The 54932-nt window shown below is 66.2% G+C and carries 59 protein-coding genes and 1 pseudogene (1 of these 60 running past the window's edge); 33 read left to right on the top strand and 27 right to left on the bottom strand.

Annotated features, from left to right (window positions below):
* The 3 genes from FG94_RS23195 to FG94_RS23185 all read left to right on the top strand — a co-directional run.
* Positions 1–132, top strand: the 3' portion of a protein-coding gene (locus FG94_RS23195; protein WP_036216688.1) for a TRAP transporter small permease subunit. The gene continues 453 nt to the left of window position 1, outside the view; the window shows 132 of its 585 coding nt (coding positions 454–585); its start codon lies beyond the left edge, outside the window; its stop codon occupies positions 130–132.
* Positions 129–2054 carry a TRAP transporter large permease subunit gene (locus tag FG94_RS23190; protein ID WP_036216686.1) on the top strand — a complete coding sequence of 642 codons (1926 nt, stop codon included), beginning with the start codon at positions 129–131 and terminating at the stop codon, positions 2052–2054. The genes FG94_RS23195 and FG94_RS23190 overlap by 4 nt, the downstream gene beginning before the upstream one ends.
* 330 nt (positions 2055–2384) lie before the next feature.
* Entirely contained in the window at positions 2385–3017 is a 633-nt protein-coding gene (locus tag FG94_RS23185) for a YitT family protein (protein WP_229446048.1), read from the top strand.
* Between the two features lie 6 nt (positions 3018–3023).
* Here FG94_RS23185 and FG94_RS23180 read toward each other — a convergent pair whose 3' ends face one another.
* Complete coding sequence (locus tag FG94_RS23180; protein WP_229446047.1) at positions 3024–3917, bottom strand: serine hydrolase; 894 nt, start codon at positions 3915–3917, stop codon at positions 3024–3026.
* 144 nt (positions 3918–4061) lie between these two features.
* On the opposite strand from FG94_RS23180, the gene FG94_RS23175 reads away from it, so the two are divergent.
* Together FG94_RS23175 and FG94_RS23170 are read left to right on the top strand one after the other, a co-directional pair.
* Entirely contained in the window at positions 4062–5756 is a 1695-nt protein-coding gene (locus FG94_RS23175; RefSeq protein ID WP_036216683.1) for a sensor domain-containing diguanylate cyclase, read from the top strand.
* Positions 5757–5775: 19 nt separating this feature from the next.
* Positions 5776–6507: a helix-turn-helix transcriptional regulator gene (locus tag FG94_RS23170; protein WP_036216682.1), complete on the top strand. Its 732-nt coding sequence runs from the start codon at positions 5776–5778 to the stop codon at positions 6505–6507.
* A 22-nt stretch (positions 6508–6529) separates the two neighbouring features.
* Here the strand turns inward: FG94_RS23170 and FG94_RS23165 are convergent, their stop codons facing one another.
* Positions 6530–7861, bottom strand: a complete 1332-nt coding sequence (locus FG94_RS23165; protein ID WP_036216681.1) for an alpha-amylase family glycosyl hydrolase — start codon at positions 7859–7861, stop codon at positions 6530–6532.
* 180 nt (positions 7862–8041) lie between these two features.
* Here FG94_RS23165 and FG94_RS23160 point away from each other — a divergent pair, with 180 nt between their 5' ends.
* Both FG94_RS23160 and FG94_RS23155 read left to right on the top strand, forming a co-directional pair.
* Positions 8042–9061, top strand: a complete 1020-nt coding sequence (locus FG94_RS23160; RefSeq protein ID WP_036216679.1) for a porin — start codon at positions 8042–8044, stop codon at positions 9059–9061.
* A gap of 73 nt (positions 9062–9134) precedes the next feature.
* Positions 9135–9569, top strand: coding sequence for a hypothetical protein (locus tag FG94_RS23155; protein ID WP_036216678.1), 435 nt, complete (start codon positions 9135–9137; stop codon positions 9567–9569).
* On the opposite strand, the gene FG94_RS23150 is transcribed toward FG94_RS23155, so the two are convergent.
* Complete coding sequence (locus tag FG94_RS23150; protein WP_036216677.1) at positions 9531–10553, bottom strand: SDR family oxidoreductase; 1023 nt, start codon at positions 10551–10553, stop codon at positions 9531–9533. The two genes, FG94_RS23155 and FG94_RS23150, sit on opposite strands and share 39 nt — an antisense overlap.
* Before the next feature lie 171 nt (positions 10554–10724).
* On the opposite strand from FG94_RS23150, the gene FG94_RS23145 reads away from it, so the two are divergent.
* Positions 10725–11279 carry a hypothetical protein gene (locus FG94_RS23145; protein ID WP_036216675.1) on the top strand — a complete coding sequence of 185 codons (555 nt, stop codon included), beginning with the start codon at positions 10725–10727 and terminating at the stop codon, positions 11277–11279.
* 10 nt (positions 11280–11289) lie between these two features.
* On the opposite strand, the gene FG94_RS23140 is transcribed toward FG94_RS23145, so the two are convergent.
* Both FG94_RS23140 and FG94_RS23135 read right to left on the bottom strand, forming a co-directional pair.
* Positions 11290–12306 (bottom strand): sulfate ABC transporter substrate-binding protein, encoded by a 1017-nt coding sequence (locus FG94_RS23140; protein WP_036216674.1) that lies wholly within the window; start codon positions 12304–12306, stop codon positions 11290–11292.
* A 93-nt stretch (positions 12307–12399) separates the two neighbouring features.
* Positions 12400–12612 carry a hypothetical protein gene (locus FG94_RS23135; RefSeq protein WP_036216673.1) on the bottom strand — a complete coding sequence of 71 codons (213 nt, stop codon included), beginning with the start codon at positions 12610–12612 and terminating at the stop codon, positions 12400–12402.
* 162 nt (positions 12613–12774) lie between these two features.
* On the opposite strand from FG94_RS23135, the gene FG94_RS23130 reads away from it, so the two are divergent.
* Both FG94_RS23130 and FG94_RS23125 read left to right on the top strand, forming a co-directional pair.
* Complete coding sequence (locus tag FG94_RS23130) at positions 12775–13527, top strand: phosphatase PAP2 family protein (protein WP_036216671.1); 753 nt, start codon at positions 12775–12777, stop codon at positions 13525–13527.
* 25 nt (positions 13528–13552) lie between these two features.
* Positions 13553–14389: a metallophosphoesterase gene (locus tag FG94_RS23125; RefSeq protein ID WP_036216669.1), complete on the top strand. Its 837-nt coding sequence runs from the start codon at positions 13553–13555 to the stop codon at positions 14387–14389.
* A 6-nt stretch (positions 14390–14395) separates the two neighbouring features.
* Here the strand turns inward: FG94_RS23125 and cls are convergent, their stop codons facing one another.
* Both cls and FG94_RS23115 read right to left on the bottom strand, forming a co-directional pair.
* Positions 14396–15784, bottom strand: coding sequence for a cardiolipin synthase (gene cls, locus FG94_RS23120; RefSeq protein WP_036216667.1), 1389 nt, complete (start codon positions 15782–15784; stop codon positions 14396–14398).
* Positions 15781–17910: a site-specific recombinase gene (locus FG94_RS23115; protein ID WP_036216666.1), complete on the bottom strand. Its 2130-nt coding sequence runs from the start codon at positions 17908–17910 to the stop codon at positions 15781–15783. Before FG94_RS23115 ends, cls begins: the two co-directional genes overlap by 4 nt.
* 126 nt (positions 17911–18036) lie before the next feature.
* Between FG94_RS23115 and FG94_RS23110 the strand changes: the two genes are divergently transcribed.
* A complete protein-coding gene (locus tag FG94_RS23110) occupies positions 18037–18873 on the top strand; it encodes a branched-chain amino acid aminotransferase (RefSeq protein WP_036216665.1) in 837 nt (278 codons plus the stop codon).
* Between the two features lie 120 nt (positions 18874–18993).
* Here FG94_RS23110 and FG94_RS23105 read toward each other — a convergent pair whose 3' ends face one another.
* The 6 genes from FG94_RS23105 to FG94_RS23085 form a co-directional block, all read right to left on the bottom strand.
* On the bottom strand, positions 18994–19593 hold the full coding sequence (locus tag FG94_RS23105; protein ID WP_036216664.1) for an NUDIX domain-containing protein: 600 nt from the start codon (positions 19591–19593) through the stop codon (positions 18994–18996).
* A gap of 129 nt (positions 19594–19722) precedes the next feature.
* Positions 19723–22584 carry a TonB-dependent receptor domain-containing protein gene (locus FG94_RS23100; protein WP_161783990.1) on the bottom strand — a complete coding sequence of 954 codons (2862 nt, stop codon included), beginning with the start codon at positions 22582–22584 and terminating at the stop codon, positions 19723–19725.
* A gap of 306 nt (positions 22585–22890) precedes the next feature.
* A complete protein-coding gene (locus tag FG94_RS23095; RefSeq protein WP_051997032.1) occupies positions 22891–23559 on the bottom strand; it encodes an OmpA family protein in 669 nt (222 codons plus the stop codon).
* 112 nt (positions 23560–23671) lie between these two features.
* Positions 23672–23818, bottom strand: a complete 147-nt coding sequence (locus FG94_RS27465) for a lmo0937 family membrane protein (RefSeq protein ID WP_020652694.1) — start codon at positions 23816–23818, stop codon at positions 23672–23674.
* A gap of 116 nt (positions 23819–23934) precedes the next feature.
* The gene (locus tag FG94_RS23090) at positions 23935–24162 is read right to left on the bottom strand and encodes a hypothetical protein (RefSeq protein WP_036216660.1); all 228 of its coding nucleotides are present in this window, start codon (positions 24160–24162) and stop codon (positions 23935–23937) included.
* A 179-nt stretch (positions 24163–24341) separates the two neighbouring features.
* Positions 24342–25142: a glycine zipper 2TM domain-containing protein gene (locus FG94_RS23085; protein ID WP_036216658.1), complete on the bottom strand. Its 801-nt coding sequence runs from the start codon at positions 25140–25142 to the stop codon at positions 24342–24344.
* 214 nt (positions 25143–25356) lie between these two features.
* Here FG94_RS23085 and FG94_RS23080 point away from each other — a divergent pair, with 214 nt between their 5' ends.
* Positions 25357–26085: a Crp/Fnr family transcriptional regulator gene (locus tag FG94_RS23080; protein WP_036216739.1), complete on the top strand. Its 729-nt coding sequence runs from the start codon at positions 25357–25359 to the stop codon at positions 26083–26085.
* 69 nt (positions 26086–26154) lie between these two features.
* Here FG94_RS23080 and FG94_RS23075 read toward each other — a convergent pair whose 3' ends face one another.
* The 3 genes and pseudogenes from FG94_RS23075 to FG94_RS23065 all read right to left on the bottom strand — a co-directional run bounded on the left by FG94_RS23075 (position 26155) and on the right by FG94_RS23065 (position 28889).
* Positions 26155–26376, bottom strand: coding sequence for a glycine zipper 2TM domain-containing protein (locus FG94_RS23075; RefSeq protein ID WP_036216656.1), 222 nt, complete (start codon positions 26374–26376; stop codon positions 26155–26157).
* A gap of 21 nt (positions 26377–26397) precedes the next feature.
* Positions 26398–26709 (bottom strand): BON domain-containing protein, encoded by a 312-nt coding sequence (locus FG94_RS23070; RefSeq protein ID WP_036216654.1) that lies wholly within the window; start codon positions 26707–26709, stop codon positions 26398–26400.
* A gap of 92 nt (positions 26710–26801) precedes the next feature.
* Positions 26802–28889, bottom strand: a pseudogene (locus FG94_RS23065) (AsmA family protein).
* Between the two features lie 191 nt (positions 28890–29080).
* Here FG94_RS23065 and FG94_RS23060 point away from each other — a divergent pair.
* The 6 genes from FG94_RS23060 to FG94_RS23035 all read left to right on the top strand — a co-directional run bounded on the left by FG94_RS23060 (position 29081) and on the right by FG94_RS23035 (position 32270).
* Positions 29081–29491 (top strand): DUF4398 domain-containing protein, encoded by a 411-nt coding sequence (locus FG94_RS23060; protein WP_229446046.1) that lies wholly within the window; start codon positions 29081–29083, stop codon positions 29489–29491.
* A gap of 74 nt (positions 29492–29565) precedes the next feature.
* Entirely contained in the window at positions 29566–30486 is a 921-nt protein-coding gene (locus FG94_RS23055) for an OmpA family protein (RefSeq protein ID WP_036216652.1), read from the top strand.
* Positions 30487–30521: 35 nt separating this feature from the next.
* A complete protein-coding gene (locus FG94_RS23050; protein WP_036216650.1) occupies positions 30522–31055 on the top strand; it encodes a bacterioferritin in 534 nt (177 codons plus the stop codon).
* A gap of 45 nt (positions 31056–31100) precedes the next feature.
* Positions 31101–31454: a YqjD family protein gene (locus FG94_RS23045; protein WP_036216648.1), complete on the top strand. Its 354-nt coding sequence runs from the start codon at positions 31101–31103 to the stop codon at positions 31452–31454.
* A gap of 18 nt (positions 31455–31472) precedes the next feature.
* Positions 31473–31859, top strand: coding sequence for a phage holin family protein (locus tag FG94_RS23040; RefSeq protein WP_036214457.1), 387 nt, complete (start codon positions 31473–31475; stop codon positions 31857–31859).
* Positions 31860–31883: 24 nt separating this feature from the next.
* The gene (locus FG94_RS23035; RefSeq protein ID WP_027866111.1) at positions 31884–32270 is read left to right on the top strand and encodes a hypothetical protein; all 387 of its coding nucleotides are present in this window, start codon (positions 31884–31886) and stop codon (positions 32268–32270) included.
* Between the two features lie 275 nt (positions 32271–32545).
* Here the strand turns inward: FG94_RS23035 and FG94_RS23030 are convergent, their stop codons facing one another.
* Positions 32546–32926: a hypothetical protein gene (locus tag FG94_RS23030; protein WP_036216646.1), complete on the bottom strand. Its 381-nt coding sequence runs from the start codon at positions 32924–32926 to the stop codon at positions 32546–32548.
* 206 nt (positions 32927–33132) lie between these two features.
* Complete coding sequence (locus tag FG94_RS23025; RefSeq protein WP_027866110.1) at positions 33133–33597, bottom strand: glycine zipper 2TM domain-containing protein; 465 nt, start codon at positions 33595–33597, stop codon at positions 33133–33135.
* A 238-nt stretch (positions 33598–33835) separates the two neighbouring features.
* On the opposite strand from FG94_RS23025, the gene FG94_RS23020 reads away from it, so the two are divergent.
* The 3 genes from FG94_RS23020 (at position 33836) to FG94_RS23010 (ending at position 36074) form a co-directional block, all read left to right on the top strand.
* Complete coding sequence (locus FG94_RS23020; RefSeq protein ID WP_027866109.1) at positions 33836–34384, top strand: hypothetical protein; 549 nt, start codon at positions 33836–33838, stop codon at positions 34382–34384.
* 64 nt (positions 34385–34448) lie between these two features.
* Positions 34449–34763: a BON domain-containing protein gene (locus FG94_RS23015; RefSeq protein WP_027866108.1), complete on the top strand. Its 315-nt coding sequence runs from the start codon at positions 34449–34451 to the stop codon at positions 34761–34763.
* A 45-nt stretch (positions 34764–34808) separates the two neighbouring features.
* Positions 34809–36074 (top strand): AI-2E family transporter, encoded by a 1266-nt coding sequence (locus FG94_RS23010; protein WP_081926145.1) that lies wholly within the window; start codon positions 34809–34811, stop codon positions 36072–36074.
* A gap of 155 nt (positions 36075–36229) precedes the next feature.
* On the opposite strand, the gene FG94_RS23005 is transcribed toward FG94_RS23010, so the two are convergent.
* On the bottom strand, positions 36230–37186 hold the full coding sequence (locus FG94_RS23005) for a YihY/virulence factor BrkB family protein (RefSeq protein ID WP_051997031.1): 957 nt from the start codon (positions 37184–37186) through the stop codon (positions 36230–36232).
* A 108-nt stretch (positions 37187–37294) separates the two neighbouring features.
* Positions 37295–38323, bottom strand: a complete 1029-nt coding sequence (locus tag FG94_RS23000; protein WP_036216642.1) for an OmpA family protein — start codon at positions 38321–38323, stop codon at positions 37295–37297.
* Between the two features lie 408 nt (positions 38324–38731).
* Between FG94_RS23000 and FG94_RS22995 the strand changes: the two genes are divergently transcribed.
* The 6 genes from FG94_RS22995 to FG94_RS28595 all read left to right on the top strand — a co-directional run bounded on the left by FG94_RS22995 (position 38732) and on the right by FG94_RS28595 (position 42718).
* Complete coding sequence (locus FG94_RS22995; protein ID WP_027866105.1) at positions 38732–39346, top strand: winged helix-turn-helix domain-containing protein; 615 nt, start codon at positions 38732–38734, stop codon at positions 39344–39346.
* 201 nt (positions 39347–39547) lie between these two features.
* Positions 39548–40309: a glutathione peroxidase gene (locus FG94_RS22990; RefSeq protein ID WP_036216641.1), complete on the top strand. Its 762-nt coding sequence runs from the start codon at positions 39548–39550 to the stop codon at positions 40307–40309.
* A 1-nt stretch (position 40310) separates the two neighbouring features.
* Positions 40311–41198 carry a zinc-dependent peptidase gene (locus tag FG94_RS22985; RefSeq protein WP_036216640.1) on the top strand — a complete coding sequence of 296 codons (888 nt, stop codon included), beginning with the start codon at positions 40311–40313 and terminating at the stop codon, positions 41196–41198.
* A gap of 86 nt (positions 41199–41284) precedes the next feature.
* Positions 41285–41842, top strand: a complete 558-nt coding sequence (locus FG94_RS22980) for a glycine zipper domain-containing protein (protein WP_036216639.1) — start codon at positions 41285–41287, stop codon at positions 41840–41842.
* A gap of 133 nt (positions 41843–41975) precedes the next feature.
* Complete coding sequence (locus FG94_RS22975) at positions 41976–42464, top strand: SDR family NAD(P)-dependent oxidoreductase (protein WP_307188129.1); 489 nt, start codon at positions 41976–41978, stop codon at positions 42462–42464.
* Positions 42461–42718 carry an SDR family oxidoreductase gene (locus tag FG94_RS28595; protein ID WP_307188128.1) on the top strand — a complete coding sequence of 86 codons (258 nt, stop codon included), beginning with the start codon at positions 42461–42463 and terminating at the stop codon, positions 42716–42718. Before FG94_RS22975 ends, FG94_RS28595 begins: the two co-directional genes overlap by 4 nt.
* Before the next feature lie 29 nt (positions 42719–42747).
* Here FG94_RS28595 and FG94_RS22970 read toward each other — a convergent pair whose 3' ends face one another.
* From FG94_RS22970 to FG94_RS22940, 7 genes are all read right to left on the bottom strand, one after another.
* Positions 42748–43305 carry a hypothetical protein gene (locus FG94_RS22970; protein ID WP_229446045.1) on the bottom strand — a complete coding sequence of 186 codons (558 nt, stop codon included), beginning with the start codon at positions 43303–43305 and terminating at the stop codon, positions 42748–42750.
* A gap of 28 nt (positions 43306–43333) precedes the next feature.
* Positions 43334–44203 (bottom strand): hypothetical protein, encoded by an 870-nt coding sequence (locus tag FG94_RS22965; protein WP_036216637.1) that lies wholly within the window; start codon positions 44201–44203, stop codon positions 43334–43336.
* A 116-nt stretch (positions 44204–44319) separates the two neighbouring features.
* Complete coding sequence (locus FG94_RS22960) at positions 44320–44685, bottom strand: VOC family protein (RefSeq protein ID WP_036216635.1); 366 nt, start codon at positions 44683–44685, stop codon at positions 44320–44322.
* 44 nt (positions 44686–44729) lie between these two features.
* Positions 44730–45536 (bottom strand): hydroxypyruvate isomerase, encoded by an 807-nt coding sequence (gene hyi / locus FG94_RS22955; RefSeq protein ID WP_036216633.1) that lies wholly within the window; start codon positions 45534–45536, stop codon positions 44730–44732.
* 61 nt (positions 45537–45597) lie between these two features.
* Positions 45598–46065, bottom strand: a complete 468-nt coding sequence (locus tag FG94_RS26260) for a MarR family winged helix-turn-helix transcriptional regulator (RefSeq protein ID WP_051997036.1) — start codon at positions 46063–46065, stop codon at positions 45598–45600.
* Between the two features lie 176 nt (positions 46066–46241).
* Positions 46242–47648 (bottom strand): DEAD/DEAH box helicase, encoded by a 1407-nt coding sequence (locus FG94_RS22945; protein ID WP_051997030.1) that lies wholly within the window; start codon positions 47646–47648, stop codon positions 46242–46244.
* Positions 47649–48082: 434 nt separating this feature from the next.
* Positions 48083–48862, bottom strand: coding sequence for an inositol monophosphatase family protein (locus FG94_RS22940; RefSeq protein WP_027866095.1), 780 nt, complete (start codon positions 48860–48862; stop codon positions 48083–48085).
* 175 nt (positions 48863–49037) lie between these two features.
* Here FG94_RS22940 and FG94_RS22935 point away from each other — a divergent pair, with 175 nt between their 5' ends.
* From FG94_RS22935 to FG94_RS26255, 6 genes are all read left to right on the top strand, one after another.
* On the top strand, positions 49038–49799 hold the full coding sequence (locus FG94_RS22935; protein WP_036216631.1) for an RNA methyltransferase: 762 nt from the start codon (positions 49038–49040) through the stop codon (positions 49797–49799).
* Between the two features lie 177 nt (positions 49800–49976).
* Positions 49977–50687, top strand: coding sequence for a class I SAM-dependent methyltransferase (locus tag FG94_RS22930; RefSeq protein ID WP_036216629.1), 711 nt, complete (start codon positions 49977–49979; stop codon positions 50685–50687).
* 113 nt (positions 50688–50800) lie between these two features.
* Positions 50801–51319 (top strand): hypothetical protein, encoded by a 519-nt coding sequence (locus FG94_RS22925; protein ID WP_036216628.1) that lies wholly within the window; start codon positions 50801–50803, stop codon positions 51317–51319.
* Complete coding sequence (locus FG94_RS22920) at positions 51316–52938, top strand: GMC family oxidoreductase (RefSeq protein ID WP_036216626.1); 1623 nt, start codon at positions 51316–51318, stop codon at positions 52936–52938. Before FG94_RS22925 ends, FG94_RS22920 begins: the two co-directional genes overlap by 4 nt.
* A 10-nt stretch (positions 52939–52948) precedes the next feature.
* Complete coding sequence (locus FG94_RS22915; protein WP_036216625.1) at positions 52949–53902, top strand: alpha/beta fold hydrolase; 954 nt, start codon at positions 52949–52951, stop codon at positions 53900–53902.
* Positions 53903–53974: 72 nt separating this feature from the next.
* Positions 53975–54838, top strand: coding sequence for a response regulator (locus FG94_RS26255; RefSeq protein WP_051997029.1), 864 nt, complete (start codon positions 53975–53977; stop codon positions 54836–54838).
* The last annotated feature ends 94 nt before the right edge of the window (positions 54839–54932 follow it).

The raw sequence follows: 54932 nt of genomic DNA, 5'->3' as shown, positions 1-54932 counted from the left end.
TTCGTCGAGATCGTGCGCTGCATCGTCTGCCTGCGCAGGGGCGAATGGCCCGCCCGCGAGGCCGACGTCGAGGAAGTCGACGTCGACAAGCTCAAGGCCACGGTGAACGCACCAGGGGAGCGCACGCCATGAGGAAGGAAATCTGGTTCGGCCTGTCGATCCTGGTAGCGATCGTCATCGCCCTGTTCGTCCTGATGCCGGCACCCGCCGACATGACGAATGGCCACCTGGGCCTCTTGATGCTGGCGCTGGTGGTGGTGGCCATCATGCTCGGCTTCCCCACCGCGTTTACCCTGATGGGCATGGGCGTCATGTTCGCCTGGTTCGCCTACCACAGCCAGAACCCCGACCAGGCGGTGCAGCAGACCCTCGACCTGATGGTGCAGCGCGCCTATTCGGTGATGGCCAACGACGTGCTCATCTCGATCCCGCTGTTCATCTTCATGGGCTACCTGGTGGAGCGCGCCAACCTGATCGAGCGGCTGTTCAAGAGCCTGCACCTGGCGATGGCGCGCGTGCCCGGCTCCCTGGCCGTGGCCACCATCGTCACCTGCGCGGTGTTCGCCACCGCCACCGGCATCGTCGGCGCCGTGGTCACCCTCATGGGCCTGCTGGCGATGCCGGCCATGCTCAAGGCGGGCTACAGCACCCAGCTGACGGCAGGCTGCATCACGGCGGGGGGCTGCCTGGGCATCCTGATTCCGCCTTCGGTGCTCTTGATCGTCTACGGGGCGACGGCCGGGGTCTCGGTGGTCCAGCTGTATGCGGGCGCCTTCTTCCCGGGGATCATGCTGGCGGCGCTGTATGTCGGCTACGTGCTGATCATCGCCAAGCTCAAGCCCGGCATGGCGCCGCCGCTGCCGGCATCCGAGCGCGTCGTCGCGCTGCCGGCCTATACCCAGGCGATTCCCGGCGCCTACGGCAAGAGCGCGGTGCCGGCCCTGGTGCGTGCCTTCAAGGGCCGGCGCGGCGCCGATGTCCCGGGCCGCACCCTGGCGTCGAACCTGTTCGTCGCACTGCTGCCGGCACTGGCCTTTGCCGCCGTCATGGGCCTGAGCTACCGGATCGTCACCGCGCCGGATGCTCCCCGAACGGAGCTGGTCGAGATGGGCGCCCAGCAGGAATTCGACAGCGCGGCAAGCGTCGACGAGGGCGGCTTGCAGGAGCCGCCCGCCGAGGGAGAATTGGCCGAGCCGCCGGTGGAAGGGGAGGCGACGCCGCACCCGGCAGCCGGCGCGCCGCCTGTTGCAGCGGCCGCCGACGTGGCGGTCCCCGCGGCCGCGCCCGACCCGGTCGCCAAGCCGGCGTCCAGGGCCTACTGGATCACGTTTGCCGTGGTGGCTGCGGCGCTGGCCATCTTCTACGTGTTCTTCAGCTTCGCGCGCCTCGAGATCTTCAAGATGTTGCTCGGCTCCTTGTTCCCGCTGGTGATCCTGATCCTGGCCGTGCTGGGCAGCATCGTGTTCGGCCTCGCCACGCCGACCGAGGCGGCGGCGATGGGCGCCTTCGGCGGGCTGATCCTGGCGATCGCCTACCGCCGCTTCAACTTCAAGCTGCTGCGCGAGTCGGCCCACCTCACGACCAAGACCACGGCCATGGTCTGCTGGCTGTTCGTGGGATCGAGCATCTTCTCGGCCGCTTTTGCCCTGCTGGGCGGGCAGGAGATCATCAACAACTGGGTGCTGGGCATGGACCTGACGCCGGTGCAGTTCATGATCCTGGCCCAGGTGGTGATCTTCCTGCTCGGCTGGCCGCTGGAATGGACCGAGATCATCGTGATCTTCATGCCGATCTTCGTGCCGCTGCTGCAGCACTTCAACATTGATCCGCTGTTCTTCGGCCTGCTGGTGGCGATGAACCTGCAGACCGCCTTCCTGTCGCCGCCGGTGGCGATGTCGGCGTTCTATTTGAAGGGCGTGTCGCCGCCGCACGTGACGCTGAACCAGATTTTCCTGGGGATGCTGCCCTTCATGGGACTGCAGGTGCTGGGGATCATCCTGCTCTACACCTTCCCGGCGATCGGCATGTGGCTGCCGGAGGTGCTGTACAAATAAGCCTGGCAAGAAGGGGCGGTCCGGCAGGCCGCCCTCATGCGGAGTTATGCGTCGCATGAATGGCTGACATGCGGAACGCGAAGTTTCATTGCGGTGCAACATCGGTAATAATGGCGGCCTCTACCCAGCCGTACCTTCCACGTTCCCGGATCCTGCCACCACAAGTGCCATCCTCCGGCAGCGCTGACTCCCCCGACTTTGTACACGCATAGTGAGGAAAATGAAGCATCATCTCCTGCCCGGCTCGACTTCCTACCGATTTGACGGATGCGCCCTGCATGCGTCGGCGCATGTGTCGGGTACTGAGGTGGCGCGATGATGCAGGGCGCCTTGCAAACGCAGGCGGCCCAGGGCAAGAACGTGGCCTCGATCAAGCCGCATACCCTGTTCGACGACGTCTACGGCATCCTGGTTGGCGTGCTGTTCGTCGCGATGGGCGTCCTGCTGCTGCAGGCCGCCGGCCTGATCACGGGCGGCGTGGCCGGCATCTCGCTGTTGACGTCCTACGTGTCCGGCTATTCGGTCGGCCTGCTGTTCATGCTCATCAACCTGCCGTTCTTCCTGTTCGGCTACCTGTTCATGGGCGCGCGCTTCACCATCAAGTCGCTGGCCGGCAGCATCCTGATCATGGCCATGCTCAAGCTGATGCCGAATGGCCTGGTGATCGGCCACATCCACCCGATGGTCGCGGCCCTGGGCGGCGGCACTTTCTGCGGCATGGGCATCCTGGCATTGGCGCGCCATGGCGCCGGCGTGGGCGGCACCGGTATCGTCACGCTATGGCTGCAGAAGCGCTACGGCATCAATGCCGGCCGCACCCAGGTGGCGATCGACGCCGTGATCCTGCTGGCGGCGCTGGCCATCGTGTCGCCGGAACTGGTGGGCTGGTCCTCGCTGAGCGCGATCGCCATGAGCAGCATGGTCATGGCATGGCACCGCCCGGGCCGTTATTTCGGTAACTAAGACTCTCTACGGCTGGTACCAGCCGTATTCCCAGCGCCACGGCATGTCCGTCTCGCCCAGCACCCGCCGGGCGAGCTCGGGATAGATCCGCTCGGCGCGCACGTCGTTGGCCAGCATGACGACGCAGCGCTGGCCGCGCTCCAGGCACAGCACCATGTTGCCGGTGCTGTCGTTGTGCCCACCCTTGAACCACGCCGGCCCGCTGCGGTCGCGGAAGCTCACCACGCCCAGGCCCGCCGCCAGCGATTGCGGCCAGCTGGCCCGGGGCGCGGTCAGCGTCGGGAACTGGGCGGCGGAGCCGATCGGCAGCCAGGCCCGCACCAGCATGGCGCGCGCTGCCGCGCTCAACCCGTCTCCCCGTACGATACCCGCCCACAGGCGCGCCTGGTCCTCGATGGTGGTGTCCATCGAGCCCGCCGCGCTCGGGCGGCTGCGCTCGTCGTGCGGCTCCATCTTGCCGTCCAGCGTGTAGCCGTCGGCCAGGTTGTCGGCAAAATCCGCGCGCCACTGCATGCTGGTGTTGCGCATGCCGAAGCGGTCGAACACGCGGCGCTGCATTTCCCTGCCCGTGTCCAGGCGCAGGCCGCGCTCGACCACCAGTTGCAGGATGTAGAAGCCTTCGCCCGAATAGGCGTAGCGCTCGCCCGGATCGAAGTGGAAGCGCAGCTTGCGGTCCGGCTCCAGCCAGCGGAAGTTGGCGAAGCCGGACGAATGCGTGAGCAGGATGCGCGGCGTCAGCCTGCGCCAGCGTTCGTCGTGCGCGAGATCGGAGAAATCCCATGGCTGCCTGTCGTAGGCGGGCAGGGGCTGCGGCAGCAGGGCGGGCAAGGGCGCGTCGAGGTCGAGCTTTCCTTCGTCCACCAGCTGCAGCAGCAGGGTCGACTGTGGCCGGTACGGCACAATTTCGAACTGAACGTGCTTTTTTGTTGCGTTGCCGCAAAAAATTGATGCGTCAGCAATAAATGATGCCGATAGTTATTTAATTAATGTTAGGAAACTAGTTAGAATAGCCGGCTATTTGAATTCCATCGCAATCATTCGTTCATGAGCGGCATCTTCGGAAAAATGCGCCTGTCCAGCCTGATGACCCTGGCCGTCTGTGCCACGGTCGCGCTGACGGTCGCGCTGCAACTGGCGCTGGTGAACCATTTTGCAGTGCGCCAGGCGCGCGAAGAGGCCCAGCTGCGCCTGCAGCAGCTCTCCTGGCAGATGCGCGATTCGCTCAACCGCGTGATCGAGCAAGCTACTCGCGACACCCGCCTGCTGGCCGAACTGCCGCAGGTGCGCTATTCGAGCGATGCCGACGCGACCCGGGCGGTACTCGAAAGCCTGCAGCGCAGCTTCCCCGACTATGCCTGGATCGGCATCGCCGACCTCGACGGCAAGGTAGTAGCCTCGACCGGCCGCATGCTGGAGGGCGTCAACGTCGGCAAGCGTCCCTGGTTCACCGCCGGCATGCGCGGCGTGGTAGCCACCGACTACCACCCTGCCTTGCTGCTCGAGAAGATCCTGCCGCGCAAGCCCGACCCCTGGCGTTTCGTCGACGCCTCCGGCCCGATCGTCGATGCCGGCGGCAAGCCAGTCGCGGTGCTCGGCCTGCACCTGAGCTGGGAATGGGCGCGCAGCCATGCGCGCACGCTGCTCACGCCGGCGCTGCGCGAGTACGGCGCCGAGATCTTCGTGATCCGTGACGACGGCACCGTCATGCTCGGTCCGGCGCCGCTGGTCGAAACGAAGGTGCACACCGCCAGCCTGCGCCTGGCGCAGCAGGGGCAGACCGGAGCGCTGCGCGAGGTCTGGCCGGACGGGCGCGCCTACCTCACCGGCTACAGCCAGACCGGCGACATGCGCGATCCGGCCGCGCCGCGCTGGACCGTGCTGGTGCGCCAGACCGAGGACCGGGCGCTGGCGGGCGCGGAGGACCTGAAGCAGCGCATGCTCGGCTGGAGCGCGCTGCTGGCGCTGGCGCTGGCCGGCGCCGCGGCGCTGATGGCGCGCCACCTGGTCCGGCCGATGGCAAAGCTGCGCGAGGCGATCGAAGGCATCACCGCGGCCACGCGAAGCGGCAAGGAGCCGCCGCCGATCCCGCCGGTGGATGGCTTCCTCGAGACCCAGATCCTGTCGCGCACGATGCGCGAGCTGGTGCAGAGCGAGGTCGCGCACCGCAAGGCGCTGCTGGCCATGAACGAGCGCCTCGAGCTGGCGGTGGCCGAGCGCACCGCCGAACTGCAGGCGCTCCTGCTGCGCGACGTGCTCACCGGCCTGCCGAACCGGCGCGCGCTGCTGGCGGCGCTGCCCGAGGCGATGAGCCGCGCGCGCCGCGTGGGCCGTCCGTGCGCGCTGCTGTTCCTCGACATGGACGGCTTCAAGGCGGTCAACGACAACCACGGACACGAAGAAGGCGACGAGCTGCTGCGCCAGTTCGGCGAGCGCCTGGCGCAGGGCGTGCGGAAGACCGACATGGTGGCGCGCCTGGCCGGCGACGAATTCGTGGTGGTGCTGGAGATGCTGACCGACGCGCGGCACGCCGAAGACACCGCGCACAAGCTGCTCGAACGCCTCAAGGAACCGTACGTGCTGCGCAGCGCCACCGTGGCGGTCGGCGCCAGCATCGGCATCGCGCTCTACCTGCCGGAAGACCCGGCGGACGTCGACGCCTGGCTGGCGCGCGCCGACCATGCGATGTATGCGGTCAAGCGCACCGGCAAGAACGGCATCGCACTCGCGGCCGAGGTCTGATACTGCTACCATCGCCCGCATGTCCGAAATCACCCAACTCATCGCCACCCTCAAGCGCGAACTCAAACAGCAGGGCAAGACCTACCGCGACGTCGCCGAAGCCCTCGATCTGTCCGAGCCGAGCGTCAAGCGCCTGTTCGCCACCGAGCAGTTCACGCTCGAGCGCCTGGTCGAGATCTGCGGCTTGCTGGGCCTGACGCTGGCCGAGCTGGCGCAGGAAGCAGGGCAGGGCCATCAGCGGCTGCGTACCTTGGATCCGGCGCAGGAACGCGAGCTGGTCTCCGATGCGCGCCTGCTCTTGGTGACGGTGTGCGCGCTGAACCACTGGACCATGGCCGAGATGCTGCAGGCCTACCGCCTGAGCGAAGCCGAATGCGTGCAGCTGCTGCTGCGCCTGGACCGCCTGGCGCTGATCACGCTCCTGCCGGGCAACCGCATCCGCCTGAACGTGGCGCGCGACTTCGACTGGCTGCCGGGCGGGCCGATCCGCCAGTACTTCCGCGAGCAGGGCATGCCGGAATTCATCGACAGCGCCTTCGGGCAGCCGGGCGACGCGCTCGACTTCGTGCACGGCATGCTCACCGAGAGTGCGCGCGCCAAGCTGCAGGGCGAACTGCGGCAACTGCGGGCGCGCTTCGCGCAGCTGCACGAGGAAAGCCTGGCGGCGCCGCTGCCGCAGCGCCGCGGCACCGGTCTGCTGCTGGCCTTGCGCGAGTGGGAGCCGGCGGCGTTCGCCGGCTTGCGGCGCTAGCCGCGACCGGCACCCGGGGCGCCTACTGCGCGGGCGCTGACACCCGGTACTCCCACGCGCCCAGCGTCGCCTTCCGCGCGGCGCCGGGGAGCGCATACTGCTGCTGCGCCTCGGACAGGTTCACCGTCACTGCCACGGCATTCCCATCCTTTTGCCGCCTGAACGCAAACACCTTGTCGTTCCCGGTCTCCAGCACCCGCATCGTCCCGCCATACTGTCCGTTCCACAGCGCCGGGTTGTCATGCTTGAGCTTGAGCAGCCAGGTGTACAGCGCCGCGTTGGGATGCTCGCGCCACGCGATCGGGTCCTTCTCGAAGAATTCCAGGCGCTTGTCCAGCCCGGCTTCCTGCCCGCCGTAGATCAGGGGCATGCCCGGCAGCGTCGCCGCCAGCACCGCCATCGCCTGGAAGGCCGGTCCGTAGTGTTCCGCGTCGCTGCCGTGCCAGGAATTCTCGTCGTGGTTGCTGGTGAAGCGCATGCGGTAGGCGTGCTCCGGGTAGGCCACCGGCGGCTTCTCGAACAGGGTCCGTAGCGCCCGCGCATCGGCCTTGCCCCTGGCGATGTCCTTGAAGAGGCCCAGGGTATCCCAGCCATAGCTCATGTCGAATGCGCGTGTGTGCAGCTCCGGCTGCCAGGCCTCGGCCAGCATGAACACCGGCTTGATCCGCTCCAGCTCGACACGCAATTGTTCCCAGAAGGCGGTCGGCACCTTGGCCGCCACGTCGCAACGGAAGCCGTCGATGCCGGTCTCGCGCACCCAGAAGGCCATTGCCTCGGTCATCCCTTGCCACAGGCCGGGCTGTTTCCAGTCGAGGCCGGTAACGTCGGTCCAGTACTCGGGTTCCGCGCCTTCGGTATAGGTGACCGGGAACAGTTCGCCCTTGGCATCCTTCAGGTACCAGTCCTTGTGCTGCACCGTCCACGGGTTGTCGAAGGCCGTGTGGTTGGCCACCCAGTCGATGATGACGCGCATGCCGAGCCCTTGCGCCTGCTTCACGAGGCGCTTGAAGTCGTCCATGCTGCCGAATTCCGGGTTCACGGAGGTGTAGTCGCGCACCGCGTAGTAGCTTCCGAGCGTGCCCTTGCGGTTCTTGGCGCCGATGGGGTGGACCGGCATCAGCCACAGGATGTCTACGCCCATCTTGCGCAATCGCGGCAGGTGCTGGGCGAATGCATTGAACGTGCCTTCCTTCGTGTATTGCCGGATGTTCACTTCATAGATGTTGGCGCTGCGCGACCACGCCACGTGGCTCATCGGCGCCGCGGCCGGCTGCTGGGCCTGTACGGGAAGCGGGCTGAAGGCGGCGCTTAAAGCTACGGCAAGAATCGGCAGCGCGCGGACAACAAATGACATGGGTCTCCTCCGGTTTTGTGAAAGCCTCTTGTGCCCACTCATTCTACGGTGTAGAACCTTAAGCAAGCGGGAAAGTTCGGCTCAGAAGTGCACGTATGGACGAAGCTGTTTTTATGTGAGGTAGTAGACAGATCAGTTCGTCAAAGAAGGCAATGATGGCATCAGAGAGGGAATGACGCCATGAAGATGTCAATCGTCGCATGCGCCGTGCTCGGAGCGAGCGCGGCGTGCGCCTCGGCAGAAAACGCGGCTGCTCCCGACGGGAGCACCGGTGCGCGCGAGGCGCTGAAGGAAGTCAGGGAAGCCGGCTGCGGCAAGGGCTGCGCGGCGCCGTCCGCGGACAGCGCCGGTAAGGCAGTGCCCGCCCAGGGCGGAACCGGCAGCGGCCGCGCGGGTGAGGCGCCGGCGATTTTCATGCTGGAAACCGCGCACGAGGCGCAGCAGCGGCGTACCAGCGAAGCCCAGCTGCTGAGCGCGGGCCGCCAGTACAACCTCGATTTCCGTACGCTGAGCGACGTCGGCGATCCGTTCCACGGCGGCCTGGCCGGCAGCGGCAGCGGCGCCGAGGACGCGCGCCGCAGCAGCGACAGCGTCATCTACCAGGGCCGCTTCAATGGCTTCACGGCCGGATCGTCCTGGGGCAAGGGCGACATCGACGGCTCGCCCTCGGGCCGCGCCTGGGGCATGACGGTCGGCTTCAAGGCCGGCCCCTTCACGATCCGCGCGGCGCACCAGAACCGCAACGTGGCCAAGGTCACTCGCATCAATCCGGTCGACATCAGCATGGCCGCAAAGAATTCCATCATCGCCGCCAACATGCGCTTCGACTGGGGCACGGCCTATGCGGCCTACAGCGCCAACCGCGGCTGGGGCAGCTCGCCGCTGTTCAACCCGGACAATCCCTACGGCGCCGGCATCGCCGGCATCCCGTCCACCGACAGCCGCGACGTGCTGGCCGGGGTGGCGGTGCCGGTCAGCCATGCGACCACGCTGCTGGCTTCCTACATCCGCAAGAACGACCGCGACCCGGCCAACCGCGACGCGCGCCAGATCGCGGTCGGGGCGACCTACGCCATCTCGCGCAAGCTGGATTTCTACGCCGCGTATTCGCACATCCAGCAGCAGAGCGGCATCCGCAACGCCAACGTGCGGCATGGCGGCGGCGGGGCGATCAACCTAGGGATGCGGCGGGCATTTTAAGAGTGTGCGCGGCGACGCGATGTTGCAAAAAACGTTAGCCTGTCTCCATGGCTAAACCACTTTTGGAGACAACATGACAGGCGCAAGCACACTTGATCCGGACAACTTCCCGGAACGTCCGGACCGTAGTCTCGGCAAGGGACACGGCATCGATTCCCTCGGCCCGAGCGACATTTCCGACACCGGCAGCGACGTGGTCGGCGGCCCCGGCTTTGCCGACGCGCTCGACCCTGACCAGACGCTCGAATTCGACCACGGCAGCACCTCGGACATGGAAGAAAGCCACGCCGGCGGCACTGCCGGTCCGGATGTCGGCGACGCCGACTTCTCGGGCGACAGCGACATGGGCGGCACCGGCGAGCGCGCCGCGGCCGGGCGCGACAAGGTCGGCAAGGACGGCGCCGACATCGACACCGACCAGGTCGTGTCCATCCCCGATCTGCCGCTGACCGAGGAGGACACCGACTTCTTAACGACCAAACCGCCGCGAGAGGCTGAAGGCGGCTAACAGCGCGCCGCCGCCCACCAGGGCGGTGGTCAAGGGCGAGGAGCGCAGGCTGGTCTTGGTGTACAGGCTGCGCTCGTGCACGTTCTGCGGCATGCCCTGGCGCTGGCGCAGTTCGGTCGACTCGTCCGGCTTGTAGAGGGCGTCGCGGCGGTTCGGCGCGCTGGGGCGGCTCGATTTCTGCTGTTTGAACATGCTGGCGTTCATGTAGCGGTCGAACAGCGCCGGCATCAGCCTGGAGCCGGCCGCGATCATCTTCGAGGCGCCGCCCGCGTAGGCGTCGCGCTTCGGATTCTCGGCGCAGTACAGGATGGCGTCGGCCACCACTTCCGGCGCGTAGATCGGCGGCGGCAGGGCCGGTTCCTTGTCCATGTAGTTGCGCGCGTGGACCGCGAACATGGTGTCGATCGCGGCCGGGCGCACCAGCGTGACCGCGAGCGGCGCGCCTTCCTTTTCCACTTCCATGCGCAGCGCATCGGTGAAGCCCTTCACCGCATGCTTCGAGGCCGCGTACATGCCCTGCATGGGGATGGCGCGTTCCGACACCTCGCTGCCGACGTTGATGATGGCGCCGCCGCCGCGGTGCTTCATGCGCCGTACCGCTTCCAGCGAACCGTTGACGGTGCCCCAGAAGTTGGTCTGGAACAGGCGGTGGTGGTCTTCCGGCTTGACTTCTTCCAGCCGGCCGAACACCGAGATGCCGGCATTGTTGACCCAGGTGTCGATGCGGCCGAAGCACGCAATGGCCTTCTCGCCGATCTTCTCGACGTCCGCGATGTTGCCGACGTCGGCGGCCACGGTCTCGACCATGGCGCCGCGGCTGCGCATCTCGTCCGCCAGTTCGTCGAGGGCGTCCTTGCTGCGCGCGGCCAGGACGAGGCGGGCGCCGCGTGCGGCGGCCATACGGGCGGTGGTCAGGCCGATGCCGCTGGTGGCGCCGGTGATGACCATGACCTGATCGTGGAGTTTCCTGAGTCTGATTGCCATGACGTACGTCCCTTTCAAGGTGGGTGAAGAGGACTGTCCGCGGCGCTCGGCCGCAGGGACAGGCCGTTGATGAACGGTCACCATGCTAGCCCGGCTGGATAATCTGGCGTTTTCGCTTGCCTAGCGGATACTTTTGGTCTTACAGTGGTCCTTCTGACAACACGACTATCAATGACCCGCTACCCATCGCCTTCGGATTCCGAACCGCTGCACATCGTCTGCCCGCCCTCGAAGCTGCTGCCGATCGTTGCCGTGTCCTGTGCCGGCCTGGCCATCCTGGCCTGGCTTGGATTCAAGCTGTTCGACGGCCCGCCGGAACGCTTTTCCTGGTTCAAGGTATGGCTGTTGGTGCTGGTGGGAACCGCTATGGTTGCGCTGCTGTACCGAAACCTGTTCGTGCGCGACGAGCTGCTGCTGTACCGGGACAAGCCCGAAGCCTGGGCGCTGGAGGACGAGGAGATGCTGGTGCTGGCTGCAGGCAAGGTGCGCTCGGTGCGCATCGCGCCATCGCCGCCGCTGGGCTCCTTGTCGGCCGAGAGCCAGAACATCGCGTTGGGGATCGGGAAAGGATTGGTCGAAATCGAGACCGAGGACGGCTGCTACCGCTTCGGCGCCGGGCTCGACGAGGACAGGGCGAACGTCACGGCGGCGCGGATCGCCGCCTATTGCGGCTTGCAGCGAACCGGGCCGCAATGGCGGGCGGCGCCGGAAGGCGGCCGCCCGTAAGGGTTCCGGCTCAGCGGCCCGGCGCGTAGATCTGGTCGAACAGCCCGCCATCCGCGAAGTGTGCCTTCTGCGCCTGCGCCCAGCCACCCAGCTCGGTGATCGGGAACAGCTTCACGTTCGGGAACTGCGCGGCATACTTCTTGGCGAACTTGTCCACCGCCGGACGGTAGTAGTTCTTGGCGACGATATCCTGCGCCTCATCGGTGTACAGGAACTCGAGGTAGGCCTGGGCCACCTTGCGGGTGCCTTTCTTGTCGACGTTCTTGTCAACCACGGCCACCGGCGGTTCGGCCAGGATGCTGATCGACGGCGCCACGATCTCGAACTTGTCCGGACCCAGCTCGCGCAGGGCCAGCAGGGCTTCGTTTTCCCAGGCCAGCAGCACGTCGCCGATGCCGCGTTCGACAAAAGTGGTGGTGGCGCCGCGCGCGCCCGAGTCGAGCACCGGCACGTTCTTGTACAGCTTGGCCAGGTAATCCTTGGCGCTGGCGGGCGAACCGCCCGGCTGGCGCAGCGCGTAGCCGTAGGCGGCCAGGTGGTTCCAGCGCGCGCCGCCCGAGGTCTTCGGATTCGGCGTGATCACCGCCACGCCCGGCTTGACCAGGTCACCCCAGTCGCGAATCTTTTTCGGATTACCCTTGCGGACCAGGAACACGATGGTCGAGGTGTAGGGCGAGCTACGGTAAGCCAGGCGCTTCTGCCAGTCGGGCGCAATCAATCCTTTTTCGCTGATAGCATCGATGTCGTAGGCCAGCGCCAGCGTGACGACGTCGGCCGACAGGCCGTCGATGACGGCGCGGGCTTGCTTGCCCGAACCGCCGTGCGATTGCTTGACCGTGACGTTGTCGCCGGTCTTTGCCTTCCATTGGCGGGCGAAGGCGGCATCGATGTCCTGGTAGAGCTCGCGGGTCGGGTCGTAGGACACGTTGAGCAGGGTAACGTCGGCAGCGAAAGCCGTCGCCGGGGTCACGAGCGGCGCCACCAGGGTGAGGGCAGCCAGCGAATGCAGGAAGGTTTTGCGAAGCATGTTGTTCTTTCAGAGGGCAGTTTGGAGCCTGCAGCTTACGGCTCAGTTCCCCCTGAAGGAACGAATTTATTCGCCTAACAATATGCGGTTTTTTTAGTGCGCCTTCGACAGGATGAGCAGCCAGCGCTTGAACAGCAGGATTTCCAGATGACCTGCCTCGATGCCGGTATCGCATTCGATGATCGGGTTCACCGCATAGAAACGCTTGCGGAAATCACGGGTGATCAGGAGTTCGCGACGGCCGAGACGGACCATAAAAGGGACAGGTGCATATTCCAGGCCGAAGTTGCTGTTCAGAGTGGTCATGGTGTTTCCTTTTATTAAAATCGTTGAAGTGAGTAAAGAATATCACAACTACTGTATAAACCTACAGGTACTGGGTGGATATACAGTAAATTTTTATTGTTGTGGTTTTTTCGCCAAGACCCCACATATGGAGGCTCATCCGCGAAACCACCCGACCCAGGCATGACGAATCACATCCTTCCCCGACTCTACCGCTTTGCCGCCGCCCGTTTTTCCGCCGAAGGGCAGTACGGCCTGCACCTGACCGCCGGCGTGGCGATGCTCCTGCTGGCAACCGCGGTCTTTGCGCACATGGCCGGCGCCGTGGTCGCCGGCGCTCCGATCACCCAGCTCGACGTGGAAGTGGCCAACTGGCTGCATGCGCACGCGCGCGCCAACGAGGGCCTGCGCGCCTTCCTGATGCTCGTCACCCACATGCACAGCACGCCCGGCATCCTGGCCATGGCCCTGCTGGCCGGCATCTGGCTGTACCGGCGCGGGCACCGCTACTGGACGCTGGCCCTGGTCGCCAGCGTGCCCGGCGGCCAGATCCTCAACGTACTGTTGAAGCACACCTTCGAGCGCGCGCGGCCGCATTTCGTCGAGCCCCTGCTGGAACTGAGCACCTACAGCTTCCCCAGCGGCCACGCGATGGGCGCGACGGTGCTGTACGGCTTCCTCGCCTGCTATGCGGCGCGCCAGGCGCGCTCCTGGTGGGGCAGGGTGCTGCCCTTCGTGCTGGCGCTGGCGATGGTGGCGACGGTCGCGTTCTCGAGGATGTATCTTGGAGTCCATTATTTGTCCGACGTGCTGGCCGCGGTCGCCGAGGGTTGCGGCTGGCTGGCGATCTGCATCACCGGCGCCGCCACCTTCAACCGGCGTCGCCGGGCGCGCGAGCGGCTCGCCGGCCGGCCGGCGGCGCCGCAGGACATCTGAATAAAAGACCAACCCGGGGAAAAGGATGCGCACACTCGTACACCTGTCGGACCTGCATTTCGGCCGCGTCGACCACAGCCTGCTGGCGCCATTGCGTGAACTGATCGAACGGATCGCCCCGGACGTGCTGGTGGTCTCGGGCGATCTGACCCAGCGCGCCAGGCCGGAGCAGTTCGAAGAGGCGCGCGCCTTCCTCGACACGCTGCCGGGCCCGCAGATCATCGTGCCGGGAAACCATGACATCTCGCTGTACAACGTGTTCCGCCGCTTCGTGAAGCCGCTGGCGCGCTACCGGCGCTACATCACCGACGACCTGGATCCCTTCTACCTCGACGAGGAGATCGCCGTGGTAGGCGTCAACACGGCGCGTTCCTTCACCATCAAGGACGGCAAGGTCAGCCGCGACCAGCTGGCGGTGGTGCGCCAGCAGCTGGCGAACGTCCCGCCGGACGTCACGCGCATCATCGTGGCCCACCATCCCTTCGACCTGCCCGATCACTTCGAGGAACGCGACCTGGTGAACCGGGCGCCGCGCGCCATGCAGGCCTTCTCCGAGTGCGGGGTGGACATCCTGATGGGCGGGCACATGCACGCCAGCCATGCGGGCAGCACGGCGGCGCGCTACCAGCTGAGCGAGTACGCGGCGCTGGTGGTGCAGGCCGGGACGGCCACCTCGACCCGGGGGCGGGGCGAGGTGAACTCGTTCAACGTGCTGCGGGTGGAGCCGCAGAAGGTCGAGATCGACCGCTACGGCTGGGACGTGGTGCACGGCCACTTCGAGGTGATGGCCACCGAGAAGTTCATGCGCACGGGTAGTGTGTGGACGCCGCACATCGATGGCCTGATGGCAGCGGGGCTGTAAGCAACATCAGATCCAGTACTCGGCCAGCCGCCCGATGAATTCACGCAGGCGGTCCTTCCATGGCCGGTCGCGCCACTGGTCCAGCGTCACTTCCTTGGAGCTGCGCAGGTCTTCGTTGAAGGCCGCTTCCATGTCCTTGCCGAAGGCCGGGTCCAGCACCACCACGTTCAGCTCGTAGTTGTGGATGAAGCTGCGGCGGTCGATGTTGGCCGAGCCGATGGTCGACCAGATCCCGTCGATCACCGCCGTCTTGGCGTGCAGCACCGCCACCTGCAGCTGGTAGATCTTGACGCCGCCCGCCAGCAGTTCGTCGTAGAAGGCCTGGCCGGCATACATGATCAGGTCGTGGTCGGACACGCCCGGCAGCACCAGCTTCACATCGACGCCGCGCTTGGCCGCCGCGACCAGCGAATCGACGATCTGCCGGTCCGGCACGAAATAGGCCGAGGTGATGTGGATCGACTTCTTGGCCTCGTTCATGGCCACCATCAGCGACTTGTAGATCTCCGAATCGCGATCCGGCGAGGTGGCCAGCACCCGCATCACCTTGTCGCCGGCCGGGGCCAGGCGCGGGAAGTACTCGGCCGGCGGCAGCTCGCCGGCATCCTGGTGCACCCAGTTGTCGATGAAGGCGTACTGCAGCGCGGCCACCGCCGGGCCCTCGATGCGGATGTGGGTGTCGCGCCAGCCGACCTGCTCGGCGTCGACCGTCTCGGGCTTCTTGCGCGAGCGGAACAGCGAGCTGTTGGCATAGGTCTCGCTGATGTTGATGCCGCCGGTGAAGCCGATGCGGCCGTCCACCACCATGATCTTGCGGTGGTCGCGGTTGTTCAGCTGCCAGGCGCCGGGACGCTGCAGCGGATTGACCGGATTGAAGATCACCACGTTGATGCCGGCGCCGCGCAGGCGCTCGAAGAATTCCTTGGGGGTTGCCAGGGTGCCGACGCCGTCGGCGATGATGTTGACGATCACGCCCTGGCGCCGCTTTTCCATCAGCAGTTCGGCGAACTGCATGCCGATCGGGTCGCGGTCGAAAATGTAGGTCTCGAGGTTGATCGAGGATGTGGCGTCGCGCGCCGCCGCCATCATTTCGCGCATGGTCGCGGGGCCGTCGAACAGCAGCGTCACCTTGTTGCCGGGGATGAGCGGCGCGCCGGTGGCCTGTTCTTCCAGCACCGCCAGCTGCTTGAGGTCGGGCGAGGCGTTGGCCCAGCGCTTGCGCAGCAGCTGGGCTGCCTGTTTGTTGTCCAGCATGCCGCGCGGCGTGGCCACAGCCGGCGTCGCCTTGGCCGGGTCCGCCGGCAGGGACCCGGCATCGGGCAGCGACTTGCACGAGGCGACCACGCAGACGAAGGCCAGGAAGGCGAGGAAGGAGGTCAGGCGCTTGTTGTTCATTTCGTGTCCCTCATGATGAGTTCACTGCTGGAGTCACGGCTGATCGGCTGCTGCTTGGGGCCGAGGAAGAAATCGATGGGCGCGGCGATCAGGTGGCGGCCCAGCGCCTGGATCAGCAGGATGCCGCGCTTGAAGCGGATCTTGCGGGCGCGCATCGCCACCCACAGCGCCAGACCGAAGCTGACCAGGAGGTTGACCGCGCCGATCAGGAGCACGCCGGAGGCGGCATTGACCACTACTTCGAGCGGCACGTGGTAGTCGAGGCCGACGAGGGCGGTGGCTAGGTTGGCGGTCGAGAAGGTGACGTGGCGGATGTCGAGGGGCAGGCCGAGCAGGAAGCCGATCGTGCCGGTCATCCCGAGCATCAAGCCGAAGAAGAAGTTACCCATCAGGCCTCCCAGGTTATCCTCGATATAGCCGGCGAAGCGGCCGAGCCGTTCCTCGCCCAGCAGGCGGCGCAGGCGGCGCAGCTGGCGCACGCGCTGGCCCATGCGGGTGTACAGCGCCTTGTTGTCGTAGTAGCCCGAGATCAGGCCCGCCAGGAACAGCCAGACGCCGGCGATCGCCGCATAGAACAGGGCCAGGCTGTGGACCGGATCGACGTCCATGAGCAGGTGGTGCGCCTTGACCGGGTCGACGATGTGGTTGCCGTTGATCGCCTTGTAGCCGATCGCGATCGCCCAGGCCACCGGGAAGGCCAGCAGCACGTTGCCGAGCACGGCTACTATCTGGGTACGGAAGACCTTGGTGACAAGGTCCGCCAGGCTGTCCACGTCCAGCCCGCGTCCGTTGTCGGCGCGCTGCAGCGAGGCGGCGATGTGCTGCGCGGTCATGGCCGGCTGCTTGGTCGCCACCGTGAAGTGCAGGACGTAGATGAGGATGAAGCCCAGCGAGTAGTTCATGCTGAACAGGAAGGCCTCGACCAGGGGCGCGGTGTGCAGGTAGCCCAGCATGATCTTGAACATGGCCATGAAGCCGACGATGAAACCGGCGCCCGAGGCCGCCACGAACATGTGGCGCAGGTCGCTCCGGGTTTCGGCGATGTAGTGTTCGCCGGTGCGGCTGGCATTCTCGGTGACGTTGCGGGCCAGCAGGTCGACGTTGTCGCGCAGCAGGCCGCGAACGCGGTACTTGGCGTTGTGCGCCGCGATCAGTTCTTCCGCCAGCGCCACGGCGGCCAGGCGGCGGCCGCTCGCTTGCGGCCGCTCCGGGTTGGCGGCGCGGCTGGCCACCGCCACCAGGTCCACGCTCGGCGCGCTCGGCAACGAGCCGCTGAGGTCCACTAGGTAGAGCAGCTTGTGCAGCCGGTCTATGCTCTGGTGCAAGGCCACCAGCAGGTAGGTCAGCGCCACGCTGGTGCCGGTGGACTGGGCGCCGCGGCGGATCTTGAGCACCACCTCTTCGCACTGGTCGAGCATCACCAGGAGGTGGCGCGCGTCTTCGGGCTGCTCGATCTTGCCGTCCAGGTAGCGCGCGTATTCGTCGAGGTAGCGGTTGACCTCGATGTTCTGCATCAGGAAGGGCGAGTCGAAATCCTCGATCTCGCTGTAGCTGTGGATCAGGCGCGGCTCGAGGCCCAGGGCGCAGATGCGGCAGGACAGGGTGCGGATCGCGTCCAGCAGGCCCATCAGGGTGACGTAGCGCGCCCGGTCGGGTGTGGCCGGTCCGCCGCTGCGGTCCTGGGGCGGCGGGGCGTTGGCGATGACGTCGAACAGCTCCATCCAGTCGGCGGTGGGCACCATGCAGATCCACTGGTGGTCGTCCTCGTCGTACAGCACCTGGTCGAGCGCGTCCGACAGGTAGAGGTCGTTGAGCGCCGGCGGCAGGAAGCGGTAGGTGACGCGCCGCTTCAGTTCCGTGACGAAACCGTCGTTCGAGAGGATGCCGATGTCGCTGTACAGGCTGGTATGGCGGCGCCGTTCCAGCATGGTCGTGAGGTAGCGCCGCAGCGCCCAGGCCTGCGACGGATTGCCCTTGAGCAGCTGGGTCAGCGTGCGCACGTTTTGCGCCGGATCGTCCGCCTTTTGCCAGACCCAGCGATTACGCGGGCGCAGGCAATCGACCAGGTCGACCAGCAGGTCGATCTGGTCGCTGTCGGGGTTGATCCGTTCGAGAATGGCGAGCATGGGCAATGTTGATACTGGAAAGCCATAGTGTACGCGAGGCAAAGCTACTTCATGGTTCGCCACCGAACAATGAACCCGCTGAAAGCGTTACACTGATGGGCTGTATCAATGTAAAACGAGGCATGCATGTACCTGACTTATTTCAACGGACAATGGACTGAAGGCAATGTGCCGCTGTACGGCGCGATGGACCACAGCCTGTGGCTGGGCTCCTCGGTCTTCGACGGCGCGCGCGCCATGCGCGGCAAGCTGCCCGACCTGCGCCCGCACCTGGAGCGCGTGATCGCCTCGAGCGAGAAGCTGGGCCTGCGCTGCCCGCTGAGCGTGGACGAGATGGAAACCCTGGTGCGCGAAGGCGTGGCCAAGTTCCCGCCCGACGCCGAGCTGTATATCCGCCCGCTGGTGTTCGGCACCGAGGGCTTCCTGATCCCGGTGGCCGAGGCCAGCCAGTTCGCCCTGACGATCTTCGACGCACCGCTGCCGCCGTTCACCGGCTTCTCGAGCTGCCTGTCGACCCTGCGCCGCCCGCAGCCGGACATGGCGCCGACCGACGCCAAGGCCTCGGCCCTGTATGCCAACTCGACCCGCGCCATGCGCGAGGCCAAGGCCCGCGGCTTCGACCAGGCGATCATGCTCGACGCCGACGGCAACGTGGCCGAGTTCGCGTCTTCGAACCTGTTCATCGTGGCCGAGGATGGCGCCGTGGTGACGCCGAAGCTGAACGGCACCTTCCTGGCCGGCATCACCCGCGCGCGCGTGATCGCGCTGTTGGCATCGGAGGGCGTGCATGTGGAAGAGCGCAGCGTGGCGCCGGAGGAGCTGATGACGGCGCGCGAGATCTTCAGTACCGGCAACTACGGCAAGGTGACGCCGTGCACACGCTATGAGGACCGCACGCTCGAGGCCGGCCCGGTGGCGCGCCGTGCGCGCGAGCTGTACCTGGCGTTCACCGAAACCACCTGACACCGCATTGTGCTTTTCGTAGGGTGGGCGGCTTTGCCGCCCACGCGGCGATAGCTGCAGGGTGCCACGTCGCGACGGCGTTGGCGGCAGTCGACCGCGTGGGCGGGAGACCCGCCCACCCTACGGATGTGATCCGTTTGCTTGCTGCAGTTCCTCGCGCAGGAACTGCAGCAGGATCACCGTCTTGGCGTCATTGATGCCGCCTTCCTTCACCTGCCTGAAAGCCTCGTCAACGTCCATCTCGAGGACTTCGATGTCCTCGCCTTCCTTTTCCTTGCCGCCCCCTGTACCCTTGCGGTCGCGCTCCCCGTATTCGCCCAGGAAGCAGTGCACCGTTTCCGTGAGCGAGGAGGGGTTCGGCAGGAATTCGATCACCTTGCGCAGCCCGTGGCCGCGAAAGCCGGTTTCCTCGCACAGTTCGGCGCGTACCCGCTCGCCCGGGTCGGTGTCGCCCAGGTTGCCGGCCGGGACTTCGATCGCGAAGCCCTCATGGCCGGCCAGGTGCGCGCCGAGGCGGAACTGGCGGGTCAGGAGGACGGTGCGCCGCTCTGGGTTGTAGAGCAGCACGGCGGCGCCGCCGGCGTTCGCGTAGACCTCGCGGCTTTGTTCCTGCACGCTGCCGTCGCGGCGGCGCTGCCTGAAGGTGACTTTCTTGAGCTCGCAGTAATCGTCGGACAGGGTTTCCTGTTTGAGGATGCGGATCGGGTCGTCGTCTTGCATGAGTGGCTCCGGATACGGTTCGAAGCGACTATGGCGCCGATGGGACAGGCCAAGCGCCCGGGTGCCCGGCACAAATAAAAAAGCCGCCGGGCTCTCGCCAGGCGGCTTTCGTTCAGGCTAGTCGTTCGATCAGAACTTGTAGCTTGCGCTCACGCGGAAGTAACGGCCCATCGCATTGTGCAGCTGGGTGTTGAAACCTTCGGTCGGGTAACGCGGATCGTACGGAGCCGCGGTGTCGAAGATGTTCTTGATGTTGGCCGACAGGGTCCAGTTCTTGAAGCCGCTGTACGAGTACGCGACGTTGAACGTGGTCCATTCCGGCACCTGGCAATCGTGCACCCAGTTGCTGAACTTCTCCAGGCCGCCCAGGCTGGTCGCGCCAGCCGGCTGGCCGGCGCCGTAGTGGCAATACGGCACCGGGTAGGTGACGTCGTTGTCGGTACGGCGCAGCAGCGAGATCGGCGAGACAAAGTCCACCGAGCCGGTCAGCGAGTGCGCGCCCTTCGACCAGTTGGTCGACAGGTGGGCACGGTGACGCGGGATGTCGCCCACGGTGATCGCCCAGTCCGAGTAGCCGCCGGCGGTGCCGACCACGTTGGCCTCCACTTCGCCCGGACGCTCCGAACGCTTGAAGGTCAGCGCGTAGGACCAGTCGAACTTGGTGGTCAGGCGGCCGTTGTCGCCCAGGTTCAGGCGGTGCGCCACTTCAAGGTCCAGGCCCGAGGTCTCGGTTGCGCCCTGGTTCACGTAGTAGCGGTTCACGGCGGTCAGCGGACCGGTGCCCGGGATCGGCTGGCCGTTGGCGCCGATCAGCTGGTTTGCCGGATTGGTGTCACGAATGGCCAGGCCCGGGTACAGGTCCGGGTGATCCACCACGTAGCCGGCCGACAGCAGGGCGGTTTCGTCTTCCTTGCGGATCTTGTAGTAGTCCACCAGGACGTCGATGTTCCTGGTCGGGGCGATGATCGCGCCGAACGAGAAGCTCTTCGAGGTTTCCGGCTTCAGGTCCGGGTTGGCCTTAGAGCGCGACGAGATGCTGCGGCGGCAGTCCGACGCGTCGCCGCCGTCCAGCGGGTTCTTGCCGTCCGGGCAGCGCACGGTGTCGACCAGGGTCGAGAACGACTGCACGCCGCCTTCGGCGATTTGCGACAGGGCCGGGGCGCGGAAGCCTTCGGCGTAGGACGAGCGGAAGGTCAGCTTGTCGTTGACGATGAACTTGGCGCCGACCTTCGGCACGAAGCTGTTTTCGGTCGGGTACTTGTCGTAGCGGCCGGCGAAGTCCATTTCGAAGTTCTTCGTGAACGGGGTACGCAGTTCGACGAAGGCCGATTTCACCATGCGGCGGCCGTCGACCAGCGAGTTGGCCAGGCCGATGATGTTGCCGACCTGCGTCTGGTAGTCCGGAGTCAGCGCCAGCTTTTCCTGGCGGATCTCGCCGCCGAAGGCCAGGCCGATGTCGCCGCCGGCCAGGGTACCCAGGGTGGTCGATGCCTTGGCGTCGAACTGGCTGACCTGGGCGTAGCCCTCGTTCACCACGTCGCGGTAGGCGTTGCTGTCGCTAGCTGTCTGGGCCAGGGTGCGGCCTTCGCTGACGATGCGGTCGATGGTCGGGCGGTACAGCATGCCCTTCATGGTCTCGGTACGCTCGCTGCGGTTCAGCAGCAGGGCGGTTTCCCAGTCCCAGGCGCCGCTGGTGCCCTTCAGGCCGGCCAGCAGGCGGCCCGACTGGTTGACGTTCTTGGCGCCGCCGTCGATGCCGGAGAAGCGGTAGCCCACGGCTGCGCGCGAGGTGCTCCACGGGTTGTCCGGATGGCCGGCCGGCAGGATCAGCTGGTAGTCGCTGGCGGTGCCGTCGGCGCGGAACACGGTGGTCGGCGAGGTCGACACGATGGTCGAGGAATTGCTGGTGTATTCGCGCTCGGTGCGGGTGTAGCCGGCTTCGACGAAGGCGGTGATGTCCGGGGTCACCTGGTACGTCAGCTTGCCCAGCAGGTTGGCGTCGTTGCCCTTCGACTGCGCTTCCTGGTTGCTCCAGGTGTCGTAGTTGCAGAAGGTGCGGCCGTTCAGCATCGAGGTCGCGGTGAGGTTGTGCTTGTCGCGGTTGCCGGTGACCTGCTGCGACGGATCGCAGCCGAGGCGGTTGACGATGTCGGCGCCGTTGGCCAGGGTGGTGGCGAAGTTGCGCGCGCCGGCGGTACGCTCGCGGAAGAAGAACGGCTGGCTGGAGACATAGCTGCCATATTCGTTCAGGCGCGCGTTGATGTCGGCGTACATGTGCTGCTTCACGTCGCGGGCGTCGCGGATGCCGGTGCGGTCGCGCGAAGCCAGGTCGAAGGTGAAGAAGGCGTTGTAGCGGTCTTCCTGCAGGTCGCCGAAGCCGAACACGCCTGCCACGTTGCGGCGCGCGAATTCGAGGTTGTCGTTGGCGCTGGTCGCGGCGGTGATCTCGCCGCCCTGGTAGTTCGACTTGGTGATGAAGTTGATCACGCCCGCGATCGCGTCCGAGCCGTAGACGGCCGATGCGCCGTCCTTGAAGATCTCGACGCGTTCGATCGCCGAGACCGGGATCGTGTTCAGATCATACACGGCCGACTTGCCCTGGTTCGGGTCGGCGTAGGCCGACGCGGTGATGCGGCGGCCGTTGAGCAGGATGAGGGTCGACGACGAGCCGAGGCCGCGCAGCGACGCGGTCGAGGCGCCTTTGGAGAAGCTGCCGTCGGTGATGTCGTTCGAGGTACCCGAGCCGAAGGCCGGGATGGAATGCAGCAGCTCCGACACGGTGTTGGCGCCGGTCGCGGCGATCTGCTTGGCATTGATGGTGGCGACCGGCGAGGAACCTTCCTTGTCGGCGCGCTTGATGTTGGAACCGGTCACGTAGACTTTCTGGACCGAGGCCTCAGCGTTTTGCTGGGCAAACGCGGCGCTGGTGGAAGCCAGGGCCACAGCGACAGCGATGACACTGCGCTTTACTACGAGTTGCTGCTTAGACAAAATTTCTCCGAAACTTCTGAAACACAGCCGCGGTCCGCGAGCGGGGCGGCGTCTTACGCTTGTTGATGACATCTCCGGCGAACGTGACAATGTGTGAACATTCACCTGAGCCCGCCATCAAAACATTCCGGGCAAACAAAAGTCAAATTTGTTTGGTAATTTGTTTATAAATTGCGACACCCATAAGGAATGCTCATAGCATATGGGCTCCTGCTTCATGGCTCTTACGCAATGAATAAGAAAAACTTATTCATAGGACAAAAAAAAGGCCGGCAAAGCCGGCCCTTGTCTAGACAGCGCGGGAAATTATCCCTGACCGCGCTCGGCGACGTAGATCTCGACGCGGCGGTTGCGTGCACGGCTCGACGCATCGCTGTTCGACGCGATCGGCTCGCGCGAGCCGCGGCCTTCGATGGTGATGCGGCCCGGGTTGACACCGCGGCCAGCCAGGTAATCGCGGGTGCGGGCGGCGCGGTCGACCGACAGCGGCTGGTTGATCGCATCGGTGCCGGTGTTATCGGTGTGGCCGATGATGACCACGGTGGTGCCCGGGTTTTCCTGCAGCGTGGAGGCGAAGCGGTCGAGCACCGGCTGGAAGTTCGACTTGATGTCGGAACGGCCGGTATCGAACGAGACGTCGCTCGGGATGTCGAGCTTCAGGCGGTTGTCGGCGGTCTGGCTGACCTGCACGCCGGTGCCCTGGGTGGCCTGCTCCATGGCCTGCTTTTGTGCTTCCATGCGCTTGGACCAGATGTTGCCGATCACCGCGCCGGCAGCGGCGCCGATCGCCGCGCCGCCCGCGGCGCGCTTGCCGCCGCCGCCGCTGGTGCTGGCGCCGACGATGCCACCCAGGGCAGCGCCGATGCCGGCGCCCTGTGCGGTGCCGCGCTGGGTCGGGCTCATGTCGGCACAGCCGGTAGCGGTAAAGGCCACGAGGGAAGCGGCGATCACGGATTTAGTCAGTTTGTTTTGCATGGTGTTTCTCCTTAACAAAAAATCCGCTTCGCGGTCATGCTTGCCGAGGCAAGCCTGCAGGCATGACTGAGAAGCGGATTGGTCTTACAAAAATTTTTTTAACTACTAACAACTATATACCTCGTCCACTGATCAGGCGCACCAGGATCATGATCACGGCGACGACCAGCAGGATATGGATGAAGCCGCCGATGGTGTACGAAGTCACCAGTCCGAGCAGCCACAGGACAATCAGAATCACGGCAATTGTATACAACATGATGTTGCTCCTTCCAGAAATCACGCGCTTCGGCGTCGTGAATCCAGTATGCCGCCGCTTACTGCTGGCCTCTGTACGATGGCGTACTTACTGCAAAAATCGCAACTCCCAGGAAATCAGGCGTGGCCATTCTCCTTGCGCAAGCCCGGGATCCAGCCCATGAAACCGAGCAGGCCGGTGACCCCGATCAGGCAGGTGACCAGGCCGCCCGCCACCAGGAACAGCACGTCCTGCGGCTGCAGTCCGCCCGCTGCCGCTTCGGCCGGCGGATGCGCCGAGAACAGGCCAAACGCTGCCACGATCATTCCCCAAATGATAATGCCGATCCATGCCATGCTGTTCATGATGCTTTCCCCCTGGGTTGGTTATTTTTGCACCGCACGCAGTGATAGCGTCCTGCCATTGTCGGGTTAGCTCATCCATTGGTCCGTGCGCTGCCGCACATTGCTTTTAGAAAATTATTCTTACGAAATAAAAGCCGGGAGGCTTGCGCCATCCCGGCTTTTTCTGAAAAGAGACGAGCTCAGGCGACCGAGCGCAGGCGGCCCTTCACGATGCGCACGCGGTCGCCGCTGCGCCATGCCGGCGGGCTGCTCTGGCGGAAGGTGCGCAGGGTGCCGTCGTCGAGGCGCACGCGGATTTCGTAGCTGGTGCTGGCCTTCATATTGCCTTCGACCTGGTTGCCGACCACGGCGCCGCCGATGGCGCCCGCCGCAGTCGCGATGGTGCGGCCGGTACCGCCACCGATCTGGTTGCCCAGCAGGCCGCCGATGACGGCGCCACCGGCGGCGCCCAGTCCGCTGCCTTCGGCGCGCTGCTTGATGGTGCGGACCGATTCGACGTTGCCGCAGTTCGAGCACCAGTTGCGGCCGGTGTCGGCGGCCGCCACCTGCACCGATTTCTTGGCCGGTTTGCTGACCGGTTCCTCGACCACGCGTTCGACCACACGCTCCGGCGCCGGCGCCGCGGCGGCAGGCGCCGGCACATAGTTGCTTGCCGGCGCATAGGCCTGGGCCGGCTGGGCCGGGTAATCGGCCGGCACGGTGCTGTTCGGCGGCTGCACGTAGCCCGGCGCGAGCTGCTGGCCGGGCACGTTGCCGACCACGCCAGGCGCTGGCTGCGGGCTTCCCTGCGGCAGGGTCGAGGCCAGTGCCAGGCGCTCGGTTTCGCTCAGCTGGCGCTCCTTGTTGCCGCCCACGGACGAGGGAATCCAGCCCAGGATCGCCGCCGTACCGACCAGGCAGAACAGCAGGACCGCCAGTGCGGCCAGGATCATTAGCGGATGCATGCGTCCGCGTGCGGACGGGGTGGGAGAGGTATTCATGCTGGTTCCTTTCGGAGAAGTTCTTGTTGAGGCCATTCATGCCGGGGATGCGATGCGTCCGGCGGCCTGTGCATTGTCAGATTGTCCTCAGGAACAACAAGCGGTTCCGTGCGTCACCGTACATACCAGATCGGAGCGGGACGGTTACGCTGACCTAAATTGTTTGCAAATGTATCCGACGGCTTGGCTTATGCATCCCCCACGCGAGAATCCGATGAATTTTGCCGCACCGCCGCCGATTGCCGAACACAACAGCAATCTGCTGCTGGCCGCGCTGCCGCCGCAGGAACTGGCGCAGGTCCTGCCGCTGCTCGATCCGGTCACCGTCGCGGTCGGGGACGTGCTGTGCGAAGCCGGCGACCCGCTGCGCTACATCTATTTTCCCCATGATTGCCTGATCTCCCTGATGGGCGTGGCCGAAGGGCGCATGACGCTCGAAGTGGGCCTGGTGGGGCGCGAGGGCATGGTCGGCGCCACGGTGGCACTCGGCCATGACACCACCCAGGTGCGCGCCATCGTCCAGCGGGCCGGCAGCGCCAGCCGCATGGACAGCGCCCGCTTTCGCGCCGAGGTGGCGCGCAATCCTTCGCTGCAGCGCGTGCTGTACCGCTACACCGACACCCAGCTGGCCCAGGCGATCCAGATCGCCGTGTGCAGCCGCTTCCACGTGCTGGAGGCGCGCCTGGCGCGCTCGCTGCTGGTCACGCGCGACCGCTTGCAGTCGGACAAATTCCACCTGACCCACGAATTCCTGGCGCATGCGCTCGGCGTGCGCCGCGTCGGCGTCACCAAGGCCGCCAGCGCGCTGCAGCAGCAGGGGCTGATCGACTACAGCCGCGGCAACATCGAGATCCTCGATCCGGAGGGACTGGCGGCGGCCTCGTGCACCTGCTACGAGATCGTCAGGGAAGCCGGCAGCCAGCCGTTCCGCGAGTTCATGTAGATCTGGACACCCGAATACGAGAAAGCCTGGCGCAGCCAGGCTTTCTCGTATTGCTTGTCGAGCAAACAGTCAGTTTTTCTTGCCAACCTGGTTGCCGACCACGCCGCCCACGGCTGCGCCGCCGACGGTGCCGACTGCGCTGCCGCCGGTCAGGGCACCACCGATCACGGCGCCGGCGCCTGCGCCGATCGCGGTGTTCTTGTCTTGCTGCGACATGCCGGCGCAGCCGGTCAGGCCCAGTGCTGCGGTAGCCAGGGTGGCGGTCACTACCAGTTGTTTAATGGTTTTCATATTGATCTCCTTTACGGTGGGTTATTTCAAGCGCAGGTCATTCTTGACCGACTTCACGCCCTTCACGGTCCGGGCAACCGATGCCGCGGCCGCCACACTGTCCGCCGAGCTGACGAATCCGCTCAGCTGCACAACGCCTTGTACGGTCTCGACGCCGATGTCGAAGATGCTCAGCGTCGGTTCACGCACGATGGCAGCCTTGACGCCGGCAGTGATGGTGGCGTCGTCCACATACTGCGCCACCGGTCCACCGCCGCCCGACGTGGCGCATCCTGCGACCTGGCCAAGTGCCAGCATGACCGCCAGGGCGGTCCTGATACCAAATCGCTTCATGCGGCAACGTTCGTCGAGTCCATGTGAGCAAGATACCGGTTTCGGCTTGTACTGATCTGTTCGACAACACACAATGCCATGTAAAAATTGTTTCAGCGGCGCTGGGTCTTGCCCGGCGGCGGCGCCTTCGGCTTCTCGCGCGCGTCGGACAGCAGGCGGGCGCAGTCGCTGTCCTCGCCCGGACCGGTATTGATCAGGGGTAGCAGGGCCGCGACCGGCGCCGCGATGGTCGCGAGCGCGATGGCGCTGCCGGCCTTCATCGCCAGCACGCCCTTGTCCACCGACACGTCCGGCTGGCTGAAGGGGCCGCGCACGTAGAAGGGCGAGCGCAAGGAGATCAGGCGCAGGCCCTTGGTTTTCGGATCGATGCGCAGGTCCAGCTGCTCGTTGGCCAGGTTGATACTGCCTTCGATGTTGATCAGCGCTTCCTTGGTGTCCACCACGAAGTAGCGCGTGCGCGCCAGGCCGTTGGTGACGGCGAAATCGGAGGCCATGCAGTTGAGCTGCACCTGCTTGTCGCCGAACAGCTTGGTGATGACGATGTTGGCCACGTTCAGGCCCATCATCTCCAGCATCATCTTGCTGACCTGGCCCTGGCTGATCAAGGTTTTCAGTTCGCCGTTCGAGCCGGCCAGCAGGCTGGACACGGAATTGCCCTGGGCGGTGAGGTTGGCGTCGCCGCTGATGCTGCCCACCGAGGCCTGCAGCTGATCGATCTTCGGGAACAGCTTCTTGATCTCGATCTTGCGGGCCGTGACCTTGGCCTGGGCCTTGATCGCCTTCGGGCCCTGGCGGCCTCGGCCGTCGAGACGGATGTTGGAGCGCACCGTGCCCCCGGCCATGGCGAACTCGAGCGGCTCGAGGTTGAGCACGGCGTTATCCATCTTCAGGTGGGTCGACAGCTTGCTGATCGGGAAGGCCGTGTCGCGGATGATGCGGTCGGCGGCGAAGCGCACGTCGGCATCCAGTTTGTTCCAGCGCTCGGTCTTGAATTCCTCGACCGGCAATACCTTGCCGCCGGGCTGCACTGCGTCGGCATTGCGCTCCTTCTTGGCGGCGTTGGAGTCGGCGCCGATCAGCGGCGCCAGGTCGGCGAACACCAGGGTTTGCGAGTGGACCTTGCCCGACAGCTTGGGCCGGACCCCGCCGGTGGCGTATTCGAGGCGTCCGCCGATGTCCGAGGACCCGACCTTGCCCTTGAAGCCGTCGTACACCCAGCGCATGCTGCGCTTGCCGTCCTTGTTCTCTTCGCCCAGGGTGCCGGTCAGCCGGCCCGAGGTCGAGAACGGGCCGGTGGTCGGCAGTACCACGCCGGTGAAGTTGTACAGCTGGTCCATGCTGGGGCCGGCCAGCTCCAGCTTCAGGTCGATCGCCGCCAGTTTCGCGGGCCGGGTCGCCGTGCCTTCGATCGCAATCCGCGTTTTGCCCGATTTCATCTCGGCCTGGATCGGGTAGGGCGTGCTCTGCTGCTTGAGCGAGAGCACCGCGCCGGCCTTGCCGCCGCCGGTGACCGGCGCGCCGTTGTAGGTGCCGTCGAGGGTCCAGCCGACCCCGTAGCGCCCACCGTTCTCGAGCGTGCGCACCTTCGCCGTCACGTCGGCCTTCGTCACTGCGTCCTTGATGTGCACGATGCCGTCGGTCAGCACGATGCGGTCGAGGTCGAGTGTCCATTTGGACTTTTCTTCCTTGCGCTTGAAGGTCCAGTTGTTGCGCTGCTCGTCGAGGCGCAGCAGGTCCACCCGCGGGCCGTCGAAACGCAGCAGCGGAATGTTGATGGTCTTCGACAGCAGGGCGAAGGGATTGACCGAGAACGAGAACTGGCGTGCGCTGCCGGAATCCTGCGCCGGCAGGCCGGCCGGGTTGCCGACGTGGGTGTCGTTGGCGATCAGGTGCGGCCACGGGATGTGGTCGCGCTAGGTGCGTTCCGCCGGCGCCATGGTCTTGGCGGGGCGCTCCCATTCGACGTTCAGGTTGCCGCGGATGTCGAAGGGGCGTTCGATGGCCTCGCTCACCTTGGCATTGATCCAGGGGCGGGCACGGTTCCAGTCGAAGGTGAGGATGAACACGATGGCGATCACCGGGATGGCGACCAGGATCCCAAGGATGCTCAACAGGATTTTGCTGCTCTTGCGGCGCGCCGGATGACGGCCCTGCGCCGCCTGTTTGTCGGTCTCGGCCATGGCGGACTCTCGGTGGTAGGTAGGTTCAGGCCAGCTTAGCGCAAGGCCTTTACGCCCAATGTGCGCTGCCTAACGCTCTTCTGTTGAGCAGATCGCTACGAGCCGGGCAATGTGCGGCAGCGAACCGAAGGCAAGAGATAACAGGTTTATAACGTTACCAAGGACATTTCCTCATCAAAAGGAGAAAAGCGATGGACCAAGAACATGCGATGCGCCGTCTCTTGACGCCGCTGGCTGCCGCAGCCGTGCTGGCGCTGGTGGGTTGTGCCAGCCCGCAGAAGGCGCCTGCCACCGCCGACGTGGCGGTGTCGCGCAATGCCGTCGAGAACGCCGTGTCGGCCGGTGCCGCCGAGCTGGCTCCGGCCGAGATCACCGCCGCGCGCGACAAGATGGTGCGCGCCAACGCGGCCCTGGCGGCCAAGGACTACAAGCTGGCCCGCGAGCTGGCGATCCAGGCCCAGGCCGACGCCAAGCTGGCGCAGAGCAAGGCCAACTCGGCCAAGGCCACCGCGGCGGCCAACGCGCTCGACGCCGACCTGCGCGTGCTGCGCGAGGAAGTCGAGCGCGCCAATGCGCCGTCGGCCACGACCTCGACGCAGTAAGCCGACGCCGTAATAAGAAGAAGTTCCCTTCATTGACCGCCGCGCCATGCGGCGCCCAGGAAAAAGGACAAGCCATGAAAACCCGTTCCACGATGTCGCTGCTGGCCGCCGCCGTGCTGGCCACGGCCTGCGCCACCGCCCCGATGACCACGCCGACGCTGGACCAGGCGCGCGCCGATTTCGTCTCCGCCAACAACAATCCACAGGTCGCCCAGTATGCGCCGCTCGAGTTCAAGCAGGCCAGCGACGCCCTCGACCAGGCCAACGCCGCGGCCGCGCGCCGCGAAAGCCTGAACGACGTCGACCGCCTGGCCTACGTGGCCAAGCAGCGCGTCGCCACCGCGGTGGAGGTGGCCAGGGCAAAGGCGGCCGAAGCCGACATCGCGAACGCATCGCGCGAACGCGACCAGGTCCGCCTGGCGGCCCGCACCGCGGAGGCCGATCGCGCCAAGCGCGAGGCCGAGGCGGCACAGGCCCAGGCCGCCCAGGCGCAGGCCCAGGCCCAGGCTGCCCAGCAGCAGGCCGCCGACGCCCAGCAGCAGAACGCCGCGCTGGCCCAGCGCGCCGCCGTGCTCGAAGCGCTGCTGGTCGAGCTGCAGGCCGTCAAGACCGAGCGCGGCTATGTCGTGACGATCGGCGACGTGCTGTTCGCCACCAACCAGGCGACCCTGACACCGAACGGCATGTCGACCTTGCGCAAACTGGCCGACGTCATGGCGCAGAACCCGAACCGTACCGTGCTGGTCGAAGGGTTTACGGATAGTACCGGCAGCTCCTCTTACAACCAGGAACTGTCGCAGCGCCGTGCCGAAGCGGTGGCCTCGGCGCTGGGCTCGATGGGCGTGCCGCGCGACCGCATCGCCATGCGCGCCTACGGCGAGGCCTTCCCGGTGGCCCCGAACGATACGGCGTCCAACCGCCAGCTCAACCGCCGGGTCGAGATCGTGCTGTCGAACGAGAATGCACAGATCCCGCCACGTACGGCGGGACGTTGAGCTGATTCCTGCAACAAGGTTCACGAGGTAAGACTATGGAAGAAACGAAACACCTGGCGCATGGCTTCGACGTCGGAGCCATCCGCCGCGCGGCGGCCAACCTCGACGACGGCGCCGTCACCGAGGGCTACCAGGCCGACCGCGAGGCGGTCATCGCGATGCTGAACGACGCGCTGGCCACCGAGCTGCTGTGCGTGCTGCGCTACAAGCGGCACTACTACACCGTGAGCGGCCCGAACACCGGCCACATCAAGGCCGAGTTCCTCGAGCACGCCCAGCAGGAGCAGGACCATGCCGACCGCATCGCCGAGCGCATCGTGCAACTGAACGGATCGCCGAACTTCAATCCAGCCACGCTGACCGCGCGCAGCCATGCCGAGTACGACGATTCCGACGACGTGCAGGCGATGATCCGCGCCGACCTGATCGCCGAGCGCGTGGCGATCGAATCCTATCGCCAGATGATCCAGGCGATCGGCGACCGCGACCCGACGACGACCAAGATGCTTACCGATATCATGGCCGTCGAAGAAGAGCATGCCGACGACATGCGCGACCTGCTGGCCTGAGGCCGGCTTTACATTCATTACCCATCGATAACAATGGAGCACACCATGCTAGACACCACCCGCAGCAACCTGAAATCCCACGCCCACGGCTACCAGTTCGACAGCAAGGCCGCCGACGCATCGTCGGACATGCAGGCACTGGTGCGCGACGCCCAGTCGATGCTGAGCGCCGCCGCCGCCCTGACCGGCGACAAGGCCGAGGAACTGCGCAGCCGCGGCATGGAGCTGCTCGACCGCGCACTGGGCCGCGCCAGCCACTACCAGGGCCAGGCGATGGAAAGGGGCAGGGAACTGGCCCACGAGGCCGATGTCTACGTGAAGGACAACCCATACCGTACGCTCGCGGTTGCCGCCGGTATCGGCGTGCTGCTCGGCGTCCTTCTGAGCCGTAAGCCGTAAGCGCCGCCGGGGACCGCCATGCAAAAAGACGACACCGTCGTGCATACCCCCGGCCTCATGGGCGGGATCTCCAGCCTCATGAAAAGCCTGTTCGGCCTGGTGGTATCGCGCGTGGAACTGGCCGCGCTCGAGCTGTCCGAGGTGCGCAACCACCTGATCGAACTCGTGGCCCTGTTCGGCGCGGCCATCCTGGCGATCTGGTTCGCCATCGCCTACGGCACCGCGACCATCGTCGCGCTGGCATGGGACGACATGGGCTGGAAGATCCTGCTGATCCTGTTCGTCGTGTTCCTGGTTATCACCGGCATCCTGGTGGCGAAGGGCCTGGCCCTGCTCAAGCAGGACAAGCTCTCGTTCCCGGCGACCATGAAGGAACTGAAGAACGACCGCGACATGCTGCTCTGAGCGGCGACACGAAGGAGGGGAAACATGCACAATCAAGATGGAACGACCGGACTGGCCGGCCACAAGCACAGCCTGGACCCGGTGGCGCGCAAGCAGGAGCTGCTGCGCGAGGGCGAGTTCTTCCGCAGCAACGTGGCGCATGCGCGGGCGCAGATTCGCCACGCGGCGCGCCCCGAGGTGATGTTGCACAGCACGATAGACCACGCCACCTGGGCCCTGCGCGCACGCGCCGACGCCCTGTTGAAACCGACCGGCACTAGCGTGTCGGTGCTGATGCCTTATGGGCTGGCGCTGTTCAACTTCATCCGCCAGCGCAAGCTCGGCAAGCCTGCCGGTGCTGCCGCCATCCTGCTGGGTGTGGCAGGCTGGTACATGAACAAACGCCGTGTCCAGCAGAACGGGCTGAGCTGACACGGCAAGGAAGTCAAACCGATTCGAATATGGTGGGGCTTGAGCGGCGTCGCAATCATTGATTGCACGCCGTTTTTTTTGCCGATACGGATGAGCCAGAACAGCTAATGTCACGTAGGGGTGATCTGGTCCAGTGGACCAGATCACGCTCCGCCGACCGCGCGTTCAACTTTCGGCAGCGGTGTAGCTCCTCATGCCGGAGCTGAACGCGCGCACGGCAAAGCCGGCTACGCGCCCCGGTCCACCCTACAAGCTCAACCAACGCCGCGTGCAGTTCAGGGGGTCTGATCCTGTCCAGCCAGCCGCGCCTTGGCCTGCGCCATGTCACGCTGGTAGACCGCGCGCGCTTCCTGCATGCAGGCGTTGCGCTCGGCCGCCGGGGCTTTCTTGCAGGCGTTCCGTGCTTCCTGCAATGCCGCGCCGATTTCCTTCTGCAGCGTGCGCATCCGCGCCTGGCTGGTCGCGTCTTCGCGGTACCAGCGCGCCGGGTCGCCCTGGGCGATTTCACGCGCCTGCTTGCTGGCGGCGGCGGGATCGACGAGGGCGTCGCTGCTGGTCCGGGTCTGGGGCTGGGTAGGGGGCTGGGCGTGGGCGAGCAGGGTGCTGCCGAGCAGGCAGGCACACGCCCCGCGCAGCACGGTCGATAGGATTCGCATGGTGTACTCCAGGTTCGGAAGAGGTGCCGCGGCCAGGCCTGCCGCAGTGCAAAGCTGGGCGCCCGGCCGGGGACAGCACGGCCGGCACGAGGACCGGTGCCCGTTGATGCCGGCACGGGCAGGCGCTGGCCGGGAAGAAGGCGGCGCCGCGCCGCTCTCCCCTCCATGATCGCCTTGGGCGATGGGCTGCCCGAAGCCGGTGCCGATCAGTAGCGGTAGACGCGGCCGTCGACGATGCGCACGCGGTTGCCCACGCGCAGGTCGTAGACGCTGTCCTGGTTCACGGCGCGGTACTCGCCGTTATCCATGCGCACGTTGATCTGGTACATCTCGGCGCCGCCGGCCTGGCGGTTGCGCTCGACGTTATTGCCGATCGCCGCGCCTGCAACGCCGCCGGCGACGGTCGCGGCGGTACGGCCGCTACCGCTGCCGACCTGGTTGCCGGCCAGGGCGCCAACCACGCCGCCCAGGATCGCACCGGCGCCGCTGGTGCGGTTTTCGCCCTGGACGACCTGGATCGACTCGATCGTGCCATAGCCCATCGAGACGTTGTTATAGCCGCTGTTGTAGCCGTTGTTCGACGCGTAGGGGTTCGACGAGGTACTGGCGCAGCCGGTAAGGAGGGCGGTGGAAGCCAGCACGGCAACAGCGAGAGTACGGGTTGCTTTCATGTTGTTCTCCTGATAAGTGTATGGCTCCAGCTTAGCCACGGCCGCGCAAGGGGTCTGTGCGTTGCCTAACCGTCCTTGCCCAGCATATCTGGCTCCTTTTTCAGAGAGCTTCCACGCCGAATTTGATCCATATACAGATGACTTGTTGCAGTAAGCCTGCTGTGTTCGGCACCGAACAGAAACTGCGCCAACCGACGTGTAAAACGTCATTAGCGTGTTGACAAATGGAGAATAAAAAATGAAAACATCCCATGCATTCCTGCTCGTCGGCGCCGCGCTCGCCTGGGCTGGCGCGGTACGGGCGCAAGCCGTGCCGGATGCAAAGACGGCCTACGAACAGGCCAAGGCCACGGCCGAAGCGAACTACAAGTCGGCGCGGGCGCGCTGCGACCAGATCGCCGGCAACCCGCACGACCTGTGCATGGCCGAGGCCAAGGCCGCACGCGTGCGTGTCGAGGAAGAAGCCGAGGCCGCGTACAAGAATACCCTGTCGGCCTATACCCAAGCCCGCATGCGCATCGCGTCCGCCAACTACGACCGCGACAAGGTGCGCTGCGCCGCCGTCACCGGCAATGACCGCGACGTCTGCATGGAGCAGGCCAAGGCCACCCTGGTTGCCGCCCAGGCCGATGCCAAGGCCGACCGCAAGGCCATCGAAGCGCGCCAGGATGCGCGCGAAGACAAGCTGGCCGCCGAATACCGCGTCGCGATCCAGAAATGCGATGCCTACGCCGGCGCCGTCAAGGACCAGTGCGTCAACACTGCCAAGACCGCGTTCGGAAAATGATCCCACTTGCCCGCATGGGCTTTACTGTAGTTAGACCACCGCAGTTTTTAATCAAGGAGCTATCATGAAAATCGCACAACGCCTCGTCACCGCCGCCTTCACCGCCGCCGTCGCCATCACCGCCGTGGGCTGCTCGTCGAACCCGACCTCGAAGTCCGCCGGCGAGTACGTCGATGACGCCGTAATCACCACCAAGGTCAAGGCTGCCTTCGCCGCCGACCCGACCGTCAAGGCGACCGAAGTGAACGTGGAAACCTACAAGGGCGACGTCCAGCTGTCGGGCTTCGTGGCCGAGCCGCGCGACGCACAGCGCGCCGTGGAAATCGCGCGCGGCGTACAAGGTGTAACCTCTGTGAAGAACGACATCCGCGTCAAGTAATCCCCAGCGCCGGGGCGGCCCGGCTCCATTGTCAAGGCACGATCCATGCAGCTCGCACCACCCGAACCTGTCGAACCAGCTGCAAGCGCGCCCGACAATGCCGCCCCGGCGGCGCCACCCCCCGCTTCCCCGGCGGCGGGACCAGGCGCCGAGCCCGGCCCTGCAGGCGACGAGCTCACGATGCACGTGGGCGGCCTGCGGCTGCCGATCCACGTCAATGCCCGCGGGCTCTTGCTGGGCATCCTGGCCACCATCGCCAGCCTGTTCGCGCTCCAGTGGGCGCAGAAATTCTTCGTGCCGCTCCTGCTCGGCATCTTCATCGCCTATACCCTCAACCCGGTCGTGCGCTGGCTCGAGCGCTGGCACGTCAAGCGCGTCATCGGCGCGACCCTGGTCACCGCCGTCATCATGGGCGCGCTGGGCGGCACCCTGTACCGGCTGCAGGACGAATTCTTCAACATCATCGACGAGCTGCCGACCCTGACGACCAAGGTCACCAGGATCCTGACCGACAGCACCGGCCAGCGCTCGACCATCCAGCAGGTGCAGGCCGCCGCCGCCGAGATCGAGCGCGCCGCCTCCAGCGCCACCGGCGGGGAAGAGCGCCGTGCGATCCAGAAGCGCACCCAGTCGGTCCCGCCGGCGCCCGCGGCCGGCAGCAGCATCCGCGTGATGGACTGGGTGCTGGCCGGCTCGATCGGCCTGGCCACCTTCCTGTCGCAAGCCACCATGGTGGTGTTCCTGGTGTTCTTCCTGCTGCTCGCGGGCGACACCTTCAAGCGCAAGCTGGTCAAGCTCACCGGGCCCTCGTTGACGCGCAAAAAAGTGACCGTCCACATCCTGGACGACATGAACAATGCGATCCAGATGTACATGTTCATGCTGCTGGTGACCAACGTGCTGCTGGCGCTGCTCACCTGGGCGGCACTGCGTGCGATCGGCCTCGAGAACGCCGGCGCCTGGGCCGCCTTCGCCGGCGTGGCCCACATCGTGCCTTACTTCGGCCCGCTCCTGATCACCATCGCCACCGGGGCGGTGGCCTTCTTCCAGTTCGAGTCGCTGCGCATGGTGATCCTGGTGGCCGGGTCCTCGCTCGGCATCGCGACACTGGTCGGCATGGTCGTGACGACCTGGATGACCGGCAAGATCGCCAAGATGAACCCGGCGGCCGTCTTCGTGAGCCTGCTGTTCTGGGGCTGGCTGTGGGGGATGTGGGGCCTGCTGCTCGGCGTGCCGGTGGTGGTGGTGCTGAAGGTGGTGGCCGAACGGGTCGAGGGAATGGAAGCGCTGGCGGAGTTGCTGGGGGAGTGACTTGGTCCGGTGGACCAAGTCACGCTCGGGCGGCGGTGCCGCCCGGCTAGAAACACAGTGTGCGGACCGATAGCGCCGACCAAAGGCGCCGCCCGGCTAGGAACACAGTGTGCAGACCAATAGCGCCGACCAACGGCGCCGACCAATTGCGCAGATTACCCCGCGCGCCCGTTCTTCCAGGTGACAGTCGGCTCCGGCGGCGCATCCTCCTCTTTCTTCTTGTCCCCGGTCTCATGCGCCGGCTTGTGCTTCAGGCTGCCCATCTTGAGCGCATACTGGCGGGCGAACTCGGCGCCCAGGAAGAAGATCTGCGCCGAGTAATACACCCAGAGCAGCAGGGCGATCAGCGAGCCGGCCGCGCCGAAGCTGTCCGTGGTGCCGCTGTTGCCGATGTAGAGGCCGATGCCGAACTTGCCAAGCGTGAACATCGCGGCCGTTCCCAGCGCACCGATGGTGACGTCGTGCCAGGACAGCTTGATGCGCGGCAGCAGCTTGTAGATCACGCCGAACAGGGTAGCGATCACCAGGAAGCTCACCGCCGAGGCGACCCAGCCCATGACCAAGGCGGCTTCCTTCCACATGCCGCCGATGTAGGTCTCGACCACGGCCAGTGCCGCGCTGACGACCAGCGAGACCATCAGCAGGAAGCCCAGCACCAGGATCAGGCCAAAGGAGAGCAGGCGGGTGCGCACCAGGTTCCAGAAGCCGGATTCCTTCGGCGGCGGAACGTCCCAGATCTCGTCCAGGCTGTCCTTCAGTTCCGAGAACACGGTGGTGGCGCCCACGATCAGCAGCACGAAGGCGACGATGGTCGCGAACAGTCCGCTCTCCTTGTTCTGCGCGCCGGCCAGGATCGCCTGGATGGTTTCGGCCCCCTGGGGACCGACGAGGCCGCGCAGCTGGGCCAGCAGTTGTCCCTGGGCCGCTTCGGCGCCATAGAAGAAGCCGGCGATGGCGATCACCAGCACCAGCACCGGCGCCAGCGAGAACAAGGTATAGAAGGCAAGTGCCGCCCCTTTGCTGGAGGCGCGATGATCGAGCCATTCCATTACCGCGCAGCGCATCACGTGGACCAGCTCACACGAATACGGCAGCCATTTTTTGATAGCCATGACTCCTCCAATTGAAAAGGGGGCCGCAGCCCCCTTCGATCATGCGGTGATGCCCGGCCGTCCTGCCGTGCGGGACGGTAAGCGCGGCCGGGCAGGCGCTGCCGCCTGTTACTGAACGCGCTTCTCGACGGTGATCTGCTCGACCTCGACGCGGCGGTTCGGCTCCAGGCAATCGATCAGTTCCTGGCGCTTGCGCTGGTTGCACTGGACCAGCGGGTTGGCTTCGCCCTTGCCGTAGGCCTTCAGGCGGTTGCCGTCGACGCCCTTGCTGATCAGGTAGTCGCGCACGGTGTTGGCGCGGCGCTCGGACAGCTTCAGGTTGTATTTTTCCGAACCCAGGCGGTCGGTGTAGCCGGTGATGTCGACGTCGGTGACGCTCGGATCGGCCTGCAGGGCGGCGGCGATTTCGTCCAGCTTCGGCGACGGCATGATCAGGTCGGACTTGTCGAACTCGAACAGCTTGGTGGCTTCCAGGGTGACCTTCTCGAAGCGCGGCGGCGGCGGAGGAGCGACCGGTGCCGGTGCCGGTGCCGGGGCTTCCACGACCGGTGCCGGTGCCGGCGCCGGTGCCGGCGGTGCCGGCGGCGGGTTGAAGGCGTAGTTCAGGCCGATGCTCATGTACTTGTTGTTGATGCGGCGCGGGCCGAACTGCTCGTGGTCGCGCAGGAAGCCGCGCACGGCGCGCACGTCGAACTGCATCGACCATTGCGGGGTCAGCGTTGCCTGATAACCGATACCGGCGGTCAGGTAGGGCGAATTCTTGCCGACGTTGCGCAGCGGGTTCTGCACCTTGTCACGTTCGACACCGACACCGAGGAGCACGAAGGGGCGGAAGCTCTTGCGCGAGAACATCAGCAAGGCGTCGGCGCCCAGCAGGGTCTGGCGGTAACGCGCCGGGCCGTCTTCGAAACGCACCTGGCTGCCGCCGAACTGGATGTCCCACATTTCGTTCACGGCCTTACCGAACTTCAACCCGCCGCCCCAGTCGCGGTCCGCCACGCCCATGCGCGCGTCCGGCTTCGCAAGGATGGCGCTCGGCTGGATGTACCACGACGGGTTGATGACTTCTTGGGCCATGGAGCTGCCGGCCGCGCACAGGAGGGCGGCGGCCAGGGCGATCTTCTTCGTATTATTCACAGGTGACTCCCATAAGGTGAAGGGTTATTGACATCGCATGCCTTGACATAGATGTTGGATAAAGATTAACAGTGCAAGTTCCGCAATCTCGGTGCGGTACCGCACCTAGCGGCGATGAGCTGTGCAATTTTACAACAGTGGTAAAAATGCCACATGCGTCTGGCGTGCGCACCATGTTGGTGCGCGATTTTTTCCGCTGGAAACAAGCACGACTGCCAGCCTCCGGCAAGCGGCCTTATCAAAAATGCTTGCAGGAATAATTCTGAATGTTGGATGGCGCACAGACCGGGATGTCTGACGCAGGCAATCTTGAGCCCAGTTAAGCGGAACCGAGGTGTTGTCAGGGTGTCATACGACACACAGCGACCCGGACCACACAGTCTCACTCTTTAAACGGAGCTCAAGAACATGCATGCAACGACCCATCACAACGCGGTGCAAGGCGACATCGGCGCGGTGCACACTTCCAGCAACTCTGCGCTGATCGAACGCGTCCCCCCGCAACCGACCGAGCGCGCGCCGATTTCGCTGGCGCCGATCGAACGCGTCCGTTCGACCTCGGCCACGCAGCGCCGGATCGAAAACATGCAGAAACTGATCAACGAACTGTCGACCCATGAAATGCTGGCCGACGAAATCGCATGGTTCCTGAAATTCTCGCCGTCGGGCGCACGCAAGTACATCCGTGACCTGCGCGAAGCCGGCGTCATCGAGCTGGCACGCTACATCGAAGGCACCGCCACCTACCTGGGCAAGGCCGTGTACCAGATCTGCCCGGACCAGGAACGCGTGAAGGCCTTCCTGGCCGCGATCTGCCAGCCGAAGCGCGAAGGCGCCGCCCCGCGCAAGGAGCGTCCGGGCCTGCGCGAGCAGAACATGGCCGGCAGCGGCCGCCACTTCCACATCCTGGCGGACGACACCCATTACGCGATTCGCGTCAACCGCAGCCCGGTCACCCGCGATCCGCTGGTGGCAGCCCTGTTCGGCCCGGCCCCGAGCCAGACCGCCAAGGAACGCGCTTAAATAAGCGCACCCGGCCGGCCGCGGTAGAGACCCGCGGCAGCCGCCGGTCCAGACGATCGCTGTCGTCATTCAAGCCGCGCGTTGCGCGGCTTTTTGTTTTTCAAGTGAACAATTTTTAACGACGGTGTGTTGAAATCCGGTCAACAAGCCCTACCTCCCTCCCATCGCGGCCGCGCTGCCGCTAAAAGGAAAGGATGACCGATGCCAAGCACTTTACCGACCGCGGAGTCCCTGCAGGGCAGGCCGGTCCCGCGCGTGAGCTTCAAGGCGCGCCCCGACGACCAATGGCAGGACATCAGCACGGACGAGCTCTTCAAGGGCAAGACCGTGGTCGTGTTCTCGCTGCCCGGCGCCTTCACGCCCACCTGTTCCTCGACCCACCTGCCGCGCTACAACGAGCTGGCGCCGACCCTGCGCGAGAACGGCGTCGACGACATCGTCTGCATCGCCGTCAACGACGCTTTCGTGATGAACCAGTGGAAGTCCGGGCAGGATGCCGGCAACATCACCCTGATCCCGGACGGCAACGGCGATTTCACCGAGGGCATGGGCATGCTGGTCGACAAGCGCGACCTCGGTTTCGGCATGCGCTCCTGGCGCTACGCGATGCTGGTCAAGGACGGCATAATCGACAAAATCTTCATCGAGCCACAGCGCGAAGGCGACCCCTTCGAGGTTTCGGACGCCGATACGATGCTGAGCTATATCAACCCGAATGCGAAGATTCCCGAGCCGGTGGTGATGTTCTCGCGCCCCGGCTGCCCGCATTGTGCGCGCGCCAAGGCCGCCTTGCGCGAGAATGACATCGTGTTCACCGATATTTCGGAAGACCAGAAGATCACGACGAGCGTGCTGCGCGGCCTGACCGGTCGCCTGACTTGGCCGCAGGTATTCGTGGGCGGCAGGCTGATCGGCGGCGCCGACGACGTGCTGGCATGGGTTGCATCCTCACGGGAAGCCTGACATGGAAGGCATCATCGCCGGCCTCATCGGGGCCGGACTGCTGGCGGCATGGCTGTTGCCGAAGCTGCGCCTGCGCCGCGCACTGGCGCGTCCGCTCGCGCCGGAGCTGGTGGCCATTCTCGAGCGTAACCTGGCCCAGTATGCCCGCATGGACGAGGGGCAGCAGCGGCGCCTGCGGCGCCTGGTCCAGCAATTCCTGCACGAGAAAGCCTTCGTCGGCTGCGCTGGCCTCGAGGTGACGGACGAGATGCGCGTGACCATCGCCGCCCAGGCCTGCATGCTGGTGCTGGGACGGACCGGCGACGCCAGCCCGGCGAACCTGTACCCGTCGCTGCATGCGGTGCTGGTCTATCCGGGCGCCTTCCTGGTGCCGCGCCGCGAGGTCGATGCCGCGGGCGTCGTCACCGAGCAGCGCCAGGACCTGCTGGGCGAATCCTGGGGCGACGGCCGCGTGATCCTGTCCTGGGACCATGTGCGCCGTGCCGGGGCGGATGCGCCCGAGAGTCACAATGTGGTGCTGCACGAGTTCGCCCACCAGCTCGACAGCGAATCGGGCAGCACCAACGGCGCGCCCTACCTGGGCAGCACCGAGCGCTACCGCAGCTGGTCCGAAGTCCTGTCGCGCAACTACGCGGCCTTGCGGCGCGATGCGATGTGGGGGCAGCGCGGCGTGCTCGACCATTACGGCGCCAGCAGCCCGGCCGAGTTCTTCGCGGTGGCGACCGAAAGCTTTTTCGAGCAGCCATGGGAACTGTCGGCGCGCCACCCGGACCTGTACGAGGAATTCCTGAAGTATTTCCGCGTCGATCCGCGCGACTGGGTGGCCGAACCGCAGCCGGTGTTCGACGATCCGTTCCAGCATGGTGTCGTCTACGGCCAATGGCGCTAAGTACCTGAGCTGCGTGCGTGTCCGTACAGAGCAATACAGGCGCGGCGGGGCATAGTTGAGCTACCAACGATCCAGGAGAAATCGTCATGTCTACCATTATTGCAGGGCGTTTCCAGCTTCAGGATGAAGTCGACCGCGCGCGCCGCGCGCTGGCCGACGCTGGCTTCGACAACAGCCGCATCAGCGGGTTCTACCTGAGCCAGCCGGGCCAGCACGACCAGACCCCGATCGGGGGCGACCATCTGCAGTCTCCCGGCGCCAAGGAAACGCCGGAAGGCGTGGTGCAGGGTGTCGCCACCGGCGGCGCGGTCGGCGCGGTGATCGGCGCCGCCACGTCGCCCGTCACCGGGCCGCTGGGCCCGGTCGTGGGCGGTCTGGTCGGCGGCCACGTCGGCTCGCTGTTCAGCTTTTCCAAGATGAAGGACCGCGGCGAATCCGAAGAAGGCAGCAGCGAGAACCGGGTGCCGCCGCGCGAAGCCGGCATGCTGGTAGCGGTCGCTTTCGACGACGCCGGCATGGCGGACCGCGCGGTCGACGTGCTGCGGCAGCTCGGCGCCCACCACATCGAGCGTGCCGAGGGCAACATCGTCGACGGCGACTGGGCCGATTTCAATCCGGGCAGCCGCCCCGAGCTCATCGCTTGAGCTTCGGTCTTGCCTTGATCTTGGTCAACAAGGCTCGGAAGCCGCTTCCCTACAATCGGTAGATCGCATCCCGGGACAGTCCCGCCAGGCTTGTCCTTGAAGGATGCCGTATACCAAGTCCAAGGGATCCTTCATGAGCAAACGCGTCGCCCTCGTCACCGGGGGCATGGGCGGACTCGGCACGGCCTTGTGCCGCCGCCTGCATCTCGACGGTTTCACCGTCGCCGCCACCTTTTCGCCATCCAACCACTATCGTTGCGAATGGCTGGCCAGCCACCGCCGCGACGGCATGGAATTCATCGCGCTCGAGGCCGACGTGGCCGACTTCGAGTGCGCGGGCCGCGCGGTCCAGCGCCTGCTCGGGCATGCCGGCCGCATCAACGTGCTCGTCAATAATGCCGGCCTGGCGCGCGACCGCAGCATGTGCAGGATGGGCCTGGACGACTGGCATGCGGTGATGGGTGTCAACCTCGACGGCGCCTTCAACATGGCGCGCCATACCATCGAGACCATGGTCGCGCAGCGCTGGGGACGCATCGTCAACATCGGCTCCGTCAACGGGCAGCAGGGAGCGCTGAACCTGGCCACACTGGTGCCGCCAAGGCCCGCCTGCACGGCTTGACCAAGGCGCTGGCGCTGGAGTCGGCGCGCCACGGCGTCACCGTCAACACGGTGTCGCCGGGCTACCTCGACACCCGCTCGACGCACGACGTGTCGCCGCAGGTGCTGCACGAACGCATCCTGCCGCAGATCCCGGTCGGACGCCTGGGCCAGCCCGGCGAAGTGGCGGCCATGGTGTCCTGGCTGGTGTCGGACGCGGCGGGCTTCGTCACCGGCGCCAACCTGGCGATCAATGGCGGACAGCACATGTGCTGACGGCAAGGCCGCGCGCCTTCTTCCCGGACTCAGCTTGCCTTGGCAGGGGGCTTCGGCTTGAGCGCATTCAGGGCCTTGCCGTGCTTGTCGATCTTGTCGACGGCGGCTAGGATCAGCGCCGGCTGGCCGGTCGCGGCGGCGCCGGCCAGGGCCAGCAGGCCGCCCACCAGGCCGGCCGCCTCACCGATGGCGCCGATCTTGCGGATCTTCTCGGCGGCGTCGGCGGTCAGCTTGACGAGCTGGGCCTGCTGCTTGCCCAGGCCCTTGACGATGAGGGTGGCGGCGTCGACGTGCAGGCCGTTGGCGCGCTGGCGCAGCAGCACTTCGTCCTCGAACAGGGCGCGGGCCTTGTCCTGCACGTGTTCGGGCACCGGCCGGCCGCCGTAGCTGCGGATCTCCTGCATCACGCGCTCGTGCAGCTGGTCGGCGCAGGCCGACAGGTGGTCGGCCAGCTCGACGATCTTCTCGGTGCTGGACAGGGCGGGGCCAGCCGTGGCGGCCGGGGCCTTGGCCGCATCGACGTCGGCCTCGGCCGGGGACGCAAGGTCGGTGGATGCGCTGCTGGAACGGGTCGGGGTGGTAGCCATGTGTCCTCCTGTTTACCGCGCTAGGTTCTCAGTCGCCGGACAGCCCGTCGCGGATGGTGCGCAGGTCACGTCCGTAGTTGGCCAGCAGGCGCCGGATTTCCGCGTCCGACAGCTTGCCGAGGTTCTCGCGCATTTTCTGGTGCCCGAGAGCCACCTTGGTCAGGCCCTGCAGGGCCAGCTCGTAGCGGCGGTCGACCAGCTTGTATTCGGTGGCCTTGTTCAGGTAGTGCACCTTGGCGAGCGTCACCAGCATGCGGTCCGAATTGCGCGTCGAAAACGGGATCTCGACATCGAAGATGCCGAGGATCGTCTTCTTCTCATTCTCGTTGGTCTTGTAGTAGAGGCGGGTGAGCGAGATCATGGCGTCCAGCAGCACCTGCACGTCGGCGTCGCCGTCGCGCACCATGGTTTCCACGCTGCGGTTCTGGTAGCCGGAGGCGATCACGCGCGTCAGCAGGCGGGTCAGGCCGGTGTAGGCCGTGATGTGGCGCTGCTGCAGGCCGGACTCGGCATTGGCTTTCAGGCCGTTGCCGAGGTCGTCGATGCGCTCGGACAGGTCGTAGCGCGCATCGCCGGCGAGCAGGCTCAGGGTCTGCATGTAGAGCACCAGGGTCTTCTGGATGGCGATGAAGTCCTCGTGCACCGCCTTGCGCTTGGCGTCGTTCTCGCGCGCCAGCTTGTCGGCGGCGGGGGACAGGTAGGGTTGTTCGCGCTCGTAGGTGTCGCGGTAGCGGCGCGCCAGTTCGGCGTAGCCGCCCAGCCGCGCCGAGGCATCGGCGAATTCGCGCACTTCCTGCAGGCTGACCGGGCCGCCGGTGGTCGTCCCGCAGCCGCCCAGCAGCATGCCGCACAGGATCGGAAGGACGACGAGCAGGCGGATCGAAAGATGTCGCAACATGGGGATCCTTTCTGGCCTGGGGGAGCGGCCCGAAAGTCCCCATTGTTTCAAACTCCGCGCGGCAAAGTCTTGCTGGCGGTCAAGTGCCTGAGCTTACACAAGCAGGTATGCACGTCTTATTCGACTTTGCTGCGGTCGAAATGCGGATTCTGGATCACGCCGAACAGGTTGCCGTAGGGATCGCGCACGGTCGCGACGCGGATGCCGCCGCCGACGTCGGTCACGGGCGCATCCACTTCCGCCCCCAGGCTCGCCAGGCGCGCGACCTCGGCCTCGATGTCTTGCGTGCCCCAGTAGGCGGTGGCGCCGGCGCTGCCCGGCTGGCCGTCGGGGATCAGGCCCAGCTCGAAGCCGCCCACCTCGAAGCCGACGTAGAAGACTTCGTTCAAATAGGGCGCCTTGCCGAGGACCTGCTCATACCAGGCGGTGGCCTCGGCCAGATTGGTGACGGGGTAAATTACGGTGCGCAATCCCTGGATCATCGTGGCTCCTTAAGCCGGGTAAAGCATCGATGCTGCCCGAAGCTTCACGCCCTGTCCAGCCAGGATGCATGACGCTTGCGTTCTTCGTGCAGCCAGCCGAGCGAAGCCTGCGTGTCGCCCTGCGGCAGGTATTCGCAGCCGACCCATCCTTCGTAGCCGAGTTCGTCCAGCAGGCCGAACAGGAAGGGGAAATTGATCTCGCCGGTGCCGGGCTGGTGGCGGCCCGGCACGTCGGCCAGCTGGACGTGGCGGATCAGGGGGAAGTGGCGGCGGATCGTTTCGGCCAGCTCGCCCTCCATCCGCTGCATGTGGTAGATGTCGTACTGCAGGCCCAGGTTGGGGGCGCCGACTTCCTCGATGACCGCCATTGCCTGGCGCGTGCCGGTGAGGAAATAGCCGGGCATGTCGCGGTCGTTGATCGGCTCGATCAGCAGGCTGATGCCGTGCTCCCGGCAGCGCGCCGCCGCATGGCGCAGGTTGGCGACGTAGGCGGCGTGGGCCCGTTCATGGCCGAGGTTCGGCGGCATCCTGCCGGCCAGGCAGTGCAGGCGGCGCACGCCCAGCTCGAGCGCATAGTCGAGGGCCAGGTCGACCCCGTCCTGGAATTCCGCGCTGCGGCGCGGATCGCAGGCCAGGCCGCGCTCGCCGGCGGCCCAGTCGCCGGCCGGCAGGTTGTGCAGCACCAGTTCCAGTCCGTAGCGCTGCAGGCGCGCGGCGATCTGCTCGGCCTCGAAGGCATACGGAAACAGGAACTCGACCGCATCGAAGCCGGCCGCGCGTGCGGCGGCAAAGCGGTCGAGGAAGGGGAGCTCGTTGAACAGCAGGCTCAGGTTGGCGGCGAATCTCGGCATGCGGCGCTTCGGTGGATGGCGATCCCGCTATCCTAGCCGATTCGGCCCCATGCCTCCCGGCTTACTGACTACCGCCCAGCTGGGCCAGCAGGGTCGAGGTCGACTCGATCTGCTCACGCGAGGGCGCGCCGAGCAGCATGCGGCTGACGTTGTGCACCACCACGCCGGCATTGAGCACCAGTTCGCTCCCGGTGGGCGTGATGATGCCGTAGCCGACGCGGGCATCGCGCGGATCGCTCTGGCGGCCGACCAGGCCGATCTTTTCCAGCGGCAGCAGCGAGCGGGTGACGCCGGACGCCGTCAGGCCCAGCTTCTCGGCCAGGTCGACCCGGCGCAGCCGCCCGCCCGGGGCTCGCTGCAGGCTCAGCAGCAACTGGTAGTCGGCAAAACTGATGCCGTGCAGGCTGCCCAATGAACTGTCGAGGCGCCGCGACAGCGCCGCCCAGGCACGCGCCATGCGCAGGCAGAACTCGCTGGTGGGGCTGTCGAGGGGAGCAGCGGTAGCGGAAGTGTCGTTCGTGTCGATCATGGCGGTGTCCAATTGTTGAGATAAAGTTGATTACTCAAATATATACTCCTTTGCGACACTTGGCAAGTGCTTGAGTAATCAACTATCATGCCCTGGCGAGAAAAAAGGCCGGCGTCGATGTGGTCGACGCCGACCTTCATGCAAAGCGGGCAGGGCAGCGAGCGCTGCCCGTGCGATCAGCGCTCGCGGCGCGGTGCGGAACCGCTGCGCGGGCCGCGGCTGGCGCTGCTGCCATTGCGGTTGCCGCCGTTGGCGCCCGCCGGGCGATTGCCTGCCGGACGGCCGCCATTGCCGCCACCGTTGCCGGCACCGGCGCCGGCACTGCGCGGCTGGCCCTGGCCGCCGCGGTTGCCGCCTGGGCGACCGCCACCGCGGTTCGCATGGCCCGGGGCGCCGCTGCGCAGCTGGATCGGCTGTGCTTTCGCGGTCGGGTCCGGCTCGAAGCCCGGGATCACGTGGCGGGGCAGGGTCTGCTTGATCAGCTTCTCGATGTCCTTGAGCATCTGGTGCTCGTCCACGCATACCAGCGAGACCGCTTCACCGGTGGCGCCGGCACGGCCGGTACGGCCGATCCGGTGCACATAATCTTCCGGCACGTTCGGCAGGTCGTAGTTGACCACGTGCGGCAGCTGATCGATGTCAATGCCGCGTGCGGCGATGTCGGTGGCCACCAGCACCTGCAGGCTGCCGTCCTTGAACTCGGCCAGCGCCTTGGTGCGCGCCGACTGGCTCTTGTTGCCGTGGATCGCCATCGCGCCGATGCCGTCCTTGCCCAGCTGTTCCACCAGCTTGTTGGCGCCGTGCTTGGTGCGGGTAAACACCAGCACCTGGTGCCAGCTGTTTTCCTTGATCAGGTGCGACAGCATCGGGTGCTTCTTGTCGCGGTCGACCGGGTGGATCTTTTGCGCGATCACTTCCACGGTCGAGTTGCGGCGCGCCACTTCGATCGACTGCGGGTTGTTCAGCAGCTTGTCGGCCAGCGCCTTGATGTCGTCCGAGAAGGTGGCCGAGAACAGCAGGTTCTGGCGCTTCGGCGGCAGGATCGCCAGCACCTTCTTGATGTCGTGGATGAAGCCCATGTCCAGCATGCGGTCGGCTTCGTCCAGGATCAGGATCTCGATCTTGGACAGGTCGACGGTGCCCTGGCCGGCGTGGTCGAGCAGGCGGCCCGGGGTGGCGACCAGCACGTCGACGCCCTGCTTGAGCAGCTTGATCTGCGGGTTGATGCCGACGCCGCCGAAGATCACGGCCGAGTTCAGGTTGGTGTACTTGCCGTACAGGCGCACGCTTTCCTCGACCTGGGCCGCGAGTTCGCGGGTCGGGGTCAGCACCAGGGCGCGGATAGCGCGCGGGGCAGTCTTGTTCTTGAGCGCCTGGCCGGTCTTGTCCGACGAGAGCAGTTGCAGGATCGGCAGGGTGAAGCCGGCGGTCTTGCCGGTGCCGGTCTGGGCGCCGGCCAGCAGGTCGCCGCCGTTCAGGACGGCGGGGATCGCCTGGGCCTGGATCGGGGTCGGCGAGGTGTAGCCTTGTTCAGTTACCGCGCGAACGATCGCATCGGACAAACCGAGAGTGGAAAATGACATAGATTCTTTATAAAAAGGTGGCCTGCGCAACACAGCGCCGGTCCAGGCAAATCGGATTAGTCATTGCAGGCGGGACGCAGTACAAACCGCGGGAACGCCGGACGCTGCCGCGCGTGGTAGACCCGCGCTGGCAGCCGGGATTATAGAGGACTTGTTTCTCTATGGAAAGTTTCTGACCGGGACTTTCCGTCCGGTGAAGCGGGTGCACTGTCTGCACCCGGAACCACAAGGCGTATTCTACGCGAAATCGCTGCAGCCGACCTTTAAGCGCTGCTTAGAACCTATCCCCGTAGGGAATGAGTCGTTGCTGGCGCGCCTGACAATCGGGTGCTGCGTTGCTCGTCGTTGCATGGCCAGCCATGCGGCCTCCTCGCACCTTGCCCCCGCTTGCCATGCATCGCCATCAACTTCCTCCTCCCTACCGGGATAGGTTCTTAGGCGAAGGCCGCCAGCAGCGGAACCATGGCGCCGAACACCTTCGGGCCGGCGGCGATGATGTCGCCCTTGTGCAGGTAGTCCGATTCGCCGTTGAATTCGCCGACGATGCCGCCGGCTTCGGTCACCAAGAGGGCGCCCGCCGCGATGTCCCACACCTTCAGGCCCTTCTCGAAATAACCGTCGATGCGGCCGGCGGCCACGTTGGCCAGTTCCAGCGCGGCCGAACCGCCGCTGCGCACGCCGTGGCAGCGCGAGGCGACCGTTTCGTACATGCGCAGGTATTCGGCCAGCGCGCGCGGATCCGGACCGTGGCCCGAGGCCAGCAAGGCCTTGCCGATGCGGTCCTTGCTGCTCACGCGGATGCGCTTGTCGTTCAGGTAGGCGCCGGCGCCCTTGGTGGCGGTGAACAGGTCGTTGCGCACCGGGTCGTAGACCAGGGCGTTGGTGATCACGCCTTTCTGTTGCAGGGCGATCGAGATGCAGAAGTTGGGGTAGCCGTGCAGGAAATTGGTGGTGCCGTCGATCGGGTCGATGATCCACACGTTTTCGCTCTCGTCATTCAGGTTCTTCGACGCGCCCGATTCCTCCGCCAGGATGGCGTGGTCCGGGTAGGCCTTCAGCAGCGTTTCCACGATCGCCTGTTCCGACGCCTGGTCGATGTCGGTGACGAAATCGTTGTGATTTTTTTCAGAAATGGTGATGCGATCGAGGTCGAAGGACGCGCGGTTGATGACGGTGGCGGCGCGGCGGGCGGCCTTGACGGCCGTATTGAGCATTGGGTGCATGGGCTTTCCGTGGAAAAAACGCGAACGCCCACCACGCTGTCGAGCGCCGTGAACGGTCAGCTGAATAGAGAATGACAAAGAGCAAAGCGGTGCCGAACCCGTTACAATCCACGACTTTCCAGCCCCGGATGACAACAGCCCGCACCGCGCGATGGCGCTATTTTAAATGAACCCGACCGAAATCAACACATCTCTGTTCAAAAGGCTCCGTTTCGTGCTGGTCGAGACCAGCCGCGCGGGCAATGTCGGCTCGGTGGCGCGCGCCATGAAGACGATGGGATTCAGCGAACTGGTGCTGGTGTCGCCGCGCTGCGAGGACCCGCTGAACGATGCCGAGGCGGTGGCGTTCGCGAGCGGCGCGGGCGACGTGCTGGCCAATGCCCGTATCGTCGGCAGCATCGGCGAAGCGCTGGACGGCTGCAATTTCGCCGCCGCTGTGTCGGCACGCCTGCGCGAATTCTCGCCGCCGGTGTGGACGCCGCGCGCCTTCGCGGCTCACGCGGCGGGGCAGGGCGAGTTGCGGCCCGCACTGGTGTTGGGCAACGAGCGGGTCGGACTGCCGAACGAGATCGTCCAGCAGTGCAACGTGCTGATCAACATTCCCTCGAACCCGGAGTATTCCTCGCTCAACTTGTCTCAGGCGGCCCAGGTGCTGGCCTACGAATGCCGGCTTGCGGCGACTGGCGACACCGTCGAGGAACGCGGCGTGGGCTTTCACGGCGACGCCGCCAGCATGGCGCAGATCGACGGCATGTACGCCCACCTCGAAGAAGCGCTGGTGGCGATCGGCTTCCTCAACGCGAACAACCCGAAGAAGCTGATGCCGCGCCTGAAGCGCCTGTTCTCGCGCACCGGGCTCGAGACCGAGGAAGTCAACATCCTGCGCGGGATCGCGCGCGCGATCATCGAGCAGAAGCCCAAGAAATAGCGTGCAAAGAATATTTGCCTGCCGGGTCCGGGATGCAAATTTCCTTTGCACCCGACGTGTCGTGTAAAGCTTTGTAAAGACGCCGTCCGATCGGCGTCAAGGCTGCTACTGCGCAAGTTTCGTGCCGCACCATTGCTGAAAATCGTGGACAAAGGCACCGACCGGTCGGGAGGCAGCATGAAAAACGAGCTCGAGCACGAACGCATCGTACGAACGTATCGGCAGTGGAGTGGCGGCGGCGCGCTGCCGCGCTACGAACGGCTGCGCCCCGACTTCCTGCGACAGAGCCTGGACTGTTCGACGGGCTTCGGCGCCATGCTGCGCAGAACCGTCGGGCGCGACCTGGCGGCGCTGAGGGTGCTGGACGTCGGTTGCGGCACCGGCGCTTTCCTGCGCCAGCTGATCGACTGGGGAGCGAACCCGGCCAACCTGACCGGCACCGAGCTGTTGGCCGAACGATTGGATGCGGCGCGCCGCAACACGGCACAGGGCGTGCACTGGCATCTCGGCGGACTCGAGCCCATACCGGACGGCAGTGCAGACTTGATCAGCGCCCACACGGTGTTCTCGTCGGTCCTGGCCGACGACGCGCGCCAGGCACTTGCCGCGCACATGTGGCGTATCCTGCGGCCCGGCGGCTGGTGCATGATCTTCGACTTCCGCTATAACAATCCACGTAACCGCAATGTGCGCCGGCTCACCCGGGCCGAGCTCGACCGCCTGTGGCCGGCGCGCGAGCGCCACTACCGGACCTTGCTGCTGGCGCCGCCACTGGCGCGCATGCTGGCCAAGGCCCCGCACCTGGTGCCGGAGACGCTCGCCACGCTGCTGCCGCCATTGCGCTCGCATTTCGTCTTCATGGCGAAGAAGGACGATGCACCATCATGACCGGCTTGTCCGCTCGGCGCGTCCTGGAGTTCCCCCTCTAGTTTCCGGCTCCGAAGGGTGTTCCCTTTGGCGTACACTAGCCAAAAGACAAGAGGCATTCCTGGGACAGATAGATGGGGACATCACGACGGACTTTCCTGAAAGCCGGCGGCCTGGCCGCGCTCGCGCTGGCGGCCGGCGGCGCGTTCTACCGCGCCAGGTACAGCGGCACGCCACACCGCTTCGCACTGGACGGCGAAGCGCGTGCGGCCCTGCATGCGATCCTGCCGGCGATCCTGGCCGGCGCGCTGCCCCAGGATGCCGGCCGTGAGGCTGCGCTCACCAGGACCATCGACGGCGTCCACCAGGCCATCCTCGGCCTGCCTCCCGGCACCCAGAAGGAAGTCCAGGACCTGTTCGGCCTGCTCGCGCTGGCACCCGCGCGCCGCCTGCTGACTGGCATCGCGGGCGGTTGGGAAGGAGCGCGTGTCGACGAGGTGAGCGCTTGCCTGGAGGACTGGCGCCTGCACCGCCTCGGCCTGCTGCGCAGTGCCTACCACGCGCTGCACGACCTGGTGCTCGGCGCCTGGTATGCGCAGCCGGCCAGCTGGGCGGCCATCGGCTATCCCGGCCCGATGAAGGAGCTGGCGTGAACACGCCGATCGTCGCGGACCCGATCGCGGCCGGCATCGCCAAGGGCTGGAAGATCGTCGACGCCGCGACGCTGGCGCAGGACCGCAGCTTCGAGGCCGACGTCGTCATCGTCGGCAGCGGCGCCGGCGGCGGCGTCACGGCCGAGATCCTGGCGCGCTCGGGCCTGTCGGTCATCGTGGTGGAAGAGGGCGCACTGACATCCTCGCGCGACTTCAGGATGCGCGAAGCCGAGGCCTATCCTGCGCTGTACCAGGAATCGGCCGCGCGCAAGACCGTCGACAAGGGCATCAACATCCTGCAGGGCCGCACCGTGGGCGGCTCCACGGTGGTCAACTGGACCTCGAGCTTCCGCACCCCGCCCGCCACCCTCGACTGGTGGCGCCGCCACTACGCGCTGCCCGACAGCACGCCGGACGCGCTGGCGCCCTGGTTCGCGATGATGGAGGCGCGCCTGCACATCGCCGACTGGCCGGGTGCGCCCAACGAGAACAACGCGGTCCTGCGCCGCGGCGCCGAGAAGCTCGGTATTCCCACAGGCCTGATCCGCCGTAACGTCAACGGCTGCTGGAACCTCGGCTACTGCGGCATGGGCTGCCCGACCAATGCCAAGCAGTCGATGCTGGTGACGACCATCCCGGCCGCGCTGGAGCAGGGCGCGCTGCTCGTCACGCGCGCCCGCGCGCAGCGCTTCATGATCCAGGGCGAGCGGATCGAGGAGCTCCTGTGCCAGGCCCTCGATGGGCCCGGCGTCCTGCCCACCGGGCGGGTGCTGCGCCTGCGCGCACGCCATTTCGTGGTGGCGGGCGGCGCGATCAATTCGCCCGCGCTGCTGCTGCGCTCGAAGGCTCCCGACCCCAGCGGCCAGCTGGGCCGGCGCACCTTCCTGCACCCGACCATCATCTCGGCCGCCTTTTTCCCGCAGCGCGTGGAAGCCTGGGCCGGCGCGCCGCAGACCGTGTATTCCGACCACTACCTGGCGGGCCCCATGGACGGCCCGATCGGCTACAAGCTGGAAGCGCCGCCACTGCATCCGCTGCTGCTGGCCACCACCATGAACGGTTTCGGCGAGAGCCACGCCGCCCTGATGCGCGACTTCCCGCACCTGGCGGGCATGCTGGCCCTGCTGCGCGACGGCTTCCACGAGGGCGCGCCGGGCGGCAGCGTGCGCCTGCGCGGCGACGGCAGCCCGGAACTCGACTATCCGATGAGCAGTTATCTGTGGGATGGCGCGCGCCGCGCGCTGCTCACGATGGCCGAGATCCAGTTCGCCGCCGGCGCCAGCGGCGTGCAGCCGGCCCACGAGATGGCGCGCCGCTACACTTCCTGGCGCGAGGCGAAGGCCGCCATCGCGGCCCTGCCGCAGGGGCTGCAGCTCACGCGCGTGGCCTCGGCCCACGTGATGGGCGGCTGCGCGATGTCGGGCGACGAGCGCCTTGGCGTCACCACGCCGGAGGGCCGCTACCGCGGCCTGGCCAACCTGTCGGTGCACGACGGCTCGCTGTTCCCGACCTCGCTCGGCGCCAATCCGCAACTGACGATCTATGGGTTCAGCGCCAGGCTGGCGAGCGGCCTTGCCGCATCGCTCACCGGCAGGCCGGCGGCCCGGCTGGCCGCATGAGGGCAGGACCATGAGCGCGCGCCGCCTGCTCCAGTTGCTGCTCCTGATCCAGGCGCTCGCCGCGCTGGGCATCGGCCTGGCCGCCGTCGAGATCTTCGGCGCCAGCCGCTGGCAGGCCCTGGCCCTGGGCCTGGGCAGCGTTGTGCTGGTGCGCCTCTTCATCAACCTCAACAACTTCTTCATGAGCGCGCGCTTCGCCAGCCCCACGCCCGGCGAGTACCGGCTCGGCTTCACGGCGCGCGTGCGCATGTTCCTGGAAGAGTTCAGCGCCAGCATGCTGCAGTCCTCGTGGACCATGCCGCGCGCCAGCGCCCGCACCCGCATCCATCCGGGTTCACGAATGCCGCCGGTCCTGCTGCTGCACGGCTATGGCTGCAACAGCGGCTACTGGGCGCACCTGGTGCCGCGCCTCGACGCCGCCGGCATCAGCCACGCCTCGGTCGACCTCGAGCCGATTACCGGCGACATCGACGGCTATGCGCCGCTGGTCGAGCGCGCGGTCGAGGCACTGAGAACGGCGACCGGCGCGGACCAGGTGATCATCGTCGCGCACAGCATGGGCGGGCTGGTGGCGCGGGCCTGGATGCGCGCCTGCGGTACGCAGCGGGTGGCGCGCCTGATCACGCTCGGCACGCCGCACCACGGCACCTGCCTGGCCGCCTTCGGCCTCGGCCTGAACGCGGCCCAGATGCGCCGGGCCGCGCGCGCCGAACCGCCCGAATGCGCCTGGCTGCGCACGCTCGCCGCAAACGAGGACGCGGGGGCGCGCGCCCTGGTCACCTCGATCTACTCCCATCACGACAACATCATTGCGCCCCAGACCTCGAGCGAGCTGCCGGGCGCGCGCAACCTGGCCTTCGGCGGCGTCGGCCATGTCGCGCTGGGCCGCAATCCACGCGTGCTCGACGCCGTGATGGAGGAGATCGCCCGCCAGGGCCTGGCGGCGCAACGGGCAAGCGTCTAGCGCATCCGGGACTGGCTGTATTGACGGGCGCCGTGTTACAGTAAGCGCAACGCCTCAACTGGAGCGCCGAACTTGGCCCGCATCCTGATCATCGAAGACAATCCCGCCAACGTCGAGCTGATGGCGTTTCTGCTCACCGCCTATGGACACCATGCCGTCAGCGCCCCTGACGGCCCGCGCGGCATTGCTTGCGCCCGCGCCGCGCCGCCCGACCTGGTGGCCTGCGACGTCAACCTGCCCGGCATGGACGGCTTTTCGGTGCTGGCCGCACTCAAGGCGGAGCCCGCCCTTGCCAGGGCGCCGGTGCTGGCCGTGACGGCGCTGGCGATGGCCGGCGACCGCGAGAAGGTGCTGGCCGCCGGCTTCGACGGCTACATCAGCAAGCCGATCGAACCGGAGAGCTTCGTGGCGGAACTCGAAGCCTTCCTGCCTGCCGCCGCACCCGCGCATGGCGTTTCCGCCGCGCCGGCCCAGGCGCCTGTCCCGGCGCCGGCGGCCGTCCCGCAGGCGCAGGCCGCCCAGCCGACCATCCTGCTGGTCGACGACGATCCCTTCATGCTGGCCGTGCTGGCCGACATGCTCGGCGACGAGCCGGTGCGCGTGCTGAGTGCAGGCTCCGGCCCCGAGGCCCTGGCCCTGCTCGAGTGCGAGCCGGTCGAGGTCATCCTGTGCGACCAGGCCATGCCCGGCATGCGCGGCACCGAGGTGCTGGCCCAGGTCGCCGCGCGCCATCCGCGCACCGTGCGGCTGATGCTGACCGGGCAGCAGGACCTGGCCGAGATCGACGCGGCGCTGCGTTCCGGCGTGGCCGATGCCCACTACGCCAAGCCGGTCTCGGCAGGCAGCCTGCGCCAGCGCATGCGCGAGGCGCTGTCGCTGCAGCGCAGCCGCGCTCTTTATAATGGCGCTGTCACCGTTAGGTGTTGGAGATCTTGAACTGTTGAGCTGAACCGATGTCAAACCACTGTCCGATCGACAGTGGAGGTGGCAATGCAGGCGGCAAGCTTCAAACCGTGGCTGGCGCGTGTCG

It is taken from the genome of Massilia sp. LC238, from assembly GCF_000735635.1.
GTDB lineage: Bacteria > Pseudomonadota > Gammaproteobacteria > Burkholderiales > Burkholderiaceae_D > Telluria > Telluria varians.
This window is presented reverse-complemented; position numbering and strand designations above follow the sequence as displayed.

Excerpts from the sequence above, each read along its gene's own strand:
- FG94_RS23190 (WP_036216686.1), top strand. The coding sequence starts at position 129 with ATGAGGAAGGAAATCTGGTTCGGCCTGTCGATCCTGGTAGCGATCGTC.
- FG94_RS23175 (WP_036216683.1), top strand. The coding sequence starts at position 4,062 with ATGAGCGGCATCTTCGGAAAAATGCGCCTGTCCAGCCTGATGACCCTG.
- FG94_RS23170 (WP_036216682.1), top strand. The coding sequence starts at position 5,776 with ATGTCCGAAATCACCCAACTCATCGCCACCCTCAAGCGCGAACTCAAA.
- FG94_RS23165 (WP_036216681.1), bottom strand. The coding sequence starts at position 7,861 with ATGTCATTTGTTGTCCGCGCGCTGCCGATTCTTGCCGTAGCTTTAAGC.
- FG94_RS23160 (WP_036216679.1), top strand. The coding sequence starts at position 8,042 with ATGAAGATGTCAATCGTCGCATGCGCCGTGCTCGGAGCGAGCGCGGCG.
- FG94_RS23155 (WP_036216678.1), top strand. The coding sequence starts at position 9,135 with ATGACAGGCGCAAGCACACTTGATCCGGACAACTTCCCGGAACGTCCG.
- FG94_RS23150 (WP_036216677.1), bottom strand. The coding sequence starts at position 10,553 with ATGGCAATCAGACTCAGGAAACTCCACGATCAGGTCATGGTCATCACC.
- FG94_RS23145 (WP_036216675.1), top strand. The coding sequence starts at position 10,725 with ATGACCCGCTACCCATCGCCTTCGGATTCCGAACCGCTGCACATCGTC.
- FG94_RS23140 (WP_036216674.1), bottom strand. The coding sequence starts at position 12,306 with ATGCTTCGCAAAACCTTCCTGCATTCGCTGGCTGCCCTCACCCTGGTG.
- FG94_RS23135 (WP_036216673.1), bottom strand. The coding sequence starts at position 12,612 with ATGACCACTCTGAACAGCAACTTCGGCCTGGAATATGCACCTGTCCCT.
- FG94_RS23130 (WP_036216671.1), top strand. The coding sequence starts at position 12,775 with ATGACGAATCACATCCTTCCCCGACTCTACCGCTTTGCCGCCGCCCGT.
- FG94_RS23125 (WP_036216669.1), top strand. The coding sequence starts at position 13,553 with ATGCGCACACTCGTACACCTGTCGGACCTGCATTTCGGCCGCGTCGAC.
- cls (WP_036216667.1), bottom strand. The coding sequence starts at position 15,784 with ATGAACAACAAGCGCCTGACCTCCTTCCTCGCCTTCCTGGCCTTCGTC.
- FG94_RS23115 (WP_036216666.1), bottom strand. The coding sequence starts at position 17,910 with ATGCTCGCCATTCTCGAACGGATCAACCCCGACAGCGACCAGATCGAC.
- FG94_RS23110 (WP_036216665.1), top strand. The coding sequence starts at position 18,037 with ATGTACCTGACTTATTTCAACGGACAATGGACTGAAGGCAATGTGCCG.
- FG94_RS23105 (WP_036216664.1), bottom strand. The coding sequence starts at position 19,593 with ATGCAAGACGACGACCCGATCCGCATCCTCAAACAGGAAACCCTGTCC.
- FG94_RS23095 (WP_051997032.1), bottom strand. The coding sequence starts at position 23,559 with ATGCAAAACAAACTGACTAAATCCGTGATCGCCGCTTCCCTCGTGGCC.
- FG94_RS27465 (WP_020652694.1), bottom strand. The coding sequence starts at position 23,818 with ATGTTGTATACAATTGCCGTGATTCTGATTGTCCTGTGGCTGCTCGGA.
- FG94_RS23090 (WP_036216660.1), bottom strand. The coding sequence starts at position 24,162 with ATGAACAGCATGGCATGGATCGGCATTATCATTTGGGGAATGATCGTG.
- FG94_RS23085 (WP_036216658.1), bottom strand. The coding sequence starts at position 25,142 with ATGAATACCTCTCCCACCCCGTCCGCACGCGGACGCATGCATCCGCTA.
- FG94_RS23080 (WP_036216739.1), top strand. The coding sequence starts at position 25,357 with ATGAATTTTGCCGCACCGCCGCCGATTGCCGAACACAACAGCAATCTG.
- FG94_RS23075 (WP_036216656.1), bottom strand. The coding sequence starts at position 26,376 with ATGAAAACCATTAAACAACTGGTAGTGACCGCCACCCTGGCTACCGCA.
- FG94_RS23070 (WP_036216654.1), bottom strand. The coding sequence starts at position 26,709 with ATGAAGCGATTTGGTATCAGGACCGCCCTGGCGGTCATGCTGGCACTT.
- FG94_RS23060 (WP_229446046.1), top strand. The coding sequence starts at position 29,081 with ATGGACCAAGAACATGCGATGCGCCGTCTCTTGACGCCGCTGGCTGCC.
- FG94_RS23055 (WP_036216652.1), top strand. The coding sequence starts at position 29,566 with ATGAAAACCCGTTCCACGATGTCGCTGCTGGCCGCCGCCGTGCTGGCC.
- FG94_RS23050 (WP_036216650.1), top strand. The coding sequence starts at position 30,522 with ATGGAAGAAACGAAACACCTGGCGCATGGCTTCGACGTCGGAGCCATC.
- FG94_RS23045 (WP_036216648.1), top strand. The coding sequence starts at position 31,101 with ATGCTAGACACCACCCGCAGCAACCTGAAATCCCACGCCCACGGCTAC.
- FG94_RS23040 (WP_036214457.1), top strand. The coding sequence starts at position 31,473 with ATGCAAAAAGACGACACCGTCGTGCATACCCCCGGCCTCATGGGCGGG.
- FG94_RS23035 (WP_027866111.1), top strand. The coding sequence starts at position 31,884 with ATGCACAATCAAGATGGAACGACCGGACTGGCCGGCCACAAGCACAGC.
- FG94_RS23030 (WP_036216646.1), bottom strand. The coding sequence starts at position 32,926 with ATGCGAATCCTATCGACCGTGCTGCGCGGGGCGTGTGCCTGCCTGCTC.
- FG94_RS23025 (WP_027866110.1), bottom strand. The coding sequence starts at position 33,597 with ATGAAAGCAACCCGTACTCTCGCTGTTGCCGTGCTGGCTTCCACCGCC.
- FG94_RS23020 (WP_027866109.1), top strand. The coding sequence starts at position 33,836 with ATGAAAACATCCCATGCATTCCTGCTCGTCGGCGCCGCGCTCGCCTGG.
- FG94_RS23015 (WP_027866108.1), top strand. The coding sequence starts at position 34,449 with ATGAAAATCGCACAACGCCTCGTCACCGCCGCCTTCACCGCCGCCGTC.
- FG94_RS23010 (WP_081926145.1), top strand. The coding sequence starts at position 34,809 with ATGCAGCTCGCACCACCCGAACCTGTCGAACCAGCTGCAAGCGCGCCC.
- FG94_RS23005 (WP_051997031.1), bottom strand. The coding sequence starts at position 37,186 with ATGGCTATCAAAAAATGGCTGCCGTATTCGTGTGAGCTGGTCCACGTG.
- FG94_RS22995 (WP_027866105.1), top strand. The coding sequence starts at position 38,732 with ATGCATGCAACGACCCATCACAACGCGGTGCAAGGCGACATCGGCGCG.
- FG94_RS22990 (WP_036216641.1), top strand. The coding sequence starts at position 39,548 with ATGCCAAGCACTTTACCGACCGCGGAGTCCCTGCAGGGCAGGCCGGTC.
- FG94_RS22985 (WP_036216640.1), top strand. The coding sequence starts at position 40,311 with ATGGAAGGCATCATCGCCGGCCTCATCGGGGCCGGACTGCTGGCGGCA.
- FG94_RS22980 (WP_036216639.1), top strand. The coding sequence starts at position 41,285 with ATGTCTACCATTATTGCAGGGCGTTTCCAGCTTCAGGATGAAGTCGAC.
- FG94_RS22975 (WP_307188129.1), top strand. The coding sequence starts at position 41,976 with ATGAGCAAACGCGTCGCCCTCGTCACCGGGGGCATGGGCGGACTCGGC.
- FG94_RS22970 (WP_229446045.1), bottom strand. The coding sequence starts at position 43,305 with ATGGCTACCACCCCGACCCGTTCCAGCAGCGCATCCACCGACCTTGCG.
- FG94_RS22965 (WP_036216637.1), bottom strand. The coding sequence starts at position 44,203 with ATGTTGCGACATCTTTCGATCCGCCTGCTCGTCGTCCTTCCGATCCTG.
- FG94_RS22960 (WP_036216635.1), bottom strand. The coding sequence starts at position 44,685 with ATGATCCAGGGATTGCGCACCGTAATTTACCCCGTCACCAATCTGGCC.
- hyi (WP_036216633.1), bottom strand. The coding sequence starts at position 45,536 with ATGCCGAGATTCGCCGCCAACCTGAGCCTGCTGTTCAACGAGCTCCCC.
- FG94_RS26260 (WP_051997036.1), bottom strand. The coding sequence starts at position 46,065 with ATGATCGACACGAACGACACTTCCGCTACCGCTGCTCCCCTCGACAGC.
- FG94_RS22945 (WP_051997030.1), bottom strand. The coding sequence starts at position 47,648 with ATGTCATTTTCCACTCTCGGTTTGTCCGATGCGATCGTTCGCGCGGTA.
- FG94_RS22940 (WP_027866095.1), bottom strand. The coding sequence starts at position 48,862 with ATGCTCAATACGGCCGTCAAGGCCGCCCGCCGCGCCGCCACCGTCATC.
- FG94_RS22935 (WP_036216631.1), top strand. The coding sequence starts at position 49,038 with ATGAACCCGACCGAAATCAACACATCTCTGTTCAAAAGGCTCCGTTTC.
- FG94_RS22930 (WP_036216629.1), top strand. The coding sequence starts at position 49,977 with ATGAAAAACGAGCTCGAGCACGAACGCATCGTACGAACGTATCGGCAG.
- FG94_RS22925 (WP_036216628.1), top strand. The coding sequence starts at position 50,801 with ATGGGGACATCACGACGGACTTTCCTGAAAGCCGGCGGCCTGGCCGCG.
- FG94_RS22915 (WP_036216625.1), top strand. The coding sequence starts at position 52,949 with ATGAGCGCGCGCCGCCTGCTCCAGTTGCTGCTCCTGATCCAGGCGCTC.